The organism is Streptomyces sp. NBC_00872 (genome assembly GCF_045161915.1).
Classification (GTDB): Bacteria; Actinomycetota; Actinomycetes; order Streptomycetales; family Streptomycetaceae; genus Streptomyces.
The window spans coordinates 8917076-8966801 of the sequence record NZ_CP108806.1 but is presented as its reverse complement, the minus strand read 5'-3'; the positions used below and the strand labels follow the sequence as shown (position 1 = coordinate 8966801).

50 protein-coding genes and 5 pseudogenes are annotated in these 49726 nt (G+C 68.3%); 30 read left to right on the top strand and 25 right to left on the bottom strand.

All coding sequences use genetic code 11. From position 1 onward, the window contains the following. Window positions 1–217: 217 nt before the first annotated feature. The gene (locus OG214_RS37825; RefSeq protein ID WP_405983281.1) at window positions 218–403 is read right to left on the bottom strand and encodes a hypothetical protein; all 186 of its coding nucleotides are present in this window, start codon (window positions 401–403) and stop codon (window positions 218–220) included. A 654-nt stretch (window positions 404–1057) separates the two neighbouring features. On the opposite strand from OG214_RS37825, the gene OG214_RS37820 reads away from it, so the two are divergent. From OG214_RS37820 to OG214_RS37810, 3 genes are all read left to right on the top strand, one after another. Next, window positions 1058–3580 carry a Helicase associated domain protein gene (locus OG214_RS37820; RefSeq protein ID WP_405983282.1) on the top strand — a complete coding sequence of 841 codons (2523 nt, stop codon included), beginning with the start codon at window positions 1058–1060 and terminating at the stop codon, window positions 3578–3580. Further along, entirely contained in the window at window positions 3580–3774 is a 195-nt protein-coding gene (locus OG214_RS37815; RefSeq protein WP_405983283.1) for a hypothetical protein, read from the top strand. Before OG214_RS37820 ends, OG214_RS37815 begins: the two co-directional genes overlap by 1 nt. Window positions 3775–4272: 498 nt before the next feature. Next, window positions 4273–5067 carry a hypothetical protein gene (locus tag OG214_RS37810; protein ID WP_405983284.1) on the top strand — a complete coding sequence of 265 codons (795 nt, stop codon included), beginning with the start codon at window positions 4273–4275 and terminating at the stop codon, window positions 5065–5067. A gap of 219 nt (window positions 5068–5286) precedes the next feature. Here the strand turns inward: OG214_RS37810 and OG214_RS37805 are convergent, their stop codons facing one another. Beyond that, the gene (locus OG214_RS37805; RefSeq protein ID WP_405983285.1) at window positions 5287–5664 is read right to left on the bottom strand and encodes a hypothetical protein; all 378 of its coding nucleotides are present in this window, start codon (window positions 5662–5664) and stop codon (window positions 5287–5289) included. Window positions 5665–5772: 108 nt separating this feature from the next. On the opposite strand from OG214_RS37805, the gene OG214_RS37800 reads away from it, so the two are divergent. After that, window positions 5773–6953 (top strand): IS3 family transposase gene (locus tag OG214_RS37800; protein WP_405987386.1). Its coding sequence is split into 2 segments (ribosomal slippage): window positions 5773–6037 and window positions 6037–6953, totalling 1182 coding nucleotides; the frame shifts between segments, so codons are not numbered across the junction. Window positions 6954–6970: 17 nt separating this feature from the next. Further along, window positions 6971–7524 (top strand): annotated as a pseudogene (locus tag OG214_RS37795) (DapH/DapD/GlmU-related protein). Window positions 7525–7558: 34 nt separating this feature from the next. Here OG214_RS37795 and OG214_RS37790 read toward each other — a convergent pair. Both OG214_RS37790 and OG214_RS37785 read right to left on the bottom strand, forming a co-directional pair. Further along, window positions 7559–7690 carry a hypothetical protein gene (locus OG214_RS37790; protein ID WP_405987385.1) on the bottom strand — a complete coding sequence of 44 codons (132 nt, stop codon included), beginning with the start codon at window positions 7688–7690 and terminating at the stop codon, window positions 7559–7561. Window positions 7691–7802: 112 nt separating this feature from the next. Further along, window positions 7803–8051, bottom strand: a complete 249-nt coding sequence (locus OG214_RS37785; RefSeq protein ID WP_405987384.1) for a hypothetical protein — start codon at window positions 8049–8051, stop codon at window positions 7803–7805. 105 nt (window positions 8052–8156) lie between these two features. Between OG214_RS37785 and OG214_RS37780 the strand changes: the two genes are divergently transcribed. Then, on the top strand, window positions 8157–8516 hold the full coding sequence (locus tag OG214_RS37780) for a hypothetical protein (protein ID WP_405987383.1): 360 nt from the start codon (window positions 8157–8159) through the stop codon (window positions 8514–8516). Continuing rightward, the gene (locus OG214_RS37775; protein WP_405987382.1) at window positions 8513–9193 is read left to right on the top strand and encodes an SMI1/KNR4 family protein; all 681 of its coding nucleotides are present in this window, start codon (window positions 8513–8515) and stop codon (window positions 9191–9193) included. The genes OG214_RS37780 and OG214_RS37775 overlap by 4 nt, the downstream gene beginning before the upstream one ends. Here OG214_RS37775 and ilvY read toward each other — a convergent pair. Then, window positions 9117–10028 carry an HTH-type transcriptional activator IlvY gene (gene ilvY / locus OG214_RS37770; RefSeq protein WP_405987381.1) on the bottom strand — a complete coding sequence of 304 codons (912 nt, stop codon included), beginning with the start codon at window positions 10026–10028 and terminating at the stop codon, window positions 9117–9119. The two genes, OG214_RS37775 and ilvY, sit on opposite strands and share 77 nt — an antisense overlap. A gap of 74 nt (window positions 10029–10102) precedes the next feature. On the opposite strand from ilvY, the gene OG214_RS37765 reads away from it, so the two are divergent. Continuing rightward, window positions 10103–10819: a class I SAM-dependent methyltransferase gene (locus OG214_RS37765; protein WP_405987380.1), complete on the top strand. Its 717-nt coding sequence runs from the start codon at window positions 10103–10105 to the stop codon at window positions 10817–10819. An 87-nt stretch (window positions 10820–10906) separates the two neighbouring features. Here the strand turns inward: OG214_RS37765 and OG214_RS37760 are convergent. Both OG214_RS37760 and OG214_RS37755 read right to left on the bottom strand, forming a co-directional pair. Continuing rightward, a pseudogene (locus tag OG214_RS37760) lies at window positions 10907–11065 on the bottom strand (IS5/IS1182 family transposase); the annotation flags it as partial. Between the two features lie 32 nt (window positions 11066–11097). Beyond that, window positions 11098–11319, bottom strand: a complete 222-nt coding sequence (locus tag OG214_RS37755) for a hypothetical protein (protein WP_405987379.1) — start codon at window positions 11317–11319, stop codon at window positions 11098–11100. Window positions 11320–11395: 76 nt separating this feature from the next. On the opposite strand from OG214_RS37755, the gene OG214_RS37750 reads away from it, so the two are divergent. From OG214_RS37750 to OG214_RS37740, 3 genes are all read left to right on the top strand, one after another. After that, a complete protein-coding gene (locus tag OG214_RS37750) occupies window positions 11396–11662 on the top strand; it encodes a hypothetical protein (protein WP_363086384.1) in 267 nt (88 codons plus the stop codon). Between the two features lie 51 nt (window positions 11663–11713). Continuing rightward, on the top strand, window positions 11714–12847 hold the full coding sequence (locus OG214_RS37745; RefSeq protein ID WP_331745869.1) for an IS630 family transposase: 1134 nt from the start codon (window positions 11714–11716) through the stop codon (window positions 12845–12847). Between the two features lie 644 nt (window positions 12848–13491). Then, window positions 13492–14376 (top strand): IS982 family transposase, encoded by an 885-nt coding sequence (locus OG214_RS37740; RefSeq protein WP_405987378.1) that lies wholly within the window; start codon window positions 13492–13494, stop codon window positions 14374–14376. Window positions 14377–14395: 19 nt separating this feature from the next. Here the strand turns inward: OG214_RS37740 and OG214_RS37735 are convergent, their stop codons facing one another. Together OG214_RS37735 and OG214_RS37730 are read right to left on the bottom strand one after the other, a co-directional pair. Next, window positions 14396–15265: a fumarylacetoacetate hydrolase family protein gene (locus OG214_RS37735; RefSeq protein WP_405987377.1), complete on the bottom strand. Its 870-nt coding sequence runs from the start codon at window positions 15263–15265 to the stop codon at window positions 14396–14398. 169 nt (window positions 15266–15434) lie between these two features. Beyond that, window positions 15435–15578, bottom strand: coding sequence for a hypothetical protein (locus OG214_RS37730; RefSeq protein WP_405987725.1), 144 nt, complete (start codon window positions 15576–15578; stop codon window positions 15435–15437). A 320-nt stretch (window positions 15579–15898) separates the two neighbouring features. Between OG214_RS37730 and OG214_RS37725 the strand changes: the two genes are divergently transcribed. From OG214_RS37725 to OG214_RS37700, 6 genes are all read left to right on the top strand, one after another. After that, window positions 15899–16171 (top strand): hypothetical protein, encoded by a 273-nt coding sequence (locus OG214_RS37725; protein ID WP_405987376.1) that lies wholly within the window; start codon window positions 15899–15901, stop codon window positions 16169–16171. Window positions 16172–16516: 345 nt separating this feature from the next. Further along, the gene (locus tag OG214_RS37720; RefSeq protein WP_405987724.1) at window positions 16517–16957 is read left to right on the top strand and encodes a hypothetical protein; all 441 of its coding nucleotides are present in this window, start codon (window positions 16517–16519) and stop codon (window positions 16955–16957) included. Window positions 16958–17862: 905 nt separating this feature from the next. Further along, window positions 17863–18680 (top strand): IS5 family transposase gene (locus OG214_RS37715; protein WP_405987375.1). Its coding sequence is split into 2 segments (ribosomal slippage): window positions 17863–18220 and window positions 18220–18680, totalling 819 coding nucleotides; the frame shifts between segments, so codons are not numbered across the junction. Then, a complete protein-coding gene (locus OG214_RS37710) occupies window positions 18677–19645 on the top strand; it encodes a reverse transcriptase domain-containing protein (RefSeq protein WP_405987374.1) in 969 nt (322 codons plus the stop codon). Before OG214_RS37715 ends, OG214_RS37710 begins: the two co-directional genes overlap by 4 nt. Window positions 19646–19806: 161 nt before the next feature. Beyond that, window positions 19807–20280 (top strand): aminoglycoside 6'-N-acetyltransferase, encoded by a 474-nt coding sequence (gene aac(6') / locus OG214_RS37705; protein ID WP_405987373.1) that lies wholly within the window; start codon window positions 19807–19809, stop codon window positions 20278–20280. 129 nt (window positions 20281–20409) lie between these two features. Beyond that, window positions 20410–20715, top strand: coding sequence for a hypothetical protein (locus tag OG214_RS37700; RefSeq protein ID WP_405987372.1), 306 nt, complete (start codon window positions 20410–20412; stop codon window positions 20713–20715). Window positions 20716–20759: 44 nt separating this feature from the next. Here OG214_RS37700 and OG214_RS37695 read toward each other — a convergent pair whose 3' ends face one another. Both OG214_RS37695 and OG214_RS37690 read right to left on the bottom strand, forming a co-directional pair. Continuing rightward, window positions 20760–21242 carry an iron chaperone gene (locus tag OG214_RS37695; RefSeq protein ID WP_405987371.1) on the bottom strand — a complete coding sequence of 161 codons (483 nt, stop codon included), beginning with the start codon at window positions 21240–21242 and terminating at the stop codon, window positions 20760–20762. Window positions 21243–21530: 288 nt separating this feature from the next. After that, the gene (locus OG214_RS37690) at window positions 21531–21962 is read right to left on the bottom strand and encodes a DUF4259 domain-containing protein (RefSeq protein ID WP_363085146.1); all 432 of its coding nucleotides are present in this window, start codon (window positions 21960–21962) and stop codon (window positions 21531–21533) included. 116 nt (window positions 21963–22078) lie between these two features. Between OG214_RS37690 and OG214_RS37685 the strand changes: the two genes are divergently transcribed. Both OG214_RS37685 and OG214_RS37680 read left to right on the top strand, forming a co-directional pair. Then, window positions 22079–22321, top strand: coding sequence for a hypothetical protein (locus OG214_RS37685; RefSeq protein ID WP_405987723.1), 243 nt, complete (start codon window positions 22079–22081; stop codon window positions 22319–22321). Between the two features lie 43 nt (window positions 22322–22364). Beyond that, on the top strand, window positions 22365–22763 hold the full coding sequence (locus tag OG214_RS37680; RefSeq protein WP_363085147.1) for a hypothetical protein: 399 nt from the start codon (window positions 22365–22367) through the stop codon (window positions 22761–22763). 184 nt (window positions 22764–22947) lie between these two features. On the opposite strand, the gene OG214_RS37675 is transcribed toward OG214_RS37680, so the two are convergent. The 4 genes from OG214_RS37675 to OG214_RS37660 all read right to left on the bottom strand — a co-directional run bounded on the left by OG214_RS37675 (window position 22948) and on the right by OG214_RS37660 (window position 26328). Next, entirely contained in the window at window positions 22948–23529 is a 582-nt protein-coding gene (locus tag OG214_RS37675) for an EF-Tu/IF-2/RF-3 family GTPase (RefSeq protein ID WP_405987370.1), read from the bottom strand. Window positions 23530–23597: 68 nt separating this feature from the next. After that, window positions 23598–24602, bottom strand: coding sequence for a HEAT repeat domain-containing protein (locus OG214_RS37670; RefSeq protein ID WP_405987369.1), 1005 nt, complete (start codon window positions 24600–24602; stop codon window positions 23598–23600). A gap of 3 nt (window positions 24603–24605) precedes the next feature. Beyond that, window positions 24606–25277: a HEAT repeat domain-containing protein gene (locus OG214_RS37665; protein ID WP_405987368.1), complete on the bottom strand. Its 672-nt coding sequence runs from the start codon at window positions 25275–25277 to the stop codon at window positions 24606–24608. 196 nt (window positions 25278–25473) lie between these two features. Then, a complete protein-coding gene (locus OG214_RS37660) occupies window positions 25474–26328 on the bottom strand; it encodes a helix-turn-helix transcriptional regulator (protein WP_405987367.1) in 855 nt (284 codons plus the stop codon). An 85-nt stretch (window positions 26329–26413) separates the two neighbouring features. On the opposite strand from OG214_RS37660, the gene OG214_RS37655 reads away from it, so the two are divergent. Continuing rightward, complete coding sequence (locus OG214_RS37655) at window positions 26414–27214, top strand: SDR family NAD(P)-dependent oxidoreductase (RefSeq protein ID WP_405987366.1); 801 nt, start codon at window positions 26414–26416, stop codon at window positions 27212–27214. 180 nt (window positions 27215–27394) lie between these two features. Here OG214_RS37655 and OG214_RS37650 read toward each other — a convergent pair whose 3' ends face one another. Beyond that, window positions 27395–28210, bottom strand: a complete 816-nt coding sequence (locus OG214_RS37650; protein WP_405987365.1) for a CPBP family intramembrane glutamic endopeptidase — start codon at window positions 28208–28210, stop codon at window positions 27395–27397. Window positions 28211–28579: 369 nt separating this feature from the next. Here OG214_RS37650 and OG214_RS37645 point away from each other — a divergent pair, with 369 nt between their 5' ends. Together OG214_RS37645 and OG214_RS37640 are read left to right on the top strand one after the other, a co-directional pair. Next, window positions 28580–29863, top strand: a complete 1284-nt coding sequence (locus OG214_RS37645) for a sensor histidine kinase (RefSeq protein WP_405987364.1) — start codon at window positions 28580–28582, stop codon at window positions 29861–29863. Further along, window positions 29860–30642 carry a response regulator gene (locus OG214_RS37640; RefSeq protein WP_405987363.1) on the top strand — a complete coding sequence of 261 codons (783 nt, stop codon included), beginning with the start codon at window positions 29860–29862 and terminating at the stop codon, window positions 30640–30642. The genes OG214_RS37645 and OG214_RS37640 overlap by 4 nt, the downstream gene beginning before the upstream one ends. 161 nt (window positions 30643–30803) lie before the next feature. On the opposite strand, the gene OG214_RS37635 is transcribed toward OG214_RS37640, so the two are convergent. After that, complete coding sequence (locus OG214_RS37635) at window positions 30804–31610, bottom strand: SDR family oxidoreductase (protein WP_405987362.1); 807 nt, start codon at window positions 31608–31610, stop codon at window positions 30804–30806. Between the two features lie 193 nt (window positions 31611–31803). On the opposite strand from OG214_RS37635, the gene OG214_RS37630 reads away from it, so the two are divergent. After that, the gene (locus tag OG214_RS37630) at window positions 31804–32676 is read left to right on the top strand and encodes a helix-turn-helix transcriptional regulator (RefSeq protein ID WP_405987361.1); all 873 of its coding nucleotides are present in this window, start codon (window positions 31804–31806) and stop codon (window positions 32674–32676) included. Between the two features lie 733 nt (window positions 32677–33409). Here the strand turns inward: OG214_RS37630 and OG214_RS37625 are convergent. The 4 genes from OG214_RS37625 to OG214_RS37610 all read right to left on the bottom strand — a co-directional run bounded on the left by OG214_RS37625 (window position 33410) and on the right by OG214_RS37610 (window position 41231). Next, window positions 33410–37264, bottom strand: coding sequence for a CHAT domain-containing protein (locus OG214_RS37625; RefSeq protein ID WP_405987360.1), 3855 nt, complete (start codon window positions 37262–37264; stop codon window positions 33410–33412). Next, window positions 37261–39576, bottom strand: a complete 2316-nt coding sequence (locus OG214_RS37620; protein ID WP_405987359.1) for a trypsin-like peptidase domain-containing protein — start codon at window positions 39574–39576, stop codon at window positions 37261–37263. The genes OG214_RS37625 and OG214_RS37620 overlap by 4 nt, the downstream gene beginning before the upstream one ends. Window positions 39577–39609: 33 nt before the next feature. Further along, complete coding sequence (locus OG214_RS37615) at window positions 39610–39930, bottom strand: trypco2 family protein (RefSeq protein ID WP_363084878.1); 321 nt, start codon at window positions 39928–39930, stop codon at window positions 39610–39612. A gap of 800 nt (window positions 39931–40730) precedes the next feature. Then, window positions 40731–41231 carry an HD domain-containing protein gene (locus OG214_RS37610; protein ID WP_405987358.1) on the bottom strand — a complete coding sequence of 167 codons (501 nt, stop codon included), beginning with the start codon at window positions 41229–41231 and terminating at the stop codon, window positions 40731–40733. Between the two features lie 300 nt (window positions 41232–41531). On the opposite strand from OG214_RS37610, the gene OG214_RS37605 reads away from it, so the two are divergent. Then, window positions 41532–42221 carry a TetR/AcrR family transcriptional regulator gene (locus tag OG214_RS37605; protein WP_405987357.1) on the top strand — a complete coding sequence of 230 codons (690 nt, stop codon included), beginning with the start codon at window positions 41532–41534 and terminating at the stop codon, window positions 42219–42221. A gap of 64 nt (window positions 42222–42285) precedes the next feature. Continuing rightward, window positions 42286–43428: an FAD-dependent oxidoreductase gene (locus OG214_RS37600; RefSeq protein WP_405987356.1), complete on the top strand. Its 1143-nt coding sequence runs from the start codon at window positions 42286–42288 to the stop codon at window positions 43426–43428. Window positions 43429–43709: 281 nt separating this feature from the next. Here OG214_RS37600 and OG214_RS37595 read toward each other — a convergent pair. Next, window positions 43710–43823 (bottom strand): annotated as a pseudogene (locus tag OG214_RS37595) (PRC-barrel domain containing protein); the annotation flags it as partial. Between the two features lie 89 nt (window positions 43824–43912). Then, window positions 43913–44296, bottom strand: a pseudogene (locus OG214_RS37590) (hypothetical protein); the annotation flags it as partial. 99 nt (window positions 44297–44395) lie between these two features. Here OG214_RS37590 and OG214_RS37585 point away from each other — a divergent pair. From OG214_RS37585 to OG214_RS37575, 3 genes are all read left to right on the top strand, one after another. Then, the gene (locus OG214_RS37585; RefSeq protein WP_363084254.1) at window positions 44396–44644 is read left to right on the top strand and encodes a YlcI/YnfO family protein; all 249 of its coding nucleotides are present in this window, start codon (window positions 44396–44398) and stop codon (window positions 44642–44644) included. 2 nt (window positions 44645–44646) lie between these two features. Then, window positions 44647–45018, top strand: a complete 372-nt coding sequence (locus OG214_RS37580) for a toxin Doc (RefSeq protein WP_382853701.1) — start codon at window positions 44647–44649, stop codon at window positions 45016–45018. A 649-nt stretch (window positions 45019–45667) separates the two neighbouring features. Continuing rightward, window positions 45668–46057 carry a PPOX class F420-dependent oxidoreductase gene (locus OG214_RS37575; protein WP_405987355.1) on the top strand — a complete coding sequence of 130 codons (390 nt, stop codon included), beginning with the start codon at window positions 45668–45670 and terminating at the stop codon, window positions 46055–46057. Between the two features lie 442 nt (window positions 46058–46499). Here the strand turns inward: OG214_RS37575 and OG214_RS37570 are convergent, their stop codons facing one another. Both OG214_RS37570 and OG214_RS37565 read right to left on the bottom strand, forming a co-directional pair. Next, window positions 46500–46961, bottom strand: coding sequence for a hypothetical protein (locus OG214_RS37570; RefSeq protein WP_405987354.1), 462 nt, complete (start codon window positions 46959–46961; stop codon window positions 46500–46502). A 31-nt stretch (window positions 46962–46992) separates the two neighbouring features. Then, window positions 46993–47160: pseudogene (locus tag OG214_RS37565) on the bottom strand (HAD family hydrolase); the annotation flags it as partial. A 423-nt stretch (window positions 47161–47583) separates the two neighbouring features. Here OG214_RS37565 and OG214_RS37560 point away from each other — a divergent pair. Together OG214_RS37560 and OG214_RS37555 are read left to right on the top strand one after the other, a co-directional pair. Then, entirely contained in the window at window positions 47584–48492 is a 909-nt protein-coding gene (locus OG214_RS37560) for a zinc-binding dehydrogenase (RefSeq protein WP_405987353.1), read from the top strand. A 73-nt stretch (window positions 48493–48565) separates the two neighbouring features. Then, window positions 48566–49483 carry a cupin domain-containing protein gene (locus tag OG214_RS37555; RefSeq protein ID WP_405987713.1) on the top strand — a complete coding sequence of 306 codons (918 nt, stop codon included), beginning with the start codon at window positions 48566–48568 and terminating at the stop codon, window positions 49481–49483. Window positions 49484–49726: the final 243 nt, after the last annotated feature.

Below are 49726 nucleotides of genomic sequence, written 5' to 3'. Positions count from 1 at the left end.
GTGTTGCGCGCTCGCTTCGCTCACCGCGCCCTCCGTTGAGTCCTTTCGCTTCGCTCCAGGACTCAACGGAGGCAAACCTGGGCCGCGTTGCGGCCCCAAGGTCCGGGCTTCGCCTGGACCAGTGGCTCCGCTGCGCTCCAGCCACCAAAACCGCAGCAGCAGGACGTCTGGGCTGGCGGTCCACCGCGGCGAGGAAGCGGTGGACCGCCAGGGGCTTCTACTCGGGCTGCGTCACCGTCAGGGCCCACCGGATGCTCTCCTGCGAGGCGTCGATCCCCACTGTGAAGGACCCTCGCCGCACGACACCCGCGTCCATGGTCGCCGAGCCCGCACCCACACTGCCGACAGGGCAGTCCACCGCGAACTCGGCAACCCGCACCTGCTGTGACTCCATCGTCGCCACCACACTGTCTCCACCCTCACAGGCCACGGTGAGTACGGTCGGCAGTCCTTCCCACGCACCCCCTGACGCGACTCCACCGTCTCCCGTCATCTCCTCAACCCACACCAAACCCTCCGGCCCGGGGTGCGGAAGAAGACCTCCAGTTGCTGCGGCAGGCATTGCCCCTGCCAGGCCAAACGCCGCCACTATCAACACGGTTGCAATCTTCCTTGCATACATCACGCCTGTCCCTCCCAGCGACTTGTCATGGAACACACATCGTGACGCAGGGCAAGGTCCGCGCACATGAGTACACGCACTCATGACACCCACTCCGGGAACACGCCCACCCGTAGGGTGGCATCCAGGTATAGGCGCGCTTTGAGTGACCGTCAGGATCCTCTTCGGGCTTTCGGTGATACCAGCCGGGCAATCTCATGATTCTTATGCTTCATTTTGATGCACGAGATAGACTCTGGAGCCGGAGCACACCACTCCGGAGCACTTCGGGGCCTTATGAAGTTCCACTCACTTACCTCGTAAGCGTCCCGGCTGAATCAGATAGCCGACAACAGTGCCACTTCCACCGTGACCTCAACGGCTTCTCTGCATGCAGGTTTCTTGTTCCCGCCGCCCGAATCTACCCGGCCGGCCCCCAGGAGAAGGCAGACGGGTATGTCGACCACTAACCGTGCTGATCAGCGTGAGGCCGCCCAGCGGGAAGCCGTTGACGCGGTCCTCCGCGCCCTCGAATTTCCTGCAAGATCACTTGTGCCCGAGCAAGGTCTCCGGACTCAGGTGATCATGGCAACCGGGTCCGGCAAAACCCGGGTGGCGGTCCGCAGTGCGGAGGAGCTCCACGCGGGCCGTGTGCTGGTGCTGGTACCGAGCCTGGACCTGCTCTCTCAGACCGAGTCCGCGTGGCGTGAGGGGGGCCGCCGGGGGCCGATGATCGGGGTGTCCTCGCTGCGGGGTGAGGAGGTGTCCTTCCCCAACACCACGGACGTGGATGAGCTGGTGGAGTGGGCGCGGGACCTGGAGAAGGTGACCGTGTACGCCACGTACGCCAGCCTGGGGCTGGGCACGCTGGAACGGGCGCACGCCGCCGGCCTTTCGGCCTGGGACCTAATTGTGGTCGATGAGGCGCACCGCACTTCCGGGCGGATCGGGAAGCCGTGGGCGGTCGTGCACGACAACCAGAAGATCCCGTCCCTGCGCCGCCTGTACATGACGGCCACACCAAGGCTGTGGCAGGTCGGGGACGAGGACCAGGACGGCGCGCCCGGTGAACTGGTGGCGAGTATGGACGACGACCCCGACTCGGCCTTCGGCAGCCGCTGCTACACGCTAACGCTGTCGGAGGCGATCGACCGGGGGATCTGCGCGCCGTACCAGGTCGTGTGTGTGGACATCACCGACACCGCCCTCCAGGCCGCGCAGCTCCTGGGCGCCGAAGGCCGCTCTGAGCAAGTCCGCGGGGCGCGGCTCGCCGCGCTGCAAACCGCCCTCGTGAAGGCGTCCGCGGAGGAGAACTTCCGCCGCACGCTCGTCTTCCACCACGTCGTCAAGGAAGCCGAGGCGTTCGCGACCGGCCTCCCAGCTGTCGCAGCCCAACTGCACGCCGCCGACCCCGAGCTGTACCCGGCAACCATCTGGGCCGACTGGCTCTGCGGGGACCACAAGCCGCTCCACCGCCGCCGACTCCTCGGGGAGTTCGCGGCCGGGATCGTCACGGACGGCACCGTCGTGGAGAAGTGCTTCCTCTGCTCGGTGAAGGTCCTGGGCGAAGGCGTCGACACCAAGAACTGCGACTCCGTCTACTGGGCGGATGTACGCGGCTCCATGCCGGACCTGGTCCAGGCCGTGGGCCGCGCGCTGCGGATGCAGCCGGGCGAGGGCAAGATGGCCTCGCTCGTGGTGCCGGTGCTGCTCGGGCCTGGCGAGACGGTGGACAACATGCTCACCTCCCGGGCGTTCGGCGGGCTCGCCAAGCTCTTGGAGGCGCTGCGGGCGCACGACGCGCGGATCGTGGAGACCCTTGCGGAGCAGCAGGCCCCGAGCCGCTACAAGCCCGTCAGCAAGGATGACAGCGGGAAGAGCACGGGCGGGAGCGGCGAAGGCTCCGGAGGCGTCAGTGCTCCCGCCAAGGCGCTGCTGAAGTTCAGTACGCCCCGCGACCCGGCCGCCCTCGCCGCGTTCATCAGCCTGCGCGTCGTCAACCCCGAGCACGAGCACTGGCGGCGCGGCGTGGAAGCAGCCGTCATCTACGCCTGTGAACACGGCGACCTCCGCGTCCCGTTCACGTTCCGCGTGCCCGCCATCGACGACCAGGAGAAGGAAGCCACGGGGTGGCCGGCCTCGCTCGCCGGGTTCCCGCTGGGGCAGTGGACCGCTGATGCCCGCCGGTTCTACGCCCGCGGCAAGATGGACGAGGACCGCATCGAGCAGCTGGAGAAGCTCGGCATGATCTGGTCGCACTTCGACGTCGCGTGGGAGGAGGGCCTGTCCGCCGCGCGCGGGTGGGCCGCCGAACACGGGCACCTCCTGGCGCCGCTGGACGCCACCTTCCAGGGAGCGGCGGTGGGCATCTGGCTGAAGAACGCGCGGGCCGCCGCCCGGAAGGCTCGGGAGATCAAGCGGCGGCGTGCGGAGGGGCTGCCGGTGGAGTCGTCGGCCGGGGCGCTGTCGGACGAGCGGCGCGAGCAGTTGGAGGAGATCGACGCGTCGTGGTGTCCGTCGTGGCCGGTGACGTGGCAGCGGTGCTTCCACCTGGTGCGAATGCACCGGGACGCGGGCGAGGCGCTGCCCACCGAGGCGGGCGGGGTCCTGCGCCAGGGCGAGGACCTCGGGCGGTGGGTGACGTCGGTGCGGTGCGGGTGGGACCAGCTCACCGGCGTGCAGCAGTGGATGTGCGAGCAGGTCCTCGGGATCACACCCGTGCCCGAGGACGAGAAGCCGCAGAGGCCCCGTACGCAGGCCGACAAGTGGACCGCCAACCTCGCCGCTGCCCGGCAGTTCTTCGAGCGCGAGGGCCACCTCAAGGTCCCGCGCAAGCACGTGGAGACCGTGCTCTCCGAGGACGGCCGGGAGGACCAGTTCCGTCTGGGGGCATGGGTCGACAACCAGCGGAGCAGGGCCGCCGCGCTGACCCCGGAGCGGATGGAGCAGCTGTCCGAGGTCGGGATGCGGTGGTCCTGATGACGGCCGTCGTCGTCGCCGCGGCCGCCGCGCTCGCGGCCGGCTATCTGCTCGGACGGCTTCGCCCCTGGCGGCGCGCGGGCGCCGGGGCGGCCGATCAGGTCCGCTTCACCGGGGCGTGGGTCCGGGGCGGCTCCGGCCGCCAGGCCGTCGTCGTCCTGGTCCACGTCGTCACCGCGCCACGCACCAGCTGACGCATCATGCGCGCCCCGGCCACCGAGACGCGGGTCCCGGCGCCCGTACGCGATCCGGACTGGATCGCCAACCGCGCCGACCAGGAAGGAACCGCGTGAACACCGACGGCACCGACCAGAGGAACGACGTGACAACAGCCAGCAGCGAGGACGGAACGGATACTGCTGGCTCTGCAGAAAGGCACAGGGCGACAGTGCGGATGACGGAGCTGAAGCGGATGTGGATCCGGAATCTGGTGTCACACCAGGTCTTCGACGGATACACGCCTGCCGGCGATCCGGAGGAGCGCGGGCAGGGGCACCCCGCGTCGGGCGGAGTACGGCCGCCCGAGCAACGAGGGCTCTACCAGGTCCTCGCCAGGTGCACCGAGCCGGAGCACCCCGGCGCCTCGGAGGTGACCGACCTCGCCAGCGCCGACTCGGTCGAGGAGGCCGCGGTGATGGTGCGCCGCGCGAAGGAAGGCAACCTCTACGGGCCCCCCGGGCCTGTACCGAATCGTGGAGGTCTTCGAGGACAGCCCCTCGAACTCCGCACGGCACATGCTGGACGCGCTCTCGCAGACCGCCTCCGAGATCGGGCGCGCCGCGGCCGCTGTGGTCGGCGCGTACGAACCGGGCCCCGAAGCGAGCGACATGTTCGAGGTGCTCACCGACTTCTTCCACCGCACCGTCGTATACCTCTGGCACCTCGCCTACCCCGGCGATCGGGGCGACGGCAGCACCCCCAAGCAACCGCACGGCAGCGACCACGGCCGCGCCCTGGCACGCCTGCTCATGGCCCACCCGGAGGCGCTGGGCACGCCGCTGGCAACCACCGCCGCCTCCAGCACCCTGCCGCTGGCCCACCTTCAACAGCCGGGCTCCCCTCCCCGGTGGAGGAACCGGCCTCGGCTCCGGTGTAGGACGCGAGGGACGTTTTGGCCGGCAGCAGAGCGGTTCCCGTGGGCCCTTGCCGTGCCGGGCGGGTGCCACTGGCCGGACGGGGAGTTCCTGGACGTCGCGCTGAGCGCGGTGCGCGCTGGGGAACACGAGGGGTACGTCGAGCGCCTGGAGGCGTTCGTGCAGCAGCACCGTGCCCGCCTGGAGGAACTGCTGCGCGCGTACGGGCCGGGCAGCAAGCCCGCCTCGCACGGCCGGTACGCGTTGATCGGGCAGCCCGAGACCCTGGTCATCCTGGAGCGGATGGAGGCCGTTCCGATGCTCCTGCGCGGCCAGTGGGAGAAGGAGCTGGAAGACGTCTTCCTGGACGACCTCGAGTTCGCGTGGGGGCCGCGCATCCGTCTCAGCCGGTGAGCAGCCGGAAACGAGCAGCGGGACCGGGCAGGGTGATCCTGTCCGACCCCGCTGTCGTCGGGTCAGCCGAAGTCGAGCGTCTCCTGTGCGAAGTCGGCCGGGGGCGGGCTGGGCGGGGGCGCCGGTGCGCCGTCCGGGCGGGCGGCTTTCCAGCGTTCGGCCAGCTCGTCCTTCCTTCCCTTGGGCGGGGGCCATGGGGCGCCCCGGGCGGCGAGCTGGTCACGCTTCCAGCCGCCGGTGGGCGTGCGAGCGGCTTCGACCTCTTCGGGCGAGGGCAGGTCGGGCATGGTCAACGGCCGCGGAGTTCTCCGCCTCATCGGGGATGATCAGATCGGTGAGCTGCCCCGCAGTTGGCATCCGTCCGCGGTTGACGACGACTGCGACGAAGATGACCACGACCGGCAGCAGAGGGATGAGGGCCGCGTCGGGCGATCCGAGGAACGCTGCGCCAGCCATCACCAGGACTCCCGTGAGCCCCACCACGAGGGCCCGCAGACGCTCTCTCGGTGCGGCCGGAGTCACGCCTGCGAGGTGGTCTGCGTCGAGAAGATCGTCGATACGCCCCTCGGCGTAGCGTTCGGCGATGGTCAGGAGCATCACACGGTGAGGTCTTCCAGAGCGGGGCCCGGCTTGGAGTCTGAGGGGCCACGAAGTTTCCGAACAGCCACCCAATAGGGTTGTCCTGAACAAGGAAACGAGGAAGAAGTGGCGCCACCCAGTAAGTACTCGCCGGAGTTCCGCGAGGAAGCCGTCCAGATCGCGTTGAGGTCAAGCAAGACGATCTCCGAAGTCGCCCGGGAGCTTAAGCTGAACCCGGAGACGCTACGCGGCTGGGTGAAGAAGTACCAGAAGCAGCAGGAACCGGCTCCCGATGCGGAACTGACGGTGAACGAGCGGGCGCGCCTGAAGGAACTCGAACGACGCAACCGCGAGCTGGAGATGGAAGTTACCTTCCTGAAAAAAGCCGCAGCGTACTTCGCGAAGGATCCCCGGTAGCAAGCAAGTACGAGTTCATCGACGAGATGCGGCTCGACACCGAGGAGTACGCATACAGCGTCGAGTTCATGTGCGGCCGACTCGGCGTCTCCAGATCCGGCTACTACGACTGGAGATCCCGCCCGGAATCCGCGACAGCTCAGCGGCGCGAAGAACTGAAATTGCTCATCGAGAAAGCCTTCGACATGTCCGACAGCACCTACGGGCACCGGCGCATCCAGGCCCAGCTGCACCGCTGGGGCGTCGCCGCGGGCGTGGAGCTGGTCCGTCGCCTCATGCGCGAACTGGGCCTGGTGCCCTGCCTGCCACGGCCGAAGAGGTTCAACCTCACTCAGGCCGCGGCCGGCCAGGTGCCGGACCTCGTCGGCCGCGACTTCACTGCGGATGCGCCCGGCAAAAAGCTCGTCGGCGACATTACCTATATCGCGACCGGGGAAGGCTGGCTGTACCTTGCAACGGTCATCGACTGCTGCACGAAGGAAGTCATCGGTTACGCGATGGACGACCACTACCAAACCCCACTGATATCCAGGGCAATTCGCAACGCGGCACGCAACAGGAACCTTTCGGTCGGCGCGATATTTCACTCCGACCGCGGAAGCAACTACATGTCAGCCGAGTTCGGGAAGACGCTCGACCGGTTCGGGCTCCGCAGATCTTCCGGCCGCACCGGGATCTGTTTCGATAACGCCATGACCGAATCATTCTTCGGCGCCCTGAAGAACGAGCTCGTATCAAGGGTGACTTACCTGACCCGCGAGGCCGCTCGGCAGGACATCACTCGCTACATCGAATTCTGGTACAATCGCAAACGCCTCCACTCGGCGGTGGGTTACCGCCCTCCGTGCGAAGTCCACGCCGAGTACGAGAAGTTGCGAATCGCCGCGTGAAATAAACGGTCAGAATCCTGTCCGGAAAACGCGAGGCCCCTCACTACGTCCGCACTCCCGAGTTCGCGAGAGTGGCCGAGCGGATCGAGTTCGTGACCACACTCACGTCACACCTCAACGTCCTGCCCTTCGACGACAAGGTCACCCGCGCGGCCTTGCTGTCCCAGATCGTCGGCAAGTAAGTTCCCGACTCCGTCACCGTCTATCCGCCCTTCTACACCGACCACGGGCTGGGCATCGACTTCGGCGAGTACGTCTTCGTCAACCAGGGCTGTGCCTTCCTGGACCAGGGTGGCATCCACCTGGGCAACGGTGTCCTGATCGGCCCGAAGACCAACCTCATCTCCTCTGACCACCCCCTCACAGCGTCCGAGCGAAGTAAGTTCATCACCGGGCCTCCATCACGATCGAGGCCAACGCGGGGCTCGGCGCGGCAGTGACGGTTCTTCCCGGTGTCACGATCGGACGAGGTGCCGTGGTCGGCGCCGGAGCCACTGTCACGAAGGACGTTCCCCCCGACACCCTGGTGATCGAACCGGCCGCGTTCGCACGCAAACAATGGAACGACTGAGCACAAAGGCCGACAGCCCTTGCAAGTTCTCGACTCAGTCTCCGTACTCCTGCACCTGCACCTGCCAGCCGTCCGGCACCTCACGCACATCGAAGCTGGGGGCGAGGATTTGATGGATGTGAGAGTCGTCGTTCCAGGAAGCGAGCGTCTCCCCGAGAGTACTCATGATCGGCTCGCGGACGTTGTCGAACAGAACAACAGGTTCCAGGTCCAGCTGGTCAGAGGTGCGGGGCGAGCCACTGCGCCGCGTAAGTGCCTGGCGCTGTCGCTCTGGCCCGTCAGTACAGGTCGAGAACCGCGCGGAGCGCTTGACTGACGCGGTCCATGACGTCCGTGACCACAGCGCCCTGGAGTTTCGCGCCGTCGAAGCGGGCAGTCCTCATCTGCTGAAGGGCGACGGCCACGGCTGTGCACGGCAGGGGGTCGATGATCACGACAAACATCGCCGTGTCCGGATAGACCACGGGACGGTGCAGCACGATGGCCAGGACCGCGCCGTATGCCTCTTCCATGCCGTCAAGGGACACGACCAGGATGTTGCGCCCGTCGCTGAGGGTCCTGGGTCCGGCTGGGGACCGCAGACCCGCGGCCCGGGCACCCGGTCACGCTTCACCGCCGGTCTCGGCATCTTGATGGTCCTCCAGGCGATCCAGCCCTCCTACGGTTGGCTCTTCGGCAGCCGCCTCCTGGGCGTTTACGACGCCTACCGTCGCCGCAACCAGCCGGCGCTGTTCGCCGAACTCAAGCAGCGCGTCGGCGGACAGCGCTGCTTCGAGCACGCGACCGAAGCCCTGAACGTGCTCACCCGTATGAGCATCGTCACCGGCAAGGACCTGCCGGCCTTCGATCTGGAGGACCTCACCGACTACGCCCGGGCTCGTCAGGCCAACGACCGCACGGTGACGGCCCTGCCGGACGTATCGGGGTCACGGCCACCGTCCAGCTGTTCTCAGGGGGTTGTCAGTGCCAGGTGGCAGCATGCCGTGGTATGACCGCATCGATCAGTGAGTCGTGGACGCGAATCGAGAACTGGCTGGCCGAGCATGCGCCGGCGACCCACGCCGCGCTGGCGCCGCCTGCGAATCCGGCGGACATCGCCGCGACCGAACGCGTTTTCGGCCGGCAACTGCTGAAGCCCTTGGTGATGTCGCTGCTGCGGCACGACGGTCTCCTCAACCTGCCGGGCTCGCTGCTGCCAGGGTTCTACAGACCGATGAGTGCGCGCGAGATAGCGGCTGCGTGGCAACTTTCCACCCGCTTCTACGACAAGCGCACGGCGGACGAGAAAGGAGAGGAGGCGGACTACGACTTCATGAAGATCGGGTCCAGTAGCGTCCTCTACGGACACCCGCAGTTGATCCCCATCGCGCGGGACCTCGGCGGGGGTTACCTCGTGCTGGACCACCGTCCCGAGATCGACCGTGGGCGCATCCACGAAGCCGACGCCGTGGAAGGCATTATGCGCGTATCACACGAGATGTGGACGTCCCTGCCAGTGCTCATGGAGGCGATCGCCACGTCTCTCGAGACCGACCAGCCCCTCAACGGCTACACGCCGGTAGTGGACGAGGAGCAGAGGCTGTACTGGGACTTCATACCGCTGCGCCGTGAGCATGCTCTGAATGGTGGCTTTGACCAGGCTGGGTTTCTGCCCATGCGGCGGCGATGAGGGGGCGATGCAGGTCGGCCCGTCGGATGCAGATCCCGATGGCGAGGTGGCCGGAGCCGGAGGGGGTGGGGGTGGGCAGCTGTCGAAGTCTCGTGCGGACGCCGCTGTGCTGCAGCACAAGGTCGGGGATGATTCCCGTGCCGTAGCCGAGGGCAACCAGGGTGAGCAGGGCTTCGTGACCGTTGGCCTCGGCGGCGATGTGCGGATGGATACCCAGGCTTCGAAACCAATGGTCGGCGGCGGTGCGGACGAGTCCTTGACGGGGCAGGACGAACGGCTTGTTGAGGTCAGGCGCCTGCTCGGCGGTCGCGGCGGTCGGGGCGGCGGCCTGGACGAGGACCAGCGGGGTGTGCGTGATCTGCCGAGTGAGCAGGGTGGCGGGTAGGCGGTCGGGGAGGGCTGCGACGGCAAGGTCCGTCTCGCTTTGGTCGAGGAGGGCGAGGGCAGATGCGGCATCCCCTGTGCATAAGGAGATGTGTACGCGCGGGTGCGTGGAGCGCAGCGGGGCGAGCAGGTCGGGCGACAGGCTTTCGCAAGCCGTGACGGAGGCGAACACCCGCAGGTGCCCGCTGAGGTCGTCGACGGTGTCTCCGTTGTGGGAGCAGGCCCATAGGTCCAGGGCTTCTGCCGCGTAACGGCGGAAGGAGCGGCCGTGGTGGGTCAGGGACGCTCCGTGCGTGCCGCGTTCGAGGAGTCGGTGTCCGGTGGCGGTCTCGAGCCTCTGCACAGTCCGGGACAGCGTGGCAGGGCTGATGTGGCAGTCCGCAGCGGTGCGGGTGAAGCTGAGCGTCTCTGCGAGGTGCAGGAAGAGCCGGTACTGGTCGTGGTCCTGCATCTTTCACCTTCCGCAATACCGCGGTGCGTAAGTTGGTGTTGCCGCGTGTCAGGTGGTGAGCCTACAAACGGTGCATGCCACGAAGCGACACCACACATCGCCGCCCCGCCTGGTACTTCCCCGAGTACACGCCGGTCGGCATCGACCTCGGTAGCAAGGCTGCGGTTGCCGCCTACGACCGTAACCAGGGCACCGACTCCGATGCCGATGACGCGCTGCTGGACCGTCTGGGGGTCGGCGAAGGCAGCTACCTGGTCGGCTTGGCGTGCGGCACTGGCTCACTGGCCGTCCAGGCCGTGCGACGCGGTGCCGTCGCCCACGGGGTGGACGTCTCCGAGGAAATGCTCGCCTTCGCTCAGGCGCGGGCCGAGCGGTTCGGTGTTGCCCCGCACTGGCACCGCGCCGGCTTCCTGGACTACACCCACAGCGGCCCACTCGCTGATGTGGTCACCACGAAGTCGGCCCTGCACCAGCTCCCGGACTTCTGGAAACAGCAAGCGCTGCTCAACGCGGCCGGGATGCTCCGTCCCGGCGGCACCTTCTACCTGTGGGATGTGATTTTCAGCTTCGAGCCGACCAGTTCGGAGGAGCACCTCCAGCAGTGGATCGACACGGCAGGCCGCCCCGAGGGCGAGGGTTTCACCAGGGCCGACTTCGAAGCCCATGTCCGAGACGAGTTCTCCACCTACGCCTGGATCATCGAGGGGATGCTGCGGCGAGCCGGATTCGACGTCGTCTCCAGGGCTTTTCCCCGCTCCACTCACGCAGAGTTCTGCTGCCGCCGCCGGTAGACGCTCACTCAGCCATGTCGTGCCTGGTCGTTTCAAGAGAGCAGCCAGGCACGGCCGAGCAGTGACCCCGGGTGCTGATCAGGAGGGAGGTTTCTTCGTCCACTGGCTGGTGCGGGGGCTTTTGCGGATCAGGCGCCTGGTCATCATGGTGGTGAGTGCCCAGTTCAGGTGCGCTTCGGAGTGCAGGGGCAGCCGTTCGTAGTCGCGTGCGTTGCGGCGGGCGTTCATGCACCAGCCGATCGTGCGCCGCCCGCTGATCCGAGGGGCACCAGCGGGCGTCAATTCCACGGTTCCTGGTGCGGGTCTTCACCCAGCACCTTCGCTGCGGCTACACAAAGGTCTTCGCCGAAGAGCTGGTTGCTGCCCCACCCGGAGCCCCACAGGTCGGACGCGGCCTGAGCCACAGCACGCCAGGAGAACTCCTCGTCGACTCGCCACGTGCGAACCTGAACAGCCATCTCCGGCGTGATCGTCGCTGGATCCACAGTGTTGTCCGTCATGCCACTGACCCTAGGGACGTCGCGGAGAAGCTAGTGCCGCATCAGGCAACGTTTGCCCTGCCTGTACGGTCAGGACATGGATGCAGGGCACCAGCCGACGCTTGATGAGGTTGAGGATTGCTTCGCGTCGCTCATCGAGGGTCGGCTGACGAGGGATGAGGCTGACCGCTGGGCTGCGCGGTGGGTGGCCGACGACCGGCTTGCTTGGGACGACCTCTCGTGGTGGGCGCTGAACCTCCTGTGTGGAATTGACCTGCCCGCGGATGAGGGCGGCGGCTACCTGCACGACGACGAGCAAGTACGGGGTTGGCTCGCTGAGCTGAGGAAACGCCGAATGGTGTGACACGGCCGGGATACCAGCAGCCAGGGTCCAGGACGCTGGCAGGCTGTGCGCATGGCCGAGCGGGTACGAATTCGTGAGATTGATGATGACGAGGGCCGGCGGTTGCTGCGGATCATCCGCCGCGGCACCGGGTCGGTTGTGACCTGGCGCCGGGCCCAGATGGTGCTGCTGTCCGCGCAGGGCATGGCCGTGGCGAAGATCGCCGAGGTCACGTTCACCAGTGCGGACCGAGTCCGGGATGTCATCCACAACTTCAACACCGACGGCTTCGCATCGCTCTACCCGAAGTACAAGGGCGGACGGCCGAAGACTTTCACCCTGCCCGAGCGCAGGGAGATCAAGAAGATCGCCAAGTCCAGGCCGACCGAGCACAGCCTGCCGTTTTCGACCTGGAGCCTGGTCAAGCTGGCCGACTTCCTGGTCGCCGAGGGGGTGGTCGACGACATCAGCCACGAGGGCCTGCGCATCCTGCTCCGCGAGGAAGGCGTCACCTTTCAAAGCGTGAAGACCTGGAAAACCTCCAACGACCCCGACTACACCGCGAAGAAGGCCCGCGTCGAGCACCTCTACGCCATCGCCGACCGTGAGGTCGTACCCGAGCCGGGCGAGCCCGAGGTCATCTACTGCATGGACGAGTTCGGCCCGCTCAACCTCCAGCCGCACCCCGGACGCCAGTGGGCCGAACGCAGCGGCCGGCACAAGGACCCCGACCGGGACCCCAGGCCCAGACGGCGGGCCACCTACACCCGCCCGCACGGCGTCCGCCACCTGTTCGCGGCCTACGACCTGGGCAAAGACCAGCTCTACGGCCACATCAAGAAGACCAAGAACCGTTCCAAGTTCCTGGAATTCTGCCGCTACCTGCGCAGCCTCCATCCCGCGACGGTAAGGATCGCCATCGTCTGCGACAACTACTCCCCGCACCTGACCACGAAACGCTGCCAGCGGGTTGCCACCTGGGCTGACGCGAACAACGTCGAGATCGCCTACACCCCGACGAACTCCTCTTGGCTCAACCGCATCGAAGCCCAGTTCACCGCCCTGCGCTACTTCACCCTCGACGGCACCGACCATGCCAGCCACAGGGAGCAGGGCAGCATGATCCGCCGATACATCATCCGGCGGAACAAGCACGCCACCGACGAACGCCTACGCGAGGTCGTAAACAGGGCAAACGTTGCCTGATGCGGCACTAGCCACAGGATTACGTTCCCTCTTGCACGTTGGACAGGGCCCAGAGCTTCATCTGCAGGACTTGGCAAGCGCACCGACATCCGGGAACTCCCAGTTCCTCACGAGCCGGGAGTTCCGCGCGCTGATCCGACAAGATCCGAAAGAGAGGACCAGGCTGAGCCGCACCTGACCGTCGCGAGCACCTTCGGAGGCCGCTGGCTCGGAACCGTCCTGTTTGCCTGGATCCTCCCGCTCTTCACGATCGGGCTGACGACCTCGTCCGCCTTTATGCTCGATCGGCGCTGGCCTGCTGACTGGTCCCCGCCCTGGTTCCTGTGGCCGCCCCTCTTCGCTTTCGGCCTCACAGCCTGACCTTTGCCTGGCGCATCTCGTTCGGCCAACTGCAGGACACCCGACGATCAACTACCTTCCAGGAACAGCACAGCGACGGGACCCAGCCGGAGTCTTCGCCCGCACCGGCCAACGACTCCTCACCCTCGAAACAGGCATCTGGCACAACTGGACCACCGGCGCCAAGACCAAACGATCCCTGATCGCCTATGACCACGGAGAACATCGGACTCATTCATCTAGATGAATGAGTCCGATGTCTGTGCTGGTCGCGACCATGGCGAAGGGCGCCCGTTGGTCAGTGTGTGAAGACAAACCTGGACGCCCTTCTGGCGGCACTGTACGTGTTCATCGACGACCATGTGGCGCCTTGTCGCCGGATCGGGCGACCCCCGAAACTGACGGACGCCGAACTGCTGTGCCTGGCAGTCGCCCAAGTCCTGCTCGGCTTCCCTTCGGCCCGGCACTGGATCCGTTTCGCCCACGCCAGGCTCGGGCACCTCTTCCGCTACCTGCCCCAGCAATCGGCCTACAACAAGCGGCTCAACGCCGCCGGGCCCCTGATCAGCCACGTGATCGAGGCCCTGGCCCGGCAGGTCCCGACCTGGCACGACGACCTCCGGCTGATCGACTCCACCCCACTGCCCTGCGCGGCCTCCCGCGAGACCGTCAAACGCTCCGGCCTGGCCGGGCACGCCGGCTACGGCTACTGCCGCAGCCACTCCCGCTTCTTCTGGGGATTCCGGCTCTACCTGGTCACCACCGCCGAGGGCATGCCCGTCACCTGGTGCCTGGCCAACCCGAAACTCGGAGAACGGGAGGTGATGGCCGCGCTGCTGGAGCGCGACCACCGCCTCGTCCGGGCCGGGCAGGTGATCCTGGCCGACAAGGGCTTCGCAGGGAAGGAGTTCGAAGCCTTCTGCACGGAGCGGCTCGGTATTCACCTGGTGCGGCCGGACCGCAAGGACGAGCCGGCCCGGCACGGGAAGATCGCCCGTGTCCGGCAGTGGATCGAGGCCGTCTTCGACACCCTCAAAGGCCAGCTCAGCCTCGAACAGCACGGCGGCAGAACCCCGGCCGGAGTCTTCGCCCGCACCGGGCAACGACTCCTCGCCCTCGCCGCCGGCATCTGGCACAACTGGACCACCGGCGCCAAGACCAAACGATCACTCATCGCCTACGACCACTGAGAACATCGGACTCACTCATCTAGGGGGCCGGCCGGCGAGGTTCGTCGATGACCGGGTTCTCCAGGGCTCCGATCTTTTCGATCTCGATGCGAACGGTGTCGCCCGCCTTCAGATACATGCCGGGCCGGTGCCAGGCGATGCCGCTCGGGGTGCCTGTGGCCAGTACGTCCCCGACCTCCAGAGTGAACGCACTGGAGAGGTAGGCGACTTGCTCGTACAGATTGAAGAGCATGTCCGCAGTGTGTCCGTCCTGGCGCAGGTCGCCACTGACGTACGTACGCAACCGCAGATCGAGCGGGTCACCGATCTCATCGGGGGTGACGATCCACGGACCGATCGGGCCATGTGTGTCGAACGATTTGCTGACCACCATGCCTGGCTCAAGGGTCTGCCAGTCGCGCACGCTGACGTCGTCGATGATGGTGAATCCCGCGACTACGTCCAGCACCGATTTCTTCTCGTTCGGAACGTCCTTGCACCGCTTGCCGATCACCAGACCGAGTTCGCCCTCGTAGTCGACCTCGTCCGGGGCGATGGCCGGGATCCAGATCGGGTCGCCGGGTCCGATGACGCAGGTCTGCTGTTTGTTAAACCATGCCTGGCGGGTCGGCCGCTCCATGTGGGTCTCTTCGAGGTGAGCCGCATAGTTGTAGCCGATCGCCAGAAACTTGGGCGGCCTGGGGACCGGAGCGCACAGCTTCACCTCCGACACGGGCAGCCTCGGGGCCGATGCTGCGGCGGCCGACACCTGTCTCGGGTCGCGCTCCAGCAGTTCGATCATCGTCTCCAACGACGGATCGGCCGCTGTCAGGTCCACCACCTCGTCACCGTCGACGAATCCGACATGCTGTCCGGCGTCGGCGTCGGCGTCGAATGTCGCGAGTTTCATCGCTGTACCTCCTCAGCGTCGCCCTTCGACCGACTTCAGCCGATCTCAGGCATACTCGCCTTAATTACGCCTTAGGTATCAATCTCCGGCAACTCGGAAACGGCTGGGCTTCTGAGTCGTACGAGGCTTTGGGGGGAGCGGCCCGTCCACGTTCCCGCTTTCGCTCTGTTCACCCGACGCGGATGTCGGAGTAGTCCAGCGTGATGAAGGGGTCGGCGAGCGGGCCCGGCCCCTCGGGGCCGGGGACGAAGACGCAGCGGCGGGTGGGGAAGACCGGTCCCGAGAACTCCTGGTGGCCGTCGATCATGCGCACCGGCGGGAATGCCGCCCGTAACCCGCGGCGCGTAGTCCATACGACGCTGCAGGCAGTGCTCGTCGTAGTAGAAGGTCTGGTTCTCGGTGTGGACCGTGATGTCGTCCGGGAAGGTGACGCCAAGGCGCCGCTACCCGTCGCTGAGGCCGGGCGCGGGTCCAGGGAGGCTGCTCCGGTGCCAGATCCCGGATCCGCACGCATGGCAGGGTCAGCAGATAGTGGGCTGTGAGGTAGTTCCAGGTGGCGTAGCCGACGAAATAGAGGGCGTGCAGCCTGTCCCAGGGGGTGTCCGTCCGGAACCCGTCGAATGAGGCGAGGGGGTGTCGGCATTCCTCGACCGTGCGCACGTCCTCGGCCACGACAGACACGCGGTCGAGGGTGAAGACGCCCCGCAGTCCGGCCTCGGTGTAGTCACGGAGGACGGTACGTTGCGTTCCCAAGTCGACCGTGACCTCGTGGCTGCCGAGGACGCCGGGCACCTGGTGCAGCGCCCACACGGGCCCGCCGATGCGCAACACCGCCGTCACTGCCGTGACCTTGCTCCAGCGTTCCTTGCCGCCGTGAGCTTCCATTACGAGATCCAGAAGATGTGACATTGTCGCGCCCTTCCCTTGACGGGGTGTCACGCCTCGATGGGGTGTCACGCCCGACGCGGCGCTGTGGCGGATGGGCGAGTCGGAGTACGGAGCCGGGCGCGCCCGTCAGAAGCCGGGCGCGCGCCTTTCGGGGGCGCGGACGCACCCGGTGCTGCGGCGGGCTTCGGCGCCGTCATGCCTTCGTGAACTGCGGGTAGAGGGCCTCGATGCCGAGTGAGATTCCTGGCTTGATCTGTCGGGTGAGGACGTCGGCGACCACTTCCAGCCGACCCTTCCATCCCCCGCATGGGATCCTTTCAAAGAGCGTTTCGTCCTGGCAGGGGTGTTTGATAATGCAGCAACGTGGTGGACGATGACGTGGTGTTGGTCCAGGTAGAAGCGGCGCCCCGGACGTCGACAGGTTCGGCGAGAGTGTGTGTTCGTTCCGACGTAGGCACCGCGGTGGTGCTCTGGGCCGGTGCTTCAGAAGAAGCGGGCGGCGAGCATCACGTCGAGTGGAGCATTGACGAGGACGTGTCCTGGGGAAGCAGCATGTGGCCAGCCGCGGTGCCCTCTTTCGGCCTCTGGGGGGGTGCCTCTATGTCTTTCGTCAAGACGCCCAGGTTGGGTTTGGGGTGGTTTGGCTGGCTGGGGTCATGCGGCGAGTTCGACGTCCTTGGGGACGCGGGGTTCGTAGAAGGTGCCGTCGCGGAGCATGGCGAACAGGACACTGATGCGTTGACGGGCGAGGCGGAGGAGGGCCTGGGTGTTTGTGTCCTGAACGCGAAAGGGATCTGTTTGTAGGGCAGCTCCCAGAAGCGATGCTGTGCGAGAGATGAAGGTGTGGCCCTTCGAAGTCGCCCTGCGGGGGGAGGCTTCAAACCGCCTCATGCTGCGTTGGCTGAAGACCGTCGTGGTGAGCGATGAGGAAAAGGCATCCAAGAGGTGTCAGGTGGGGACTGGGAAGACGAGTGCAAACGATTTACCGCTGACGTGTCGTAAGACCTTCAGATGGCATCAAAACCGGGGTGTATACCCAGCTCCGGGATAAGCCTGGCGGGTGCCCGTCTATTGGCCAGGTGGTGTCCGGCATGCAGGTGACGTGAGCCCAGTCTGCTGCTTTCGCACGGAACAGGAGAAGGCATGTCCCGACACTGTCCGCCTTTCTGGGCGGGCGACAGGGAGAGCTCCAAGCGGCCGAAACCGTGAGGGGTTGAGTACCGAGGCGGGACATGCCGGCGGACCGGTCCGTAGTAGTGGTGAAGCCCCTGTAACGGGGGTGGAGCGAAGGGACCGGGTCGTTCGTGACTGAGTGTGTCGTATCAACCGGAGCTATCCGGGAGGAGTCCGATGGACCAGTTGAAGTCACCAGTCAAACCGTTCGATATCTCGAAGTGGGAAGTCAAGGAGGCGTGGGAGGAAGTCAGAGCGAACAAGGGCGCACACGGAGTGGATGGGCAGAGCATCGACGACTTCGAGAAGGACCTGAAGAACAACCTCTACAAGGTCTGGAACCGGATGTCATCGGGCTCATACTTCCCCCCTCCCGTGCGTGCGGTGGAGATTCCAAAGCCTCATGGCGGCGGCATGAGAATGCTCGGCATTCCCGCAGTCGCCGACCGTGTGGCCCAGACCGTGGTGGCCAGGCATCTGATGCTAAGACGATGTCTCACGTGGCTGTGTCGTGAGCTGCGGCATCATTGTTCTTTATGGGTGCTGATCTGTCGCAGCGGCTGGTTCCTGACGGGTTATGGGATCTGGTCGCGCCGTTGCTGCCGTCGTTCACGCTGCGTCGCCAGGATGGCGGCACGTCGCCGCTGGACGAGCGGGCGGTGTTCACCGCCGTGGTGTACGTGCTGACCAGCGGGTGTGCGTGGCGGCATCTGCCGCCGACTTTCGGTGTCTCGCCGGCCACCGCGCACCGCCGGTTTACCGCCTGGACGAAGGCGGGTCTGTGGCGTCGGCTGCACCGGGCGGTGCTGGACGAGCTCGGCGCGCGTGGCGAGCTGGACTGGACGTCGGTGATCGTCGATGCCGCCTCGGTACGGGCGAAAAGGGGGGGTCGCTGACCGGCCCGAACCCGGTCGACCGCGGCAAATCCGGCAGCAAGCTGCACGTGCTGTCCGAGGCCCAGGGCATCCCCCTGGTGGTCGGCGCCTCCGGGGCGAACACGCACGACAGCCTGGCCCTCAAGCCACTCGTGAAGGCGATACCGGCCGTACGATCCCGGCGCGGACCGCGCCGCCGGCGCCCCGGCAAGCTCCGCGCCGACAAGGCGTACTACTCCGCCGACACCCTGTCCTGGCTGCGCGAACGCGGCATCATCGCCCGCATCGCCCGCCCGGGCATCGAGTCCTCCGAACGACTCGGACGCCACCGCTGGAAGATCGAGAGGTCCATCTCCTGGCTGTTCGGCTACCGCCGTCTCACCGTCCGGTACGAGCGCAAAGGAAGCCACTTCCTCGCCTTCCTCGGCCTCGCCGCCGCCCTGACCTGCTACAAGAAACTCGCCAAACTCACCACGTGAGACATCCTCTAAGGGTGGAGCCTGTTTTCCACCAAGATTCCTTTGGATACCGGCCCGGGCGGTCTGCGCTGAACGCGGTGGAGCGTTGCAGAGAACGCTGCCGGAAACGGGACTGGGTGGTGGAGTTTGACATCGCCAAGTTCTTCGACAGTGTGCCCTGGGACCTCCTCGTCAAGGCGGTGGAAGCTCACACCGATGCCGTTTGGGTGAAGTTGTATGTGGAGCGGTGGCTTGCTGCCCCGCTCAAGATGCCCGACGGCTCCCTGATGGACCGCGAGTGCGGGACTCCGCAAGGGGCTCCTGTCTCGCCTGTTCTGGCGAACCTGTTCCTGCACTATGCGTTCGATCTCTGCATGGACCGGGAGTTCCCCACCGTCTGGTTCGAACGGTATGCGGACGACGCGGTGCTGCACTGCATCTCGGAGCGGCAGGCCGTCAAAGTGCTGTCCGCTCTGGAGAACAGGATGGCCGAGGTCGGATTGCGACTGCATCCGGACAAGACCCGGATCGTATACTGCAAGGACGGGAAGCGCCGGGGCTCCTTCGGAGTCACGGCATTCACCTTCCTCGGGTTCACGTTTCGCGCCAGGTGCAGTCAGGATCGCAACGGCAAGCTCTTCTTGTCGTTCGACCCCGGCATCAGCAAGGACGCTCTGAAGAAGATCAGCGGCGAAGTGCGGTCCTGGCACCTGCACACGCGCTCGGATCTGTCCTTCACCGACCTCGCCCGCAGGATCAATCCTGTGGTGGCGGGGTGGATCAACTACTACGGCCGGTTCAGGCCGAGCGAGTTGACCCGCTTCTTGAAGCGCATCAACGCCTACTTGGTGCGTTGGATCCGCCAGAAGTACGAACGGCTCGCGCCACTGCGGAAGGCCCTTGCGAAGCTGCGGGAGATCGCTCAGCGGTATCCCCGCATGTTTACGCATTGGCGCTGCACGACGGTGGCCGCGTCAGGTTGGTGATCAGAACGGCAAGAGCCGTGTAACGGGAGACTGTTACGCACGGATCTGTGAGAGCCGAGGGGTGAGACTCCCCTCGGCTACTCGGCGAAGGCGAAGAGGCCGCTCGCCGTCCTTGGAAGCTGGTTCTGAGGGTGCCTTCACCGCTCAGGGAGAATGAGGGCATGGAACTGCGTGGGGACAAGGTCGTGCTGCGGACGATGACGGATGGCGATTCCGAAGTCCTCGGCAGGATCGTAAGAGAACCGGAAGTCGCAGCGTGGTGGCCGCCTCTGGACGACTACGAGGACATGCTGGCCGTTGTTTTCGGGGGCGAGGTCATCGGAGCCGTCCAGTACGACGAAGAGACCGACCCCGAGTTCCGCCGTGCCGGCATCGACATCTTCCTGACGGCGAGTCATCACGGGAAGGGGCTTGGCGCCGACACCGTGCGCACGCTGGCCCGGTGGCTGGTGCAGGAACGCGGCCATCACCGGCTGACCATCGATCCCGCCGCGGCCAACACCGCGGCCATCCGCAGTTATAGCAAGGTCGGGTTCAAACCCGTAGGGATCATGCGAGCGTACTGGCGCAACCACCGGACCGGCGCTTGGCAGGACGGGTTGCTGATGGACCTGCTCGCAGAGGAGCTGACCTGACGCGGTCGGCTGTCGAGGGTGGTCTCGCGCTGCGCGGGGATGAAAACAGCCGCCGCTGTCGATGAGCCCGCGGATCTACGCGATGCCGGAGCCGGTGCACTGGCTGCGGTCGAAGGTGAACAACCCTTTATGGAACGGCAGATCGCCCGGGAGGCCGTCCGCTGGCTCGCGGCCGGGATGGACGCTGAGCGGCTGCACCACCGGCCGACCGCCCGGTTCGCCAAGGTGATGACCTCGGAGATCCGCACCCCGAGCCGGTGGCTGCTCGGGGTGGCGCTGCCGCGCTGGGGCCGTGGACACCTGGACTACGAGTCCGGGGTGCTCGGGTCGAATGGTGAGCGCTGCGCCGTATGCGCGGAAGTTGTCGCCGACAAGTTCACGGCTCGCCAGTGCGGGTCCAGCGCCAGACATCTGGGGCCCCCGGGGCACAGATGAGGGACAGCATCGCGGACGACGGAGGCTCGACTCCGTGGCAGCGCCTACGCGACCGGGTTGTCATTCACCGCCTTCTTCACGAGGGCGCTGAGGGTCTTCTCATGGGCGGCGGTCAGCTTTGTCACAGCGAAGACGGTCGGCCACATGGTGCCGTCGTCGAGCATCGCCGAGTCGCTGAAGCCGATCGTCAGATACCGCGTCTTGAACTTCGCCGCGCACTGGATGAAGCAGACGACCTTGCCGTCCTTGGCGTACGCGGGCATCCCGTACCAGAGCTTCGGGGAGAGCTCGGGCGCGCTGGCCTTGACCAAGGCATGGAGTCGCTCGGCGATGACGCGATCGGCGTCCGGCATCTCGGCGATCTTCTCGACCACGGCGGCTTCCGCGTCCACCTTGCTGCGCGGTCCGCGGCGCGCGCTCGCCTTGAGCTCCTGCGCGTGCTCCTTCATCGCCGCGCGTTCCTCCTCGCTGAAGCCCTCATAGGCACTGCCGCCCTTGCCCGTGGTGGCCTTCTGGGGGTCCTTCATCGGAGGTGCCTTTCCGCGTGATCCGCTGGGTACGACCTTTATGTTAGGAAACAGCCGTAACAAAGGCTTCTTCAAAACTGATCGATCGCGTTGCCGCGTCGCGGGCGGCCACTCGTCAGGAAAGGAGCGGGCTTGACGGCTCTGCGTCACGACCGACTTGGGTGTCTGCCGGATGCTGTCCAGTCTCGTGAGCATCGCTACCAGGCAAGAACGAGTGCCTTCCGTCGAGCTGGACATCCACTGCTGAGTCTCGGTTCCGGCTCAAGTGTTGCGACCGGTGACGCTGTGTCATGGCTCAAAGTCAAAGAGCGGGATGGTGGGTGGCGGTGGGGCAAGTACCGCGCGAAGGCGATTGAGCAGTGCGCGCCATCGTCTCTCGTCATCTGGGTCGACCCAGTTCGAGGCCGGCCCGGACTCGTCGCTGACAATGCGTGCGAGGGCCTCGTCACTGAGTTTCCATAGATCGGTGGGGAAGGTCGGCATTGGTGTTTGAGGTCCGTAGGGCGTGCCGACAGGGTCGCTGTCTGGGCATTGTGCCGCGATCAACGCGGCGGCGGCCACCGCCTCTTCCGCCTCCACGAGGTAGCCGGAGGTGTCGACGGTGCGGGTGAGGACACCTCGGATCAGGGCTTCGCGTTCCTCGGGCTCGGCGTCGTCGAGAGCGTCGGCGAAATCCGCAGCTGTGTCGTTGTCGAAGGGGCCGGTGTCCCAGGTGCCCATGTTGATCTCCTTGCGTAGATTCGCCGGGATCCTCGCATCAGCCACTGACAAGAGGGGGACGGGGCGAGCAGCGCTCGCTTACGTAAGAGGGCGAAGCCGGCACGGCCGAACATCTGGTGCTTGAGCATCCTGATCCGGTCGACATGGCCTTCGACGACACCGGAGTTCCGGAGGAGGGGCAGGCCGGTGATGACGGCTTCGCGGTCGCGGTCGCTCTTGGTTCGGTCTGCGAACCGGTGGCCGGTGGCGGCATCCCGGCTCTCGTGTCGCGCTGCAACTGCCGTGCGCCGCCTGGCCGCCGGCCGCCGGACCACGGAACCGGGCGCAACCAGTGTGTTTACACGGCGTTTACGAGCTGAGAGTGTAAGTCCCCAAGGAACAAAGACAGTTAACGGGGGAAATATGAAGAAGCGTATCGCCGCGTCAGGGGCTGCCGTGGCAGCCCTGATCTCAACGGTCCTCATGTCAAGTCCCGCGCAGGCCGGGCCGCAATGCGACTGGACCGGCTGCTCGGAAACGATCAATCAGTCCGCCTACAGCGTGTATGTCGCCCGGGACTGGTGCGACGGTGTGGGGGCCTGTTCCGGGTCCCCGACGGACTGGCTGGCCCCGGGCGAGCGGACCCCTGACGGCCAGGACTGGGACACCTTCAGGGTGGATCCCGGCTGGTGCTACCGGGTGAACTTCAACCCAGGCCTCACCCGCACCTATGACCGGCGAGGCTCATCCACCGGCCTGTGGGTGAAGGTCAGCAACCCGGAAGAGGCCGTGGTGGAGTTCCAGTCCCGCAGCAGCTGCTAGCTGGTGCTGTGACCGCGTAACCTCGCCAGGTTGGTGGTCGTGGCGGTTGGATCCGCGATGATGTCCGATCCGACCGCCGCGGCTGCGCGGGTGCGGTAGCCGAGCCCGGCGCGCGATGATGACGTCGGCCCTGGCGGCAGGCCTCATCATGCTGGGCGATGAGCACTCGTGGGTATGTCGCTGTTCATGGGACTCGGCGTAGTACTTGGGTTACGGTCCCTGAGCCGGCGGCGCGACCGTGGTGACGGAAGCTGACGGACTGGCCTTCCTCCAGGGCGATTGGCTGATCGAGCGTGACCGTGGCCGTGCCCATGTGAAGCGGATGGAGCACGTCGGTGTGATGGGGCAGTGTCACAACGCCCAGCACCACAGCGGTACGGACGTGGAACTGGAGGCGATCACCGGTGCGCACTTCCGCAGCGCCGTGCTCCTCGGACAGCAGCATGATGTCCGCTGCGAAGCCGACGTGTGCGTCGACTGTGCCAGGCGCCGCGAGCACCTGCCCCCGGGTAACCGCGTCCGCCGCCAAGCCGGTTAGCAACAGACCCACGTTCATGTCCGCACTCGCCTCGTCGATACGTCGGCGGCTCGCCTCGATGGCCGTAACGGGAACGATCCCGCTGCCGCCGAGGCCGACGATCTCCACCTCGTCACCCTTGCGAACCCGACCACGCTCGATCTGGCCTGTCAGCATGACCTCTCTGCCCGGGGTACGGCAGAAGACATCCTCGACACACATCAGGAACGGCCTTTCCGCCGCATTCACGAGAGCCCCCTTTACCGCCACGAACGGACAGACTGCCGAGGCCGGCGGTGAGCCAGCAACAAGACCCGCTATCGTGCGTTGCGTATCCCGAGGATGTATGTCGCGGTAAGCGCAACGGCACGGTCTTCGTCGTGTGACAGATCCGCGAGGGCACGTGATGCTGTGATTCCCGGGATGTCCGCGAGCGCCTGCGTCAGCCGTCGACGCGCAGACGATTCAACGGCGCCGTGGGCGAGGCAGTCGACGAGCCGGGCAGCGATCTGATCCGCCAGCGCGGGACGACTCGCCAGCGCGCTCAGCGCATCGGCCGCGTCGACGTCATTCGTCTCCTCGACGACCACGTCGATGAGCGTCGGGACCGCGTCGGCCACTCCACGTGCCCCGAGCGCCAGAGCCGCGTACCTGCGGACCACGAGGTCGGAGTTCGCGAGGGCGTTCCGCAGCAGCGCGGTCGCCTCATCGTCCGGAATCTCAGCGATGGACTGGACGGCACGTTTCCGCACCTCGGGTACTGGTGAGCCGAGGCCCTCCGCCAGCAGTGCCCACCCGCCGTCGCCCGATCGTGCCAAAGCCCATCGAAGCGCTCCGGCGACATTCGGGTCCGTCTCGCTCAGTGCTGCCTCGACCAGTGCTTCCACCGGCACCGGAACCTCTTCGACCGAGGACAAGGCCGCGCGCTGGCGCTTCCCGGCGTTCTTTGACCCCAACGCCTGGAGGAGCGCGGCGATCTGGAGGACGTTCTCCCAGCCGGAGGGTTCCGCGGCACCGATGCGACGGAGTCGAGTGAGCAACTCCGTCTCACGTGCGATGCGTTCCCGCGTCTGACGGATGAGGTCGTCGACGAGTTCCGAGGGCGTGAAGCCGGGATCATCGAGCGCGCGCCCGACTTCACGCAGCGACAACCCCAATGACCGCAGGCTCTCGATATGGAAGATCCGCCGGATGTCCTCGCTGGAGTAGTCACGGTAGCCGGCGTCGGTACGACCCGTCGGCCGCACCAGGCCGAGCGAGTCGTAATGCCTGAGCATGCGGGCGCTGACCCCGGACCGCCTTGCCACATCACCGATCAACACGGCCTATCGCCCCTCCTGGCTGGTTCTGCCGAGGGCTACGACGCGCTTCGCCTCCTCGATCGCGAACTCGAATCCGGCATCAGGGTCGCGCAACAGCCTTTCCGTGGCGATCGCGTGCGTGCGAACGCGAGGGTCGAGGTCCGTCGTCGCGGCGTGCAGAGTTGGCAGAATCACCTCACCGAGCGCGATCAGCGCGCGGCTGAGGCTCAGCTGTGTCTCACGTTCGCCGCGTCCGAGCTGTGCCGACAACACCGCGGCCAACTCGGGCTCTTCACCTTCGGGTACGAGCACGACCGCTGCCCGCCAAGCGCTCCGCGCCACCTCATCGTCGGCGTCGGACAGAAGCGCCCGTGTGATCGCCGGCCATGCTCGCCGATCCCCGATCTTGGACAGTGTGTGCAACGCCTGGCTTCGTGCCTGCGCACGCTCGGAGCGGACCTCATCGAGAAGTTCCGGGACCGTCATTGCTGCGGAGTGGCGGGTGAGTGCCCACGTAAGCATTTCGCGTACATAGAACTCAGGTTCGATCGCGCATCGCTCGATGAGCTTGCCGATGAACCGCGGATCAGGGGTCGTGCCGGCCGCCAGCGCTGCCCGCAGCCGCACTGACGAGCGGCTGTCCTCCAGCCCCTGGAGAGCTCGAATCATATGCGTGTCCTGTTTCGGCAGGGTCATCAGGACCACCTCCTTGACACAGTGAAGACCTTGTCAGTGTGTCAAGGTCAAGCGGGTTCACCTGCGGGACAACCGCTTCGCGCGCTCCACAGTCCGCTCCGCGTCCTTTCCGAGACCGCCTCTGCGCCGTACGCGTCTGCGCCGTACGCGTCTGCGCCGCACGCCTCTGCGCCGTACGCCGCGGCCGACCGCGAAGCTACCGCAGATAATCCCGAGTCCCGGCTCCAAGCACATTCAGCAGAGCCAGTGCCTCGGCGTCAGGGGATCCTGGCGGCGCGCTGTAGAGCACGACGTTCTGGTCGCGGTCCGTGAGCGTGAGCGAGTCGCAGTCGACGGTGATCTCCCCGACGACCGGGTGACGGAAAGTCTTCGTGAGCACCGGCGCGGCCTGCACGTCGTGCCGCTCCCAGAGCCGGGCGAACTCGGGGCTGGCGTCGCGGAGCTCGTCGACGAGGCCGGTCACCGCGGGGTCGGACGGGTACCGGGCGAGGGTGGACCTGAGCCGCATGACGACGTGGTGCCGGAATTCAGCGGCGTCGGAGACCCCGTACAACGTCGCATCGGCGGCGCCCGCCGAACCGAGGAATGCCCGACGCGCGAGATTGCGGTCCTCCGGAGCGAGCTCGGCGAAGTCCTCCATGAGCGCGGCCGCGAGATCGTTCCACGCGAGCACCTCGAACGCGGCGGACACCACGAAAGCGGCCGTCTGCGGCAGCCGCTCAAGAAGCGCGAGGATGCTCGGGCGGACGTCGCGCCGGTGCAGTCCGGTACGGCTCGGCGCGGTGCCCGCGAGGACGTGGAGATGATCGGACTCGGCGTCCGTGAGCCGCAGCGCGCCTGCGATCCCCGCGAGGACCTCGCCCGACGGCCGTGGCGCCCGGCCCTGCTCGAGCCGGACGTAGTACTCCGTGGAGATATGGCCCAGGACCGCCACCTCCTCGCGGCGAAGACCTGGTGTCCGGCGTCGCGAGCCCGAGGGGAGGCCGACGTCCTCCGGCCGGAGCCGCTCGCGACGGCTACGGAGGAACACACCGAGCTCCTGCTTGTCCATACCCCAAGTCTGCACGCCGCGCGGCGAGGGATCCTGGTACCGCCTGTGCCTGCATCCGGCCTGCGGCCCGACTGACACTGTCGTCATGACGAACAACACCGACATGACGAACAACACCGACATCGCACCCGTCGGCCTGCTCACCGGCAAGGTCGTGTTGATCACCGGCGCCAGCCGGGGCATCGGGGCGGCCGCGGCCCGGCTCTTCGCCTCCGAGGGCGCCGCCGTCGTGCTCGCCGCGCGCAGCACCGACGCCCTTCAGCGGATCGTCACCGAGATCCGCGCCGACGACGGTGTCGCCGACGCCGTCACCCTGGACCTCGCCGACCGTGCGAGCATCCGCGCGGCGGTCGACCGCGTCGAGGAGCTGCACGGACGGCTCGACGGCGCCTTCAACAACGGCGCGGCGATCCAGCAGCCCGGCCCGCTCGACAACACGAGCGACGAGGACATCGACGCGCAGTTCACGGTGAACTTCCGCTCGCACTGGACCGCCATGACCGCCGAGGCCGCGCTCATGCGCCGGGGCGGCGGCGGGGCGATTGTCAACACCTCAAGCATCGGCAGCCGCCGCGCGAACCCGGAACTCCCCGCGTACGGTGCCATGAAGCGCGCGCTCAACAGCATCACCGAGACCGCGGCCGTGACCTGGGGCCGTCAGGGCATCCGGGTGAACGGCATCACCCCCGGCGGCACCGCGACGGAGATGATCGACACGTGGGAGGCGGCGACCCCCGGTGTCGTCGCGCGCATCAACGCGAGCATCCCGCTCGGTCGCATGGCCCAGCCCCGCGAGGTCGCCGAAGTCGCCGCGTGGCTGCTGAGCGACCGAGCGTCGATGGTGACCGGCGCGATCGTGCCGGTCGACGGCGGCGCCGGCGCCTGAAAGCCGACGGCGGCGCCGGGGTCTGAAAGCGGCGGCGCCGGGGCCTGGAAAACAACGGCGGCGCCAGCGCCTGGAAGCCGACGGTGGCGCCTGGGCCCGGAAGGGAAGGCCTGGGCGAGTCGGTCTTCGATCCGATGTGCCTCGCTCCGATGTTCCTCGCCGCCGGCCCGGTCCGGCCGGTCAGTCCCGCGTGGCCGCCGGGAGCGGAGTGTCGCCTCGCGCGTACAGGCGGCCCCGGCGCTTGGCGTGGCGCAGGAAGAGGGCCGTGAGGATCAGGCAGACCAGGATCGAGACCACGCCCGCTTCCGGGCCGAACGAGCCGCCTGTGATCGCCTCCGAGCCGCTGACCTTTGCCTCCAGCAGGCTGCCGAGGCCGGCCGCGGAGCCGGAGACGGTGGTGCCGAAGATGCCGCCCACCGCCATGTTCCACCCCAGGTGCAGGCCGATCGGCAGCCACAGGGTGCGCGTCGCCGCGTAGGCGGCGGCGAGGAGCAGGCCGCCCTCGATGCCGATGGCGAAAGCGCCCCAGACCGTGGCTTCCGGGTTCACCAGGTGCACGAGACCGAAGATCAGCCCTGACGCGGCCATCGCGCCCCAGGTACCCGCGTGCTCCTCCAGGAAGCGGAACACAACGCCCCGGAAGATGAGTTCCTCCGTGACGGCCACACAGCTCATGAGTCCCAGCGTTGTCAGCGCGCCGCCGAACGATCCCCAGCCGGTTACGTGGTAGCTGCCGGTCATCGCGATGACGCTGATCGTCACGGTGAAGGCGGCGAGGCCTGTCAGGGCGCCCTGCCGCACTCCGGCCCGTGCGTCCGCCACCCGCAGCTCGTGCGGATCGCGGTCCTCCAGACGCCGTACCAGCCAGCGGTAGAGGCCGATTCCCAGCGCGGCCGTCACCACACCGAACAGCAGACCTGTCACCGGTGTCGCGTCGGCGACGCTGTTGACCAGACCGGCGAGGACGCTGAACACCGCCAGGGCGACGATCACCACTACGGGCCGGCCCCACGGAGACCGCGCCCACCGGCGCGCACCCGCCGTCTTTGTTCCCTCACGTCGTACAGGTGCGAAGTCGTCCCCTGCCGAGGGCTGTTGATCCTTGTTCCGCGGTGTCACGGTGTCCTCCTCGTGGCCCGGTGCGGCCGCACCGATGTCCGGTGCCGGAAAGGTAGGCGCCGGAGGCACGGTGGATCGTCACCGCCGAGTGGACACTTTCCGAGGGTGGCTGTCCCCCGTCGGAGCCACCCCCTGCGAGCTGCATGAGATGTCCTCTCACGGGGGACGCCGGGACCCGTGGCACATGGATACGCTCCGCACGACGCACGACGCACGACGCACGATCCCGAAGCTCGCGAGGACGTAGTGAGAATCGACAGGCCGCCACCCCGCCCGCGGGCCGTCACCCGCTTTTCCCACCTGCTGCCGACGGTGGCCGAGTGCTGCCGCCGCCTGGCGGTCTGGTGGCGCACGCGGCCGTCGGCCACGCGGGACCTCGAGTTCGCGGTGGTGCTGGCCGTGCTGTCGTTCGCGGCGCCGCTCGACAGCGTCGGGGCGCAGTTCGGCGACCTGCCCGTCCGGCAGGCCGGTGCCCCGAGTGTTCTGCTGACCTTGGGGCAGATCCTCCCGCTCGCTCTGCGCACCAGGGCGCCGGCCGGCTGTCTGGCGCTGGTGGGCCTCTGTTTCACGGCCCATCAGGCGTGTGCCTATCCGCCGAATTTCGGCAGCCTGGGTCTGTATGCCGCGCTGTACTCCGTGGGCGCCTACCAGGATCGGTGGCGGCTGCTGCTGCCGGTGCCGGCCTTCGCGGCGTACGTGGTCTTCGCGCTCGTCCTGTGGCGGCTGGGCTCCCCGGCAGGCTTCGTCGACTACGCCGTCTATTTCCTGGCGCTCGCCGTGTTCTGGGGGGTGGGTGCGTTCGTGCGGGGGCGTCGCGCGGACGAGGCGGAGCGGCGGCGGCTCGCCGCACAGGCGGCCACCGCCGAGGAACGTGCGCGCCTGGCGAGGGAGTTGCACGACGTGGTGACCCACCATGTGACAGCGATGGTCGTCCAGGCCGATGCCGCACAGTTCCTCTCCGCCTCACCCGATTCCTCCGACCGGCTGACCGAGGGCCTGACCGCGATCAGCGGCACGGGCCGGCGTGCCCTGGCGGAACTGCGTTATCTGCTCGGTGTGTTGGAGGCCACCGGTGAGTCGGCGCCGAGTGAACGGGTCCCGGCGCACGGGAGGTTGTCCGACCTGGTCGAGCAGACCCGGCTGGCGGGGCAGCCGGTCGAATTCGTCGAGGACGGTGCACGGGCGCCCATGGACATAGGTACCGAACTCGCGGTGTACCGCGTCGTACAGGAGTCGCTCACCAACGCGGTGAAGTACGCCGCCGGACGGCCCACGCTGGTCCGCGTCCACTACGGTCACCATCACATGGACGTCGCGATCACCACCGAGGGACCGTGCGGCGGCGCCACCGGGGTCGCGCCACGGCCGGTGGGCGGCCATGTGCCTGGTGGCGGCCATGTGGCGGGCGGCCGAGGGCTGGGCGGGCTGCGCGAGCGGGTGGACATGCTCGGTGGCCGGTTCACGGCGGAGTCCCGGCCCGACGGCGGGTTCGCTGTCGGAGCCCGTATACCCACCGGGGGTGCCGTGTGAGCACCCCGCCCACCCCGGACAGACCTGCCGGGACGGACGTTCCGGCGGCCCCCATCCGGGTGCTGGTCTGCGAGGACCAGGCACTCGTACGGACCGGCTACGTCACGATCTTCTCCGCCCAGCCCGACATCACGGTCGTGGGCGAAGCCGCGGACGGACGTGCGGCGATCGAGGCGGCCGAGGCGTTGCGGCCCGATGTCGTCGTGATGGACATCCGCATGCCCCTGCTCGACGGCATCGAGGCCACCCGCCACCTCGCCGGACCGGAGTCCGCCCACCGTACGAAGATCCTCGTGGTCACGACCTTCAACGTGGACGAGTATGTCTACGAGGCCCTGCGCGCCGGTGCCAGCGGCTTCCTGCTCAAGGACGCGCCACCGAGGGAACTGGTCGAGGGAATCCGTACCGTCGCGCGCGGAGAAGCCCTGCTCGCACCGGCTGTCACCCGCACCCTCATCGGTACGTATGCCGACCGGCTGCGCCCCTCCGCCCCGGCCGTTTCGCCCGACCGGGAGCGGCTCAAGGTGCTCAGCCCGCGTGAACACGAGGTGCTGCGGTTGATCAGCCGAGGGCTCTCGAACGCGGAGATCGCGGCCGAGCTGGTGCTCAGCGGCGAGACGGTGAAGACCTATGTCTCGCGCATCCTCACCAAGCTCGGTCTGCGCGACCGCGTCCAGGCCGTGGTCCTCGCTTACCGCGCGGGTGTCGCCGACAGGAGCGGCAGGAGCGGCAGGAGCGGCGGGAGCGGCGGGAGCGACAGAAGCGGCGGGAGCGCGTAACGACCGGGGCATGGGGCGAGCGCGTATCCGACCCATCGGCTGAACACCGTCCCCCGGCGCTTCGGCCCCTCGGCGCTTTGGCGCTTCGGCCCTTCGGGACTCGCCTTCCGGCAGTTGGAAAGGGAGGGAGGCTGAGGCGCACGGCGAATGGCGGTCAGCGGTCAGCTGGGCTGACGGGTGGGCATGATCGTGACCTGCTGTAGGTTCACCCGCGGCGGCAGGCCGGCGATGAACCCGATGGTCCGCGCGATGTCCTGGGGCGTGAGCCACTCCATTGTCTCTTTCGAGCCTTCCAGCCACTGAAGCGCGCCGTCGTCGGTGACATGGCTCTGGAGCTCGGTGCCGACGATGCCCGGCTCGATCGCGGACACACGTACGTTCTTCGCGCCCAGCTCGACGCGCAGGTGGCGGGAGAGGTGGGTCACGTAGGCCTTGGTGGCGGAGTAGATGGCGAAGTTCGGGAAGATGTTCTGTGCCGCGATCGACGAGGTGTTGATCAGGTCGGCCACCCCGCGTTCGGCCGCGGCCTTCACGAGCTGGGGTGTGAAGGCGCCGATGGCGTTCATCAGCCCGGTGACGTTGAGGTCGATCTGGTGCTGCCACTGGTCTGCCGACCGTTCCTCGACCGGCGCGGGCAGCATGACGCCCGCGTTGTTGAACAGCAGATCCGCGCCGCCCAGCTCGGCCGCCACCCGGTCGGCCGCCGCCTGCACCGCGGCGGCTTCCGTCACGTCCGCGGCGACGGCCAGCGCGGTGCCGCCGGCCTTCTGGATCCGGGCGACCAGGTCATCCAGCCGGTCCGCGCGCCGTGCCAGCACCACCACGGCGGCGCCCAGCTCCGCCAGGTGCTCGGCCGACGCCTCACCGATACCGCTCGACGCGCCGGTGACCACAGCGACCCGGCCGGCCAGAGGCCTGGCGGCCAGAGGCTCGGCGGTCAGAGCCTCGGCAGGAGATTCCGTCGACATGATGTACCTCTTCCAGGAGAGAAGGGAGGAGAACCGGAACCGGTTCTCACCGGCCCCACATCCAGCACACCACCGCGACACCCCGGTGAATCCGCACCGAGCGGGCCCCGCGCGGGCAGGTACTCGGGAAACAGGTACTGACAGGGCCACACAGCGCTGAGCACGGCACGTGCGGCACCCTCAGACTGGGTGTATGGACCGCAGCAGCGAGCTGGCCGACTTCTTGCGCACACGCCGTGCCGGGATCACTCCGGACCAGACAGGACTGCCCGCCGACGGGCGTGCGCGCCGGGTGCCGGGACTGCGTCGTGACGAGGTCGCCCGTCTGGCCGGAGTCAGCACCGAGTACTACACCCGCCTCGAACAGGGCCGTGGAGGAAACCCGTCTCCCGAGGTGCTCGAAGCCCTCGCCCGAGCGCTCAGGCTCGACGCGGCGGAACGCGAACACCTCGTGGACCTCCTGGCACGCCCCACCCCGGCACGTCGTGCCCCCGGCAACCCGCAGCGGGTCCGTCCCGGCCTGCACCTCATGCTCCACACCCTCGATCACGTGCCCGCCTTCATTCTCGGGCGACGCACCGATGTCCTGGCCTCCAACCGCCTCGCGCGCACGATTCTGACCGACTTCGACGCGCTCCCCGTGACCCGCCGCAACCTCGCCCGCTACTACCTGCTGGACCCGGCGGCCCGCGACCGGGTCGGCGACTGGGAACGGATCGCCGCCGAGACCGTCGCCATACTGCGCCTCGAAGCCGGCCGCTACCCCCACGACCGGCAGCTCGCCGACCTTGTCGGCGAACTCACCCTCCGCTCGGCGGAGTTCAGCGACTGGTGGAATGACCACCGCGTCCTGCGCCGCACCCACGGAACCAAGCGGTATCACCATCCCCTCGTCGGCGACCTGCACTTCTCCTACGAGTCCTTCCAGGCACCCGGTGACACCGACCAGACCATGTGCGTGTACAACGTCGAACCCGGATCTCCCACCGCCGAGTCCCTCCAACTCCTCAGCAACTGGACCGCTCCCCGCCACGACACACCCGCCGTGCCGCCGGACGTCCGATGACCACCGCCCCCGCTGTGACGGGTCGGCGGACCTGGTGGCGGGTGAGCATCCGTCGATGGAGGACTTCGTGTCGCTGTCCTGGAAGTCCGCGTTGCCGAGGTCGAGGTGCCGGCCGGGGGCGAACCGGGCGAGGTCGCGGCGGAGATAGGGGCTGTCGTTCTCGTTGAAGAGGGTGAAGAACGTGAAGAACTCGTGGTCCACGTCGGCCGGTCCGTCCTCCTCCCTGGCGGCCCCACGCCGGGTGATCACCAGCGGGCCGACCAGACCCGCCTGAGTACCGGGGACCCCCATGTCCACGGCGTGGTCGTGGTAGAGCCAGAGGAGGGAGGAGGGATCGTTTGGACCGGGTCCGGCCCGCTCGGGCACCTGCCAGGAGTAGGTGTAGCTCGCGCCGGGGGCGATGGAGTCGTCTCGTCTCGCATCGGACCTGTCGCCACCGTCAACGACTCTTCCGCGGGGACTGCTGCCGACAACAGCCCGTAGCCGTCGGTGACTTCACCTACCCGCGCGGCCACCTGCGACGATCGTAGACGGGCGGAGGGCGGACCGTCTCCGCACGTCCTTCGCCGCGGCGGCCGGAAGCCCGACCATGTTCAGGACCGTCCACCAGCCTGGAGGACGTAACGCTGGTGGCAGTGGCAGTGGCAGTGGCAGTGGGGGCGCCGCGTACGCCCCCGACTCCCGCCGGCCCCGTCCCGAAACCCGGACCCGCCGACGCGCGAGCCCGCCGCGGTCAGGGGCCCACATGGATGTGTGCTGCCCAGAGGGACGGGACGTGCGGGTAGCGTTCCCGTACGCGTAGCACGGCGTGGTGCAGGGCCCGGGGAGAGTCGTCCGTGTCGACGGATCCTGACGCGCCCAGCGCCTCGTAGAACAGCACCGACATGTCGGCGTGCATCCGGTCCTCGACCTCCCAGAGGGTGCCCACGGTGTGCCGGTAACCGCCCAGGTGCAGGGCGGCGGCCAGGCTCACCGCCTGCCAGGGGGTCTCCGTGTCCGCCGGAGGGTAGGGGACGGTCTGACAGGCGGAGAGGAACGCCAGCTGCGGGGCAGGGGGCTGGGCATGGCGCAGCGCGGTGGTGGTGAGCAGACCATCGGCCAGTTCGAGCCCGCCGGTGCGCAGGGAGCCCGGGTTCATGACCCCGTGGGCCGCGACATGCAGTACGGATGCCTCCGCCAGCCGGGACAGTACCGCGGTCGTGGTCGCCTCGGTGCCGGCGAGCAGCCGCGCGGCGCGCAGGCGGTCCCGTACCTCGTCCGCCTCCCGCCGCGCGTGAGGCAGGTCCGCGACCCTTGAGCTGCCGGTCGGGGCGACCACGAGGGCGGACGGGGGAGCGTGCGGTGTGGCGCGGGCGGTCGCGAGCGCGCCGACGGTGACCGCGTAGGAGGGACAGACGCAGTCCAGCGCGCTCAGGGGCGACGCGCCGGGGGACGGTGGCTTTGTCAGACTCTTGTCCTGGGCGGCGTGGAGGGGGAACAGGCCGAGGAGCCCGGTGGGGATCCACCACAGGCGCGGGAGGGGCGCGCCGGGGAGTGGGTCCCGCAGACCGAGCGCGTCGAGCACCGGTGCGGCCACGGTCGACCAGAGCCAGTGGAGTACGTCGTTCAGCGGCCCTTCCGCCTTGAGGTGTTCCTCCATGGGGGCGTATCTGTTCACCAGCGCGGAGCGGAAGCGCTCCAGCTGACGGGACAGCTCCGCATGGTGCAGGCCGGGCAGCGGTACGGCGCTCACGCCATCGGTGGTGACGATGACGGCGTCGGACCGGTACCGGCTCACATTGACCATCACCAGGGGTCCGTCCCCGGCCTGCGCCATGAGGCCCTGGACCGTGGGCGGGGTCAGGAAGGAGGCCAGGCCCGGTAGCGTGCGTACGCTCCGGATGAGCTGCGTCCACTCCGCCGCGAGGGCCCTGCGCCCGCTGCCCGCCGCCTCGGCCTGGGCCATACGGTCACTCAACTCCTCGTACCTGCTGGCGAGTTCGGGGGAGATAGTCCGAACCCGCTCCAGCAGCCGGTCGGGACCCGGCGAATGGGAGAGCAGTGCCACCCGTCCCCGCTCCAGCAGGACGGCCGCCTGTTCCGGTCGTCCCGCGGCCATCGCGGCCGCGGCCGCGTCGTTGACGAGCTCGTCCATGTCGCCCGGTTCCGTGCCACCGCGCCAGGTCGGCAGGTCGCGGCGAGCGGCGAGAGCGAGTGGCAGCAGGTCGATCGCCAAGTCGTAGCCTTCGAGGGCCACGTTCGGCTGATCCGCTGACATCGCCAGCCGCCCCAGACGTTCGGCCGCGCGGATCCGTTCGAGAGGCAGCGCGTCCGGTGTGGTGGCTTCGCCGCGCAGGACATCGATCACGTCGGTGAGCGTGATCTCCGGTGAGCCGTGTTCGAAGGCGAGGCTCATCGACTGACCCAGCATTCCGTGGTCGGCGTCGTGTTCCACACCGAGTCGGAGGAGTTCGGCGAGCAGACCGACGAGTTCCGAGCGGGTGGTATGGCCCGTCGGCAGGTGTTCCACGGCCTGCCGTGCGCAGGAGATGGCCCGGGTCAGATCCTCTTTCCGGCCCAGCGCGCGCCATCTGGCGCCCAGCGCGCGGGCGAGGTCGGCCACGGCCTCGGCTCTGTCCGGCGCGGTTTCGGGGGCCTGGGAAACACTCTCCCCGGCCAGGGCAACCGCTTCGTCCAGCAGGCGCGGGTCCCCGGAGCGGGAGTACAAGGCGCTCAGCATGCTGGTCAGATGGAGCCGTGCCGATGTCGCGTGAGGATTGTGAGGGGGCAGTAGCCCGACGGCTTCCCTGCCTGCCGCCAGCGCCTCGTTCAAGTCGGCGGGATTCCCCGTGCGGTCGTAGCGCAGTCGCAGGATGAACGCCAGGTCGGCCAGGTGCGTGGCCCTTGCCTCGCCTGCCCCGGGGAGTTCCGAGACCAGCTGCCGGAGTGTGGTGACGGCTTCGTCGAGATCGAGCCCGCTGCTCGATGCCTGGTACCGGCTGACGAGCGCGGCACCGAGCACTTCCAGCGCACGGATCCGCACGCTTTCGTCCGTCAGCGCTTCGCGGGTGGCGTCGATCGCCTGGTCGAGATCTCCCAGGTCCCTGGTGAGGTCGTACCGGGTGTACAGCACGGTGCCCAGGTTCACCAGGGACCGCGCGCGGTGCGGATGCCGGCTGCCGAGGGCGTGCAAGGAGCGACGGATCAGTGTGAGCGCGGCCTCCAGGTCTTCCGGGGTGCCGACGGTGGCGTACCGGTGCAACAGCATCGTGCCGAGGTCCGACATGGCACCCGCACGCAGCCCTCCGGAGGGATCCGCGCCGGAGCCCGCCTCGGTCGTGTCGATGGCGGTGAGACCGTGCTCGATCGCCTCGTCCAGATCGGCCTGGGCTCCCGTCAGGTCGTAGCGGTATGTCAGTGCTCGCGAGGCCAGCAGAGCGAGGTCCCACCGAAGCCCGGATCGTCGCGAAGGCTGCCCCGATTCCCGTAGCAGATCGATCAGTTCGTCCAGGTCCCGGCTCTCCGCCCGCTGCTCGTACCGGGTCAGGAGCGCGCTTCCCAGGTTGATCAAGACTTCCGTCCGGCCGGCGTCCCCGGCCCCGGCCGAGCCGTCGAAGGCCAGCTTCATCACATCGACCACCTGATCGAGCCCACCGGGACTCTCCTCATCGAGACGGCTCCACAGGAACCTGCCGATGTCGTCCATGACACGGGTGACGTGCCGGCCGTAACCGGGGTCCCCGTCGTCGAGCAGTGCGCGGGCTGTCGAGACCGCCTCGGTCAGCGCGTCCGCCGCCTCCGCGTCCCGTCCTTCCGTGCTCAGCTGTGTGAAACGCGTGGCCAGCGCCGTCAGCAGGGACGGCCGGGCGGCTTCGTGCTGATTCCGTGTGAGCCGTCGGTGCAACTGGACCGAGTCGCCCGCCGTGACACCGGCGCTCCGCATGCCGGCGAGTTCGGACAGGGTGGTCTCCAGTCCGGTGAGCAGCAGCCGCGGGGAGGGCCGCTGTCCCTGTCCGGGATGGGCGAGGCTTTGGAGAGCGCCGGTCAGTTCCGCCGCCTCCGCGAGGTTCGCCAGCTTCCGGAGGGCCTCGTCCGCGGCTTCGGCGGCCTGCCGCGGTCGTCCCGCTCCCGCCAGCGCCATCGCCCGGGTGGTGAGGAGCCGTACCTGAAGGCGCAGCTCGCTCGGACCGCGCTCACCGATCCGCGACCCGGGGACGACCGCGAGCGCGTCCTCGGCCGTCTCCGCCGCCTGGTGGTCCTCACCCGCCAGGATCTGGAGTGTGGAGATCACATGCAGGGTGCGCACCACGAGCATCCGGTTGCGGGCGCGGTGCCCCTCCGGCGACCGCGGGCCGTGCCACTCCCTCCGGGCTCGGCGTGCCCACCAGCCCGCCTCGTCCATCCTGTTGAGCCGCGCGAGGATGATCACGTGGCGAGTGAAGGCCTCGGCCCGACCGTGCTGTTCCCCGGTCTCTTCCAGGCGCCCGTAGATTCCGCACGCCTCGGTGGATGGCTCCAGGGCGTCCGCGAAGCGCCCCAGTGAACAGAGGTACGCGGCCTGTTCGGTCAGACTGGCGGCGAACTCGGACTCGTAGTCGGAGGCGGTCATGGCTGGGTCTCTCTCCCCTGGGCTCCGCCGGTCAGTTCCCGGAAGAGGCCGACGGCCTCGGACTGTGCGGCCAGTGCCTCGTTGGCGCGGCCGAGTACGTGCAGGTGCTCGGCGTGCCGTCTGGTGGCCCGGGCGAGCCGCGCCAGATAGTCACCCACACCGGCGGTCAGCAGGCGCTGGTACACCGCTCGCTCCAGGCGGGTGACCCGCTCCGCCAGTATGGTCAGTTCGGGCGCGGCGGCGGGAAAGGCCTCCGCGAGTTCCGCGAGCATCTCCGGGCTGGCGGCCGCGCCTTCGACCCCTTCCTCCAGCACCTCGATCAGGAACTCGGGTGCCTCCGACTCCAGCGCCACCGCCAGGGCCGTGGGTCCGGTGCGCGACAGTTGCTCGACGATCTGGAGACGTAGTGCGGTACGAGCTGAGGCATGATGCACACCCGCCCTGGCCAGTACGTGGAAGGCCCGGTGGAGCTGGGCGGGGGTGGCGGCGGCCAGCGGCTCGGTCAGCAGGTCGGGCCAGTCGCGTAACTGGGTGGCGACAAGGTGCTCGCCCAGCCGGTCCGGCTCCAGCGCGCCCCAGCGTCCGGTGCCGGGGGCCGGGTAGAGCGTGGTCAGCCACTGGTCCACGTCCATCAGTTGCCCTTCGCTCTGCCCGTCGAGTCCGCGTACGCGGGCGAGCGCCGCGAGTGCCTGGTTCCGGTCGGCCGCGCCCATCAGGGTGGCCACGGTGACCGCGTTGGCCAGGCTGTCGTCGCCCAGCTCCACCTTGTGGGTCTTCGCACTCGCGCGCCAGTACGGCATCTCATGGGTGATCAGCAGGTCCTCGGGCATGGCGCCTTCGCCGAGCGCGGACACCCGGGTGGGCCCCTGCTGGAGCAGGGCGACCAGTGCGGCCAGATGGATCTGCATGATCGAGGTGTAACGGTGGCGGCTCAGATCGGGGACCGGGAGCCGCCCGGTCAGGCCGGCCCAGTCCACCTCGCGCAGGCCGCGCACCTTCGGCAGCGCTACGGAAAGATCCGCCGCGGCCTCGTGAAAGGCTTCGAGCCGGTGCTCACCGTCCTGCGGCAGGGGTCCCAGCACATCCACCTCGTCGAGGGCCACGGCTTCCTGGAGCTGCCAGGTCGAACCCCACAGACTCTCCCACCACTTGCCGGGCGACCGGGCGAGCATGAGCAGTCTGACCTTCGGACCCTCGTAGGGATCGACGGCTTCGAGCAGGCGCCGCACCACATCGGGCCGGGTCTCGGCGTAGTCGACGATGAGCAGCAGCGGCAGTCGGCAGGAGTCCAGCCGCTCCAGCGGATCGGCGGGCAACTTGTCGGCCCGCTCGGCCTGGACCATACCGGTGACCCATCCTCCTTCGCGCGCCCGGTGTTCGAGTTCTCGTGCGAGACGGGTCTTGCCGTAGCCGCCGGGGCCGACGATGAGCCGGGCTTCCAGCGGCTGCTCGTCGGACGCCAGCCAGTTCTGGAGGTCGGCGACCTTTCCCTCCCGGCCGTGGAACCACCGCACGGCGGCGACCTGGGCCGTCAGCAGAGTGGCGGGCGAGTGCGGGCGCTGGAGGGTACGCCGGCCGCTGAAGAGCGCGGCCAGTTCAGCGGACTCCAGCACCGGCAGGTAAGGCGGGCCCGGCCGGTCCGGGGTGTCGCAATGGGCCATGACCAGGTTGAAGAAGTCCGTGTCGGCGAACACCTCGGTCATCCGGACGGCGGTCAGCCGGCGGCCGTCGAAGCCGTCGAGGTCGATGATCACGACGCCGATCAGCAGACCGTTGCTGAAGAGCGCGGCACCTGACATTCCGGCCCAGGGCGACTCACCGTCCATGTGCCGGCTCGGGGCGTTGTCGACCTGGATGTGATACTGCCCGGCCTTGTCCCCTGCGGCCGGGTTGATACGGCCGCTCAGATGCTCCCGGTCACGCCGGCGGTCCGGGAGCCGCAGCACCTGCGGGAAACCGGCGGCGGCGCAGTCCACACGCGTCGTCTGACACGTCGTGCGCCCCCAACGCACCGGTGTCATCACCTTCTTGGGCCAGTCCTCATCGGTGATCTCCACCAGCGCGACGTCCAGGTCCTCACCCTGGCCGCGCCAGACGACTCGGCCGGTGTACAGAGTGTCGGCGTGCTCGGCACGCAGGCGGATGACCTGGTTGGTGGCGAGCGTGTGGTACGACCTGTGCCCGTCGGAGTCCGCGACGATCACATGGGCGGCGGTGAGTACCAGCCGCGCGGTCACCAGATATCCGGAGCCGCACATCCAGTCCCCGTTGCCGAGACCTGCCCAGACCTCGACGACTCTGTCCGTCTTCATGCCATATCCGGCGTCCGGTGAGCGGAGGCCGGATCAGCCCTGCGGCAGCGTTCGTTCCGTCCCGGAGATCCGGGCCGGACCACCCCGCCGGTCCTGCGGTGTGAGAGTCAGCTTCATCCGGTTCATCGTCCCGGTGGAACGAGATCCCTTCGCGCCGAGCGACAACACCCCTACTTTGATCCCGCCGTCGGCACCGCGCTCCTTGCTGACGGCGACCTCGAACTCCAGCTCGACCGGTCCGAGTTCGAACTTTATGTCGTCGTCCTTGCCGTCGGCCATGGCCTGATTCAGCTGACCTCTCACCTGCCGCACGACCTCGGACAACTCCAGCCACTGCTCTTCGTGACGCGTCATGGCAAGAGAGTAGTCAGCAACGCCCCGTTTTGTACGCGAAGTTGCTGAGAAGCGGAGCGGGGGAGGCAGAAACGCCAGCGGACAGCCCGCGCACGGCCGACGGTGCGTTTTCGTCCCCCGCCGGGATCCGGCAACGTCCGCCGGGGCGGCGTCAGCCGTGATCCGCCCCGGCGGGAGAACGCGCGGTCGCTCGCGGTCGACGGTGGCCGGGCCCAGGGGGCGGTCGCCGGGACGAGCGACCACCCCCGCCACTCACCTCCCGTACGCGACCAGCAGGCAGGTGGCCGGGACCACCCCAAGCCCGCCGCCCGCGCCCCGGTGGACCGGTCTCGGAGCAGGATCGCGCCGGTCCCGGTCGCGGCGGCGCCGAGCAGCAGGCGCGCGGCGACGAAGGCGATGTCCCGGGCGTGGGAGTGCCGGGTGGCGGTGACGTCCAGGGTGAATGTCTCGGGGTCGTCGGGGTGTGGTCGAGGGTGACTTCCTCAGCCATGCGAGCTCAGACAGCCCACCGAACCGAGGCAGGCGACCGATGGCGTCGGCAGGCCAGGGATGGGGCTTCGTCAGCAGATGGTTCAGGGAGATCCCGTCGACGAAGGAGCCGGAGAGCTCTGGTCCCTTCGCGACCGAGGTGTGGCGGAGGCCGGAGAGTGAGATGACGACATCGGGCTTCGCGGTTCCCTCGTGAAGTGTGATCTCAAGGGAGTGGTCCCGCGCGAAGGCGTCGAACGAGATTCGGTCGATGAAGTACCCCACGCAGTGGGAGAGCGTGCGTGTCGCGTTCGCAACACGGTTGTCCGGCTTCAGCCCTGATCGAGCGGATGGGAAAGGGTCCGTTCCGCCCACCCTCCCGCTGCCAGTTCCGAGGCCGCGCAGCCCGGTTTACGTTCCGCCTCGTCCTGGAACAGGCGCACAAAGGAGCGGGCGAAGCCCAGCCGGGGGTACGCCCCGACAAGCGTGTCCGTGAAGGAGGAGTCGAACGCCTCCAGGCCCGTCCCGGACACATCCGCGCTGGTCCCGACCTGCAACAGCCGGCTCTCCAAATCTCTTTCCGGCGCAATGTCGTCCCGCATGTGGAGCACGATCAGCTCAGCCGCCCTGTCGCGTCGCTCAGCCGGCCAGCCGAGACCGGCTGTGAAGACGCGGGCCAGGTGTCCGCCGGCTTCTTCAAAAGCGAGCGTGTGACTGTCGAAGGGCGGGGTGAGAGCCAAGTCGTGCAGCATTGCCGCGACGAAGAACAGTTCGCGGTCGAAGTCGAGGCCACGAGCCTCCGCCCAGGCCGCGCCGAAGAAGTAGGACCGCACGGAGTGGTGGTACAGCGCGTCATCAGCGTATTCCGCACAGACCGTTCGCGCCGCCTCCGCCGCCCGTCCTACGGGTACGCGCACCCCCGCAACCTCGACCAGCATTCCGCAAACCCCTCACAGCCGAGCGCTACTTCCGAGGCGCAGCATAGCCAGGCCGAACCTCCGCCCCACTCCGGCGAACGCTCACGGTTACAGCACCAGGTGGAGGCGATGTTGACCGGGTGTCTGGGGCCTGGGGTTGTTTGGGGTTCTGGCGACGAACTTGTTCGTAGCGAACATGTTCGCTAAGCTCTCGATATGGCCTCCCGCACCCCCGCACCCCGCAGCCGCCGTGAACGGCCCGCCAAGCCCGCACTCACCTACCAGGGCATCGTCGACACCGCCGTGGCGGTGATGCGGGCCGACGGTCTGCAGCGCGTCACCATGCGACGCCTTGCCCAGGAGCTCGACACCGGTCCGGCCTCGCTGTACGTCTACGTCGCGAACACCGCCGAACTGCACGCGGCGATCCTGGAGGAACTGCTGGGCGCGGTCGACCTGAAGCCGGCCACAGCCCGGGGCGACTGGTGCGAGCGCCTGGTCACGGTGCTCGGCGCCTACACATTCATCCTGTTCGAGCACCCGAGCCTCGCTCACTCCGCCCTGGTGGCCCGCCCCTCGGGGCCGAACTACCTGGCTCTGGTCGAGGCGATCCTCACCCTGCTGCGCGAGGGCAAGGTGCCCGACGCACAGGCGGCCTGGGGAGTGGACGTGCTGCTCCAGGTGGCAACCGCCACCGCCGCCGAACAGTCCACCCGCGACCAGGCCATCGACGCCGCCGACGAGCACAACGCCCTCGTAGCCGCGCTGCGCGATGTCAATCCCGCGACCCACCCGCGGATTTCCGCGCTCAGCGCCGACCTGGTCTCCGGCACGCCCTCACAGCGCCTGGCCTGGATCTTCCGCACCGTGGTCAACGGCGTCAAGACCACACCGATCGTGGAGTGAGCACCGATGGCCCGGCCGACCCCGGACCGGCCGCACTCCCGAGCATGAGAACAGAGGAACCTTCATGAGCACCACGCATCACCCCATCGCGATCATCGGCGGCGGCCTCGGCGGTCTCACCCTCGCTCGCGTCCTGCACGTGAACGGCATCGAGGCGGCCGTGTTCGAGCTGGAGGCCGGCCGTAACGCCCGAGTCCAGGGCGGCATGCTCGACATCCACGAGGACACCGGCCAGGACGCCCTGCGCGCCGCCCGGCTGCACGAACAGTTCCTCAGGAGGGTTCACACCGGCGGCGAAGCCCTGCGCGTCGTCGACCGGCACGCCCAGGTCCTGATGAACATATCGGACGACGGCAACGGCGCGCGTCCCGAGATCGACCGCAGCGACCTGCGCGACCTGCTGCTCGACTCCCTGCCCGACGGCACCGTCCGCTGGGGTGCCAAGACCACCGGGGCCCGGCCGCTCGGCTCGGGACGGCACGAGGTCACACTCGCCGACGGCTCCACCTTCACCACCGGCCTCCTGATCGGTGCCGACGGCGCCTGGTCCCGCGTTCGTACGCTGCTCTCCGACACACGCCCCGCCTACACCGGCATCTCCTTCGTCGAGATGGACCTCTTCGCGGCCGACACCCGCCACCCCGAGAGCGCCCAGCTCATGGGCGGTGGCATGTTCTTCGCACTCGGTGAGAACCGGGGGCTGCTCGGCCACCGTGAAACGGATGGCAGCCTCCACATCTACACCGCGCTCCGCGCCGACGAGGACTGGCTGTCGACGATCGACTTCACCGACACGGACGGGTCCAAGGCCGCCGTGCTCGCCCATTTCGCGGACTGGGCGCCCAGCCTGCGGCGACTGATCGCTGACGCCGACGGCGCCTTGGTACCCCGCCTGATCCACGCACTGCCCGTCGGCCACCACTGGATGCGCACCCCGGGCGTCACCCTGCTCGGCGACGCCGCGCACCTCATGTCCCCCTTCGCCGGGGAAGGCGCCAACCTCGCCATGATCGACGGCGCGGACCTGGGCCGCGCAATCGCCGCACACCCCGGCGACGTCGAGGCGGCCCTGGCCGCCTACGAAGCCGTCCTCTTCCCCCGGAGCGAGAAGACCGCCCGCGACTCGGCGGACTCTCTGGAACTGCTCTTCAACGATCAGGCCCCCCAGCCGCTCATCGACATGTTCGCCTCCTTCGCAGCACAGTGATCTCGGTACGGGCCGCCCGCGATATCGACAAGATCGCGGCCTCGGTCGGTCCCCGCAGAACCACCGGCTTGCACGGCGGCCTGGCCCGATGAACTGCGAGCTGGTGCGTCAGGCGGAAGCCGCTACCACCGACATCCGGCTGCGTGACATCGCACAGGCGCTGCCCCTGCGGTACCGGGCCCGCCTCTTCGCGGAGTGATCGGCGTGGACGGCTGATCCACGAAGATCCACTCCACGAAGATCCACCGGACAGGACCTCGTACGTGCCTCGGCTCCCCGTCGTAGTCCGCGTTGCCGAGGTGCTTGTCCCTGCCGAACTCGGGAGCGTCCTTGATCTGCTCCCTCGTGCGGTCCACGTAGATCTTCCGATCGTTCGTGTCGATACGGCTGGCCTCGGACAGGGGCATCCCCTGGCCGAGGCGCATCCGGAGGATCCGGTGTTCCCGGTGCCATGCGGGAAGACTCATCCCTCACCCGTCATCCCTCACCCCTCATCGCGAGTCAGAGCGGTCGCGCCACGAGTTCCGGCCGATGCCGCTTTCGGTTCGTCCGGGTACACCGCGTGCAGCAAGGCCCGAACATACTGATCAGGGTCGTCCAAGCCCGCGGCGGCCAGGGTGTCGGAGCCGCCGGCCAGGAGGTGTGGGATGGCGGCGAGCATGGCGAGGGTGACGACGGCTGCCCGCTGTGGAGTGACAAGCAGTCCGGCCGCCCGCTGGGTCAGCTCGAATCCCGCGAAGTCGGAGGCCGCGATGGGGTCGAGGATGGCTGCCGGCCAGGGCTTGCGAGCCGCCTCGGCCTGCAGTTCCAGGTAGGCGAGCAGCCGGGGGCGACCGGACCCGGCGACGTTCTCCACGAGTGCCCGGAAGATGACGAGCGCCTCGCCGCGGTCCTTCGTCGGCGCCCCGCTGCGTTCCGGCGGGATTCACTCCCCTTGTGCTGTACGCCTTGCTGTACAGTCGTGGGTATGTCGAAGCCAGTGACGATCCGGGTTGATGACGAGCTGCACGCGCTGCTGAAGGAGCGTGCCGAGGCCGAGGGCACGACGGTGACCGCGCTGATCACGCAGGCCGCGCACGACGCCGTCCGCGACCCCCGTCTCGAAGGCGCCGCGGAGGTCTTCCGTGCCTTCGTCAACGACCACGCGGCCGCGTTCGACGCGGCCTTCCCCGAGGACACACCAGCCCGTCTCGACGCGCCGGGACGGGCCGCCTGACCGTGGAGCTCTACATCGACATCCGCTGGCTTCTCGAGCGCCAGGCGGAGGTCCTGCCCAAACACCCCACGGTCCACGATTTCTCCAACCTCGTGGCCGCCGTGGGCCGGCACCGCGTCAACACCCCCAGGATCGGCGCCACCGTCGACAACGCCTGGCGTGCCGCCGCCCTCATGCACGCCATCATCCGGCTGCGCCCGCTCCCGGCCCGCAACGCGCTGTTCGGCGCCGGCATCGCCGTGGCGTACATGAACGCCGCGGGCGAAGGCATCGACGCCCCGTACGGCGCGCTGGTCGACCTCGCTCGCGATATCGACACCGGACACACCGATGCCTACGACGCGGCCGACCGCATCCGCACGTGGCGTATCTGAACCAGAACCGTTCACGCCATCCGGACGGACTTGCCGACCCGTTTTCGTACGGGCCCGTCGGCGAACGCCGCTGTGGAGCTCCCTACCGCCGGCGCCACGCTGCGGGAGCAGTGGGAGGCCATCGCCCCTGAGCTGGCTGGGCACGTTGTCATCGTCGGCTTCGACCCGGACTCCGGCTGACTCACCGTGTGCCCGTGCCCGGAGTCGTCGGTCTGGGCGACGAAAGCGCGCCTGGAGCAGACCCGTGTCATCGAGGCCGCCAACACTGCGGCGGGCCGAACGGTCGTGCGTCCTGCGGACTCTCCGGCCCGGCGCCGTACCCGTACCCGAACAAGCTGTCGGCGCCCGGTACCGGCCGCGCCCGTGCGCGCCGGACCCCGCCGGATGGCTACCGCCGCGTCCTCGAAGCGCACCGCCAGGCCGTGCCCTGTCCCGGTTGACCCGGATATCGCGGAGGCCGTGGAGCGGCGGAGTTCCGCGATGCGCGAGCTGAGGTGACCGCGTCGGACGACGGGCTGGTCCCGCTCGACATGGTCCGTAGGCAGCGCTGCTGCCGGGCCCCGCGGCGACCGGGACCGCTGTTCTTCGCCGGGCCCGGGGCGGGAGGACTCATGGGTCGGGCGGCCGGTCCGTGGCATAGCCTTCTGGTATGACGGATGGTCAAGCGGATCTCGAACGTCTCGCGTCGGGGACTTATGTCCTGGTCACCACGTTCCGTCGGGACGGTAGTGAGGTCCCGACGCCGGTATGGGTGATTCGTGACGGTGATGCCCTCGGTATCTGGACGGTCGCTGGCTCCGGCAAGGTCAAGCGGATCTGCAACCGCGGCGACGTCCTGGTGTCCGCCTGCGACATTCGGGGCAATCCCTCGGGCGCGTCGGTCCCGGCACACGCGGAGATCCTTGACGGGGAGCGGACGCGGTATTACCGCGGTCTCCTGGGCCGCAAGTACGGGGTGCCCGGGAGACTCACGCTTCTGGGCAGCCGCTTGCGGCGGGGCCTGGACGGGACGGTCGGTATCCGGATCACCCTCGACTGATCGGGCGGTACTGTCGCCGCCCGCTGGTACGGGGCGGCGTTGCCACCCCGTACCGCGCGTTCACGGAGCCCTCCCCGTGCCGGCCCCGGCGCGGACGAAGAGGGAGAGGTCCTCTTCGAGCGCCCCACCCAGGCCCGTACATGAGCGAGTCCGGGATGCGCAAGCGCCTGGCCAAGATCGGTGTCCCGCTCGGAGACGGCCGCGACGCCGCGCTGTTCGCGTTGGCTACGAACGTGCCGACGGCGATCCTCTCCCGAAAGCTCGGCCTGTCCACCGACGTAGCTGTCCACTGGCGGGCGCCAGTAGACAGGAGACTCTCCTTCTCGCGCCGACCGCGCGGCCACGGGGACCGTCGCCTGTGTGCGCCCTCCGTGCCGAACGGCACAGGCCGCACTCTGGCCTGGGAGGCCGGGAGTAGCGGGAGGCCGGGTCCGTAGGCGCGTCAGCACCATTCCGAACCGGTGCGATCCGCGGTGATCGACACCTGCACTTTTCCGTTGTCCGGGCCGTCCACGGTGAGGTAGGCGGTCGTGCCGTCGATCCGTTTGATGAAGCAGTCCGCCGCCGTGTCGTCCTCGGTCGTGGCGCGTGGCCGCCAGCCGTTCGCCCGCGCTGTCTCCTCGTAGTGGCCGAGGACGCTCTGCCGGGGAGCGCGGTACGAGTAGTCCGTACCGGCGTAGACGAACAGATCGTCGTCGTCGCATCCGTCGTAAGGCTGCACCTTCCCGGCTCCCGCCGGTCGCGCGTCCAGCACCGGATCGCCCGCGATCGCCTCCGTGAGCCGGTCCTCCGCCTCCCCGCACCCGTACATGAACACGAAATACCCGACCGGTACCGCGACCAGCATCACCACCGGCACCACGACCAGGCCGGTCAGCAGGGGCCCCACCCATTGTCTGCTCATGCTGCTGGACCCTATGGCAGCCGGCGCCTCACAAGGCATCGCCGTTGTCCCTGCTTTGCGCGACGACCGCGCCGACGAGAGCCAAGACCGTATACCGGTGGCTCGGTGGCATGCCGAGCTCGTCGGCCGAGGAGGCCCAGTAGCGGTCGTCGCGTACGAGGGTTTCACCGATGTAGTAGAGGACCACCGCGCGGATCATGGCCGCATCGTGGCCAGCGGGCGTGCGCCCGTCTACGATCCGCCGGTGATCAGCTTCCCGTACTGCCGTCGGTTCATCCCGGTGAACGGGGCTGTCCAGGGTGGGCTCGACGCCGTGGTCACGCAGACCGTGCACGGTGCCCGGTGACGCCGTTGCCACGCTTGGGGGCGTCGTCGGCGCCCGCGAGCCAGGCCTGCTGCCGTTCGGAGCCGTCTCCGGGATCCTGGTGTCCGGCCGGGCACGGTGTGCGATCCGTGGACACGGCGGGCTGACACAGATCGTCAACTGATTGATTCTCATGGGACTGGTCGCTGTCCTGGCGGTGCGTAGGGTTTCAAGGAGGCGGGAGTGCGGGATTCGCGCACTCGATCCGTTGCCGCGCCGGATGTTCAGGCGCATCCGCGAGAGAAGGAAGCACACCTTATGCGCGCCCTTGTGGTCGATCACGGCGAGGCGGGACCCGTCCGGTTCGCCGATGTCGGCGAGCCCGTGCCGTCCGCCGGCGAGGCGTTGGTGGAGATACGGCATATCGGTCTGAATTTCGGTGAGCTGAGGTACGTGCACGAGTGGGCGGCAGGCGCTGTGCACGGTCACGACGCGGCCGGCGTCGTGGTGCGCGCCGCGTCCGACGGCTCGGGGCCGCCGGAAGGTGCGCGTGTCGCACTGGGCATGGCTCCCTATGCGTGGGCGGAGCGGGTGGCGGTCGGCCCTGCCTGGCTCGGCACCGTCCCCGAGGGCGTGGATCTGGCCGACGCCGCCGGGCTGGGGGTTGCCGGGGTCACCGCACTGCGGGTGCTGCGCAAGCGTTCCCTGCTGGCGCGCAATGTCCTGGTCACGGGGGCCGGTGGGGGTGTGGGGCGCTTCGCCGTCCAACTGGCGGCGCTGGCGGGCGCGCGGGTGACGGCACTCGTCGGTTCGCCGGGCCGGGCTGCCGGGCTTCGTGAACTCGGGGCCGACGAGGTCCTGACCGATCTGGCGGAGACCGAGGACCGGTTCGACCTCGTCCTGGACACGGTCGGCGGGCCGTTGTCAGTCCGGGCGTGGAGTTCCCTCGCCGAGGGAGGCACGGTTCACCTGGTGGGTTTCACCTCGGGCCAGGACATCACGTTCCCCTCGGGGGCCTTGTTCGGCTTCGGTGAACCCCGCACCATTGCGACCTACGGTGACATGACGCCGCCCAGCGAGGAGCTGACGGATCTGCTGGGCCTCGTGGCCGCCGGGAGACTTGCGGTACCGGTGGGACTGCGAGGCGACTGGATAGATGTGGACGACGCGGTCCGGGCGTTGTTCGCCCGGACGGTGCACGGAAAGATCGTTCTTGACGTTGCCTGAGGCCCTGGACGAGGACACACGCGCCGTCGCCCGCCGGTGGGCGCGGTTCGCGGCGGCGGACGGGAATGGACCCATGGACGTGCTGGCGGAGGTCTTGCGTGTTTCGGGTGCGCGTGGGGCGGTCGGGGTCGTGCTGAAGGCCGGAGGAACCTGGGGCCAGTGGCTGGACTCGTATCCAGGAGCGGCACTGCACGTGGTGTCCCGTGGCACGATGTGGCTCCATGTCACGGGCGGGAAACCCCTGGAGGTCCAGGCCGGAGACGCCGTCCTGTTGTCGCCGGGCACCGCACACGGGATAGCCGGCGGCTCCGGCGTGACGATGGGTACCTGCGACCAGAAGGCGGCGGTTCAGGCAATTGCCGATGGAAGCGCCCTCCGACTGGGTTCGGCACCGGCGCAGACGGAAGTGATCACTCTGCACTATGAGCTGGACCCGGAGGTGAGCACACCGGTGCTCACCTCCCTCGCCCGGCCGATGCACGTTGCAGCCTGGGAGAACGCACAGGTCAGAAGGACCGTCGAACTTCTCACGGCGGAGCTCGCACAGCCGCAGATCGGCGCTACCGCCGCCGTCAACAGCATCGTCGACCTTCTGCTTGTCCAGTTCGTACGCGCCTGGCTGGCCCGCCACCCGCAGGAGCGGTCCGGCTCATGGCTGGGCGCGATGCGTGACCCGGTCGTGCGGGATGCCCTGGCGTGTGTCCACGCCCGGCCGGAACACCCCTGGACCACGGAGACCCTGGCCGCCGCGACGCGTGTCTCCCGGGCGACGCTGTCCAGGCATTTCCGGTCCGCCCTCGGACAGACGCCGGGCGCGTACGTGGAGCAGTGGCGCATGGACCTGGCGTCAGTCCGGCTCCGTGATACCGATGAGCCGGTCGAGTCGATATCCGGTGCGGTCGGATACGGCTCTCCACACGCCTTCAGCCGTGCCTTCCGACGTGCCCGGGGCATGTCCCCGGGCGAGTACCGTTCTCGGTTTCGCGAGTGATCGCAGGCGGGCGATCACCGGCAACGCCCGAGCCCGAGTGCGGCCCGGGCGGGTGCGACGCGCCTCGTCATCGCCGTGTGAAGTGCCGTTTGAGTCCCAGTGACTACATGTCATTTCCATGCCATCGGCAGGTCTTGCCTAACAGGCCTCTGACCTTGGTCAAACAGCCTTGGGTCTACTGGCGTCTAGCGAGACTGGGCACTGGCATGTAATGGCATCCCAACAGGAAAGCCTCGTGACACT

Bases quoted from the DNA above. Each gene is read 5' to 3' on its own strand.
- OG214_RS37820 (WP_405983282.1), top strand. From the start codon at position 1,058: ATGTCGACCACTAACCGTGCTGATCAGCGTGAGGCCGCCCAGCGGGAA.
- OG214_RS37815 (WP_405983283.1), top strand. From the start codon at position 3,580: ATGACGGCCGTCGTCGTCGCCGCGGCCGCCGCGCTCGCGGCCGGCTAT.
- OG214_RS37805 (WP_405983285.1), bottom strand. From the start codon at position 5,664: ATGCTCCTGACCATCGCCGAACGCTACGCCGAGGGGCGTATCGACGAT.
- OG214_RS37790 (WP_405987385.1), bottom strand. From the start codon at position 7,690: ATGAGTACTCTCGGGGAGACGCTCGCTTCCTGGAACGACGACTCTCAC.
- OG214_RS37780 (WP_405987383.1), top strand. From the start codon at position 8,157: ATGGTCCTCCAGGCGATCCAGCCCTCCTACGGTTGGCTCTTCGGCAGC.
- OG214_RS37775 (WP_405987382.1), top strand. From the start codon at position 8,513: ATGACCGCATCGATCAGTGAGTCGTGGACGCGAATCGAGAACTGGCTG.
- ilvY (WP_405987381.1), bottom strand. From the start codon at position 10,028: ATGCAGGACCACGACCAGTACCGGCTCTTCCTGCACCTCGCAGAGACG.
- OG214_RS37765 (WP_405987380.1), top strand. From the start codon at position 10,103: ATGCCACGAAGCGACACCACACATCGCCGCCCCGCCTGGTACTTCCCC.
- OG214_RS37755 (WP_405987379.1), bottom strand. From the start codon at position 11,319: ATGACGGACAACACTGTGGATCCAGCGACGATCACGCCGGAGATGGCT.
- OG214_RS37750 (WP_363086384.1), top strand. From the start codon at position 11,396: ATGGATGCAGGGCACCAGCCGACGCTTGATGAGGTTGAGGATTGCTTC.
- OG214_RS37745 (WP_331745869.1), top strand. From the start codon at position 11,714: ATGGCCGAGCGGGTACGAATTCGTGAGATTGATGATGACGAGGGCCGG.
- OG214_RS37735 (WP_405987377.1), bottom strand. From the start codon at position 15,265: ATGAAACTCGCGACATTCGACGCCGACGCCGACGCCGGACAGCATGTC.
- OG214_RS37700 (WP_405987372.1), top strand. From the start codon at position 20,410: ATGGAACGGCAGATCGCCCGGGAGGCCGTCCGCTGGCTCGCGGCCGGG.
- OG214_RS37695 (WP_405987371.1), bottom strand. From the start codon at position 21,242: ATGAAGGACCCCCAGAAGGCCACCACGGGCAAGGGCGGCAGTGCCTAT.
- OG214_RS37690 (WP_363085146.1), bottom strand. From the start codon at position 21,962: ATGGGCACCTGGGACACCGGCCCCTTCGACAACGACACAGCTGCGGAT.
- OG214_RS37680 (WP_363085147.1), top strand. From the start codon at position 22,365: ATGAAGAAGCGTATCGCCGCGTCAGGGGCTGCCGTGGCAGCCCTGATC.
- OG214_RS37665 (WP_405987368.1), bottom strand. From the start codon at position 25,277: ATGACCCTGCCGAAACAGGACACGCATATGATTCGAGCTCTCCAGGGG.
- OG214_RS37660 (WP_405987367.1), bottom strand. From the start codon at position 26,328: ATGGACAAGCAGGAGCTCGGTGTGTTCCTCCGTAGCCGTCGCGAGCGG.
- OG214_RS37655 (WP_405987366.1), top strand. From the start codon at position 26,414: ATGACGAACAACACCGACATGACGAACAACACCGACATCGCACCCGTC.
- OG214_RS37635 (WP_405987362.1), bottom strand. From the start codon at position 31,610: ATGTCGACGGAATCTCCTGCCGAGGCTCTGACCGCCGAGCCTCTGGCC.
- OG214_RS37630 (WP_405987361.1), top strand. From the start codon at position 31,804: ATGGACCGCAGCAGCGAGCTGGCCGACTTCTTGCGCACACGCCGTGCC.
- OG214_RS37625 (WP_405987360.1), bottom strand. From the start codon at position 37,264: ATGACCGCCTCCGACTACGAGTCCGAGTTCGCCGCCAGTCTGACCGAA.
- OG214_RS37620 (WP_405987359.1), bottom strand. From the start codon at position 39,576: ATGAAGACGGACAGAGTCGTCGAGGTCTGGGCAGGTCTCGGCAACGGG.
- OG214_RS37615 (WP_363084878.1), bottom strand. From the start codon at position 39,930: ATGACGCGTCACGAAGAGCAGTGGCTGGAGTTGTCCGAGGTCGTGCGG.
- OG214_RS37605 (WP_405987357.1), top strand. From the start codon at position 41,532: ATGGCCTCCCGCACCCCCGCACCCCGCAGCCGCCGTGAACGGCCCGCC.
- OG214_RS37600 (WP_405987356.1), top strand. From the start codon at position 42,286: ATGAGCACCACGCATCACCCCATCGCGATCATCGGCGGCGGCCTCGGC.
- OG214_RS37585 (WP_363084254.1), top strand. From the start codon at position 44,396: ATGTCGAAGCCAGTGACGATCCGGGTTGATGACGAGCTGCACGCGCTG.
- OG214_RS37575 (WP_405987355.1), top strand. From the start codon at position 45,668: ATGACGGATGGTCAAGCGGATCTCGAACGTCTCGCGTCGGGGACTTAT.
- OG214_RS37570 (WP_405987354.1), bottom strand. From the start codon at position 46,961: ATGAGCAGACAATGGGTGGGGCCCCTGCTGACCGGCCTGGTCGTGGTG.
- OG214_RS37560 (WP_405987353.1), top strand. From the start codon at position 47,584: ATGCGCGCCCTTGTGGTCGATCACGGCGAGGCGGGACCCGTCCGGTTC.
- OG214_RS37555 (WP_405987713.1), top strand. From the start codon at position 48,566: ATGGACGTGCTGGCGGAGGTCTTGCGTGTTTCGGGTGCGCGTGGGGCG.